Origin of the sequence: Paraplanobispora siamensis (assembly GCF_016863175.1) — a bacterium.
Classification (GTDB): domain Bacteria; phylum Actinomycetota; class Actinomycetes; order Streptosporangiales; family Streptosporangiaceae; genus Planobispora; species Planobispora siamensis.
Window position 1 is genome coordinate 113083 of sequence record NZ_BOOJ01000002.1, and the last position, 56552, is coordinate 169634.

Genomic DNA, 56552 nt, shown 5'->3' on the forward strand with positions numbered 1-56552 from the left:
CAGCGCTACACCGCCCCCGGTCTGGCGGAGCTGTTCGGCCGCTTCGAGGTCGTCGGCACCCGGGTCGGCGCGGGGCCGACGTCGAGCCTGGTGTGGGTGCTGCAGGAGTGGCTCGCGCTCGTGCTGTCCTTCGGCAGCACCCGGCTGTACCGGGCGCTGGTCCCCCTGATGTGGGCGCTGTCGCCGCTGAAGCTGGCCGACCACCTCCTCGCGCGGCATCCCGCCGCGCCGGTCCTGGCCAGCGGGTTCGTGATCGAGGCCCGCAGACCCGCTGAGTGATCCGGGGCCGCGCCGCGGCGGCCGTACTCCCTTCGCCGCGTCCCCTTTCGCCGCGTCCCCTTTCGCCGTATCCCTTTCTCAGATCCCAGAGAGGCTCCCCCACGATGCAAGGACTGAGCCGGCAGGAGCGCGGGTCCGGCGCCCGGCCCGCCGACCGCGGGCCGGCCGCGGGGGAGGGCGCGTCCCCTGCGGGAGCGGCCCGGATCAGTCCGGTGGCGCTGCTGGCGGTCGTCGCGCTCTGCTACGCCGCCGCCCAGCTCCTGCTGGTCTCACCGCGCTTCGCCCTCGAATGGGACGAGGCGGTCTACGCCAGCCAGTTCTCCGGCAACGGGGCGCCGATCGCCTTCCACGCCTCCCGCGGCTGGGGCACGCCGCTGCTGGTCGCCCCGGTGGTCGCGCTGACCGACTCGATCACGGTCCTGCGCGTGTACCTGACGGGCGTCTCGGCGCTGCTGCTGTTCGTCTCCTTCCGCCTCTGGCTGCCGCTGCGGCCGGGTCGCACCGTCCCGGTGGCGGCGGCGCTGTTCGCCGGCTGCTGGCCGGCGGTGTTCTACGGCGACGAGGCGATGCCCAACGTCCCCACCGCGCTGGGCGCGGTCGCCCTGACCGCCCTGGCGCTGCGCACCGCGACCGCGCGGGGCGTCCCGGCGGGTACGGCGGTCGCCACGGTGGGCACCGTGGTCGTCGTCTCGCTGTTCCGCCCGACCGACGTCACGGTCATCGCCCTCACTCTGGCGGGGGCGCTCGCCTTCCTGCTTCTCTCTCCGGCGCGGCGGCGCGGCACGCTGATCGCGATCGCCGCGCTGGGTGCCGGGCTGGCCGCCGGATGGGGGCTGTGGATCGCGGACGCGCTCCGCCGCTACGGCGGCGTCGCCGAGCGGCTGGAGAAGGCGACCGAGAACTTCGGGGAGTACCGCTGGCTCGGCGGGCAGCACCTGCGGGCCCTGGACGGGCCGGTGGTGTGCTCCTCGCACGACACCTGCGGGCCCGTCCCGGTCGCCGGGGCCGTGTGGCTGGCAGTCTTCCTGCTCCTGGCGGCGGCCGGCCTCGCGTCACCGCGCGGGCGGGACCGGACGGCGGCAGGGCAGGGGGAGGACCGGACGGCGGCCGGGCGGGGAGAGGGCCGGGCGGTGCTCGCCGTCCCCGTCGTGGTCGCGGCCGGCATCGCGGGCGCCTACCTCTACTACCCCAGCCTCACGCTGCCGCGCTACATGCTGCCCGCCTACGGGCTGCTCTCGATCGCCGCCGCCGCGGGCCTGCTCCGGGCGGCCGGGGCCCTGCGGCGGCGCGCCGCGCCCGCGTACGCGGTGGCCTGCTGCTGCGTGGTCGTCGGCGGCCACCTGTGGGTGCAGACCTCCCAGCTGCTCGACAACGTCGGCAGGCTCATGCCGGGCCGCGCCCGCGACGTGACGGTGGCGGCCGACCTCAGGAAGCTCGGCCACGGCCGTCCCTGCCTGGTGTACGGCTGGCACGCCCCGCAGATCGGCCACTACCTCGGGTGCGAGGCGGCCGGCACACCCGGCGGTCAGCCGCTGCCGGCCACTCCGCGGCACGTCGCCGCGAAGGCGGCGGACGGGTACGCGGTGATCGTGGTCTACAAGGACGACGCGGACCGCGGCGCCCCCGACCTGGCCTCCTGGCCGAGGTACCGGCTCCCGGCCAGCGGCTGGTACGCCCGCGTCAACAACGGAGAGATCGACACCGGCGTCCCGCCGGGCCGGCCGTACGACGAACCCGGCCTCTGAACGCGCGGCCGCCTTCGGCCCGCCGTACCAGGCAATCCGACGTTCCCAGGGGACTGCACCCGGGGATTGAGAGGGGCTTTCCCATGCTGCAAGGTCTGAAGCGACGAGAATCCGGAGCGCGTCCCCGGCCGCCGGCGCCGGGCCGCGCCGGGCGCGCGGGTGATCCGGCGCCGCGGACCGGCCTGGTCGCGGCGCTGACGAGCCCCGTCGCCCTGCTGGCGGCCGTCGCGTTCTGCTACGCCCTGGCCCAGATCTTCCTGACCGGGCCGCGGATGGGTCTCGGCTACGACGAGACGGTGTACGTCAGCCAGTTCTCCCTCAACGGCAAGCCGGCCGGCTTCCACGCCTCGCGGGGATGGGGCACGCCGGTCCTGGCCGCCCCGGTGGTCTCGCTGACGGACTCCATCGTGGCGCTGCGGATGTACATGACGACCGTCTCGGCGGTGCTGCTGTTCCTGGCGTTCCGCCTCTGGCTGCCGCTGCGGCCGGGCTACGCCGTCCCGGTGGCGGCGGCGCTGTTCGCCGCCTGGTGGCCGTCGGTGTTCTACGGCCACGAGGTCATGCCCAACCTGTACACCGCCCTGGGCACGGTGGCCCTGACGGGGCTGGCGCTGCGCGCGGCGGCCCCCGGCGCCCGGCGCAGGCCCCTGCTGCTGGCCGCGGTGGCGGTCGTGGCCGCGGTCCTGCCGTTCTTCCGGCCCTCCGACGCCCTGATCGTCGCGGTGGCCGTCGGAGGGGTGACGGCGGTCATGCTGCTGTCCCGGGCGCGGCGCCGCCCGGCGTTCCTGGTCATCCTCGCGCTGGGCGCCGGGTCCGCGGTGGCGTTCGGGCAGTGGGTCCTGGAGGCGCTGCTGACCTTCGGCGGGATCCGCGAGCGGGTCGAGCTGGGCACCCAGAACTTCGGCGAGGTCCGCTGGCTCGTCGGCCACCACATCCGGGCCCTGGACGGGCCGACGCTGTGCTCGGGCCCGGTCGGCTGCGGTCCCGTCCCGGTCGCGGGCGTGGCGTGGCTGGCGGTCTTCCTGCTCCTGGCGGCCGGCGGCCTGGTGGCGGCCTGGCGGAGGGAGCACCGGATCGCCCTGGTCGCGGCGATCGTGGTCGGCACCTGCATCGCCCTCGCCTATCTCTACTATCCGGCCTTCGTCGCCCCGCGTTATCTGGCGCCCGCCTACGCGCTGTGGTCGTTCGCCGCGGCGGAGGGTTTCGTGCGCCTGCTCGCCGTCCTGCGGCACAGGGCCGGAACCGTGGCCGCGGTGGCCTGCTGCGCCCTTCTCACCGGCGGCTACCTGCACGTCCAGAACGGCTATCTGGCGGCGAACGTCATCCCGACGGAGCGCAGCCGCTCCGGCTACCAGCGCCTGGCGGACGAGCTCAGGAAAATCGAATTCCGGCGTCCCTGCCTGATATACGGATGGAACGCGCCGCAGGTCGCCTATCTGCTGAACTGCGAGGCGCGCAGCGCGCTCAGCGGAAAACCTTTCCCCGCCACGCCCGACTACATTCTCGACCAGAGAATCAAATCCGGTTATCACATCATGGCGATATTCCGCGAGGACGTGGACATGAGCGCCCCCTATCTCCGGGGCTGGCCGAGACATCTCCTGACCTCGGGCGGCTGGTACGCCCGGATCAACCACGACCTGCGGCCTTCCGCGCCCGCGAAGGCGGCCGGGAAGAAGGGGGCCCGCGGGCGGGTAAATTCGGAGCAAACCCCCCGCCCCTGACATATGGCCGTCGATAGATTCACATAATCGCGTCCGGTGATTCAAAAGAAAGGCGCGGCGTGTTCGTGGGGGGATACACGTGAGGAACTTCCTGAAGGCCGCGCCCGAGACCCTGGGGTGCCATATCGGGTTCGGGGGACATCCCGAGCCGCCGGTACGGCTGTGCGACGGGGCCGACGCGACCTGGACGGACCTGGACGGCCTCGCGCCGGACCTCCCGCTGCCCGGCAAGGGGATCACCCGGCTGCTCCTGCTCGCCAGGACGCCCGGCGACCTGCGGCGGGCCGTACCCCTGGCCGGGCTGCTGCCCGACGTGCGCGCGGTCACGGTGGCCATCGCCGAGTCACCCGCCTGGCGGCCGGCGCCGGTGCCGGTCCTCGGCGGCGGCCGGCACTGGGAGGGACTGCTCGACCTGCGGACCCGCCGCCGGCCCGACGGCTCGTGGCGGATCGACGCCGACTTCGCCGTGCGGACGCCGGCGGGGGAGCTGCTGAAGGCGCTGTCGCGAGCCCTGAGCGGTCCGGCGCGCGGTGAGACGCCGGTGGTGTCCCTGGCCGGAGCCGGCTCCTGCCACTGGCGGCCGGGGGATCCCAACGTCGTGCTCACCCCGGAGGAGGGCCCCGTGCCCGGCCGGCGGGAGGCGACGGGATGCGACCTGCTGCTGAGGACCGTGGACGCCGCCTCGCCACTCTGGCAGGACGGCGAGGTGGAGCCGGTGGACCGGCCGGTGCCCGGCGGTGACGCGCTCCCGGCCGGAGGCGGCCTCGGCGGCGTCCTCCCTCAGGACGGGCGGGGGATCGTCGCGCCGCTCCGCGCCGACGACCTGCCCCCCGTCGACGAGACCTCGGTGTGCCCCGTCGGCTTCCTCGCCGACACCGACGGGCCGCCCGGCGAGCTGCGCGAGGGGGACGGCGCCTACGAGATCGTCCGGCGGGACCGGGTCGTCACGCGCTTCCCCGCCTCCGGAGCCCTCACCGACGCGGACGTCGCCCGCCTGCGCGGGCTCCCGGGCGTGGTGGCGGACCTCGGCGGGGACCGGCCCGTGCGGGCCGGGCTCGCGCACGCCGTCTGCGGCCTGGCCGCGGCGGGGGTGCCCGTGCTGACCGGCCCGGACGGCCTGGACGGCCGGTGGGCGGACGCGCTCGGCGCGGAGCTGGCGGCGCTGCTGGAGGGATTCGACCCGGGGGAGCTGTGCGACCCCATGGAGCGCGAGCTGTTCAGCATCAGGCTGCGGCGCGCGGCGCTCGGCACGCACGGCGTGGCCGCCAGGTGGCGCGCGATCGCCGCGTCGCGGGGCCTGCGTCCGCCGGACCCGCCGGCCGTCTCGGTGCTGCTGTGCACCCGGCGGCCCGAGCTGGTGGGGTTCGCGCTGGAGCAGGTGGCCCGGCAGCGCGGGGTGGAGACGGAGGTGGTCCTCTCCCTGCACGGGGTCCCGGCGAACCTGCCCGAGGTGCGCGAGGCGACGGACGCCTACGGGGGCGCCCTCACCGTGATCGAGGAGGACGGGCGGCGCGTGTTCGGCGAGGTGCTCGACCGGGCCGCCCGCCGCGCCTCCGGAGCCCTGCTGGCCAAGATGGACGACGACGACTGGTACGGCCCGGACCACCTGTCGGACCTGCTGCTGGCCCGGCGATACTCGGGCGCCGACCTGGTGGGGGTCGCGGCCGAGTTCTTCTACCTCGAGTCCCTCGGGATCACCGTGCGCCGCCACTGCGAGTCGGAGCTGTACGCCGGGCACGTGGCCGGCAGCTCCATCCTGATCTCGCGGGAGGCCTTCGACGGCGCCGGAGGGTTCCGCCCGATCCCCCGCACGGTGGACGGCCAGCTGCTGGAGTCGGTCGCGGCCGCCGGCGGCAGGATCTACCGCGCGCACGGCTTCAACTACATCGTCGGCAGGCGCCGCGTGGCCGGGCACACGTGGAAGGAGCCGGTCAACACGTTCCTGTCGAGATACCGCCGGCAGTGGCGGGGGTTCTACGCCAACCCCCTGATGGAGCTGCCCGGACCCTCTCCCGACGGAGAGTCCCGCGCCGCGGACGAGACCGCCATGGCGAGAAAAGGACACTGATGATGCACATGCGTACTGCGAACCCGGACGCGGCGCCCGAACCCCGGATCCGGATGAACGACTTCGGCGCCCTGTCCCCTCCGGAGCTGGGCGCCTGGACTCCCCGCCGCAGCGTGAGCATCGTGATCCCGGCCTACCGGTCCGACGAGACGCTCCCGCTCACGCTGGCGAGCCTGGCCGGGCAGAGCTACCCCGCCCACCTGATGGAGGTCGTCGTCGTCGACGACGGGGAGGGCGAGCCGCTGCGCCTTCCCGAGTCCGCGCCGGAGAACACGCGGGTCGTCCGGCCCGGACCCGGCGGCTGGGGCATCGCCAACGCCTTCCACACCGGCGTGACGGCCGCGGAGGGGGAGGTGGTGCACCGGATCGACGCCGACCTCGTCCTGCAGGCCGAGCACGTCGAGGCGCAGATGCGCTGGCACCACCTGGCGAACTACCTGGTGGTCCTGGGGCACCTGCGGTTCAACGACTACGACCCCGCGTCCCTGACCGCCTCGGAGGTGCACGCCGCCGTCGTGGCGGGCACCGTGGGCAAGCTCTTCGACGACGAGGGGACGCCCCAGTGGACCGAGGCGAAGTGGGATGAGACCGCCGACCTGCGCTGGGCCGGGCTGGACGTCTTCCGCCTCAACGTCGGCGCCACGGCGTCCATGACCAAGGAGCTCTATCTGAGCACCGGGGGCATGGACACCGCGCTGGCGCGCGGGTCGGACACCGAGATCGGCTACCGCCTCGCGCAGGCCGGCGCGGTCTTCGTCGCCGACAGGGAGTCGCACTGCCGCCATCTGGGCAGCTCGACGGTGATGCGCCGGCAGAACGAGGTGCAGCGCTACACCCAGCCGTACATGGCCGAACGCATCCCCTACCGTCAGTACCGGCCGCTCAGGGGACCCAACCGGCGCTACGCCGTGCCCAAGGTGGAGGCGGTGGTGACCGCCGGCGGGTGCTCGCTGGAGGACGTGCGGGCCACCGTCAACGGCCTGCTGGGCAGCTGGATGTCCGACGTCCGCGTCACCCTGGTCGGCCCCTGGGGCCTGCTCACCGACGAGCGCCGCTCCCCGCTGGACGACCCGCTGCTCGACCTGCGCCTGGTCCGGGAGACCTTCCGGGGGGACGACCGCGTCCGCTTCGCGGAGGAGGTCGCCGGCACGGCCTTCCCCTCGCCGTTCCGGTTCACCTGCCCGGCCGGGTGGGTCCTCGAGCCGGAGACGCTGGGCCGGCTGGTGGGCTTCGCCGAGGAACGGGCGCTCGGCCTGGTGTCCCTGGTCGTGGACGAGCGGCAGGAGCCGGTGGCGGCCCGGCTGGAGCGCACCGCCGCCCTGTCGCGCGCCCGGCTGCTCGTACGGCCGGGTGAGGACCTGGAGGAGGTGGTCCACCAGGTCGCCGGCACGGTCTGGGAGGACGGGCACCGGTGGGGGATCCTGCCCGCGGACGACCCGGCCTCCACCGCCGAGGACGGGCTGGAGGCACAGGCGGAGCGCTGGCGCAGGCGGGCCGAGAGGTGGGAGGTCCGGGCGCTGCGCTGGAAGGAGAAGGCGCTGGCCATGCAGATGAGAGGGCTCGACCCGGTGTCGGCACGGCGTCTGCGCCGGGCGGTCGGCAAGGGGCTGCGGCTGGTCAGGGCGGCCGGGGGCCGCAGGACCGGTGCGGCCGGAACCCGCGACCGCCGATCCGGAGGATGAGCCATGCCGCTGATCAGCGTCATCGTGCCGATCTACAACGTCGAGCGCTACCTGGAGGCGTGCCTGGAGTCCCTGTCCTGTCAGACCTGGCAGGACATCGAGGTCGTCATGGTCGACGACGGCTCACCCGACGGCAGCGCCGCGATCGCCGAGCGCTACGCCGCGCGCGACCCGCGCTTCGTGCTGGTGCGCCGGCCCAACGGCGGTCTGGGAGCGGCGCGCAACACGGGGCTGCGCCGGGCCCGGGGGGAGTTCCTGGCCTTCCTCGACAGCGACGACATGCTGCCCCTGCACGCGCTGGAGACCATGGTCGCCACCATCATGGAGACCGGTTCCGACTTCGTGGCGGGGAACGTGCACCGCTTCAGCGGGCGGGGCGTACGGCAGTCGCCGATGCACCGCGAGGTCTTCGCCCGGGAGAGGCGGCGCACCCGCATCGCCGACGACGACCTGCTGATGCGCGACCGCCTGGTCACCAACAAGCTGTGGCGGCGCTCGTTCTGGGACGAGCACGGCTTCGGGTTCCCCGAGGGCGTGCTGTACGAGGACATCGTGGTCGCGCTCAGGGCGCACTTCCTCGCCAAGGCGGTGGACGCGCTGCCCGTCCCCGTCTACCTGTGGCGGGAGCGGGAGGGCGAGCAGCTGTCGATCACCCAGGACCGCGCGCAGGTCAAGGGCGTGCAGGACCGGTTCACCGCCGTGCGCACGGTGCGCGCCTTCCTGGTGGAGGAGGGGTTCGCCGAGTACGTCCCCGTCTGGGACCGCACCGCCCTCGACCACGATCTGAGCGTCTTCCTGACGGCCCTGCGGCGGGGCGATGAGGCCTTCCGGCGGCGCTTCGCCGAGCTGGCCGGGGCCTACCTCGACGAGGCCGGTCCCGGCGTGCCGGCCTCCGTCTCCGCCGCCCGCCGCGTGGCCTGGCACCTGGTACGGCAGGGCCGGCTGGACGAGGCGGCCGGGGCCGTCGCCTGGGAGCGGACGGCGGAGGCGCAGGCCGTGCGCCGGGGCGCCCGCTACCACCTCGACGCCCCGGTGCCGGACCTGCCCGCGGCGGTGACGCGCCTGCGCGGCGACCTGACCCTGCTCCAGCGCCTGGACGAGGCGCGCTGGGAGGACGGCCGCCTGGTGGTCGAGGGCCGGGTCACCCTGCGCTATCTGCGCCCGACCCAGCGCGTGCACCAGCAGGTGTTCGCCACGCTGGTGCAGTCCGGCACCGGGCGGCAGGTCCGCGTCCCGGTCACCGCGCTCCAGGCGGGGTCCATCGGCTCCCCGCGGCACAGCCGCAGACGGCGCGACTGGGGTGGCTTCCGCCTCGTCGTCGACCCCGCGAAGCTCGACGGCGGGCGGGCCTCGACCTGGCACGTCGAGCTGATGGTGCTGCACCGCGGCATGGTGCGGCGCGAGCGGCTGCGCGGGAACGCCGGCGGCGCTCACGAGGCGTGGCCGGGCGTGCGGGTGATCGCCGAGCAGGCCGACGGGGACTTCGCCCTCAGGGTCGAGCCGGAGCGGCTGCGGCTGACCGGCCGGCCGGTGGAGGCGGGCCGGATCCGGCTGACCGGCACGGCCCTGACCGGCCTGACCGCGCCCGTCCTCGAACTGGTCCCCGAGGCCGGGGGCTCGACCCTGTCGTACCCCGTCCACGGCGGGGACGGGGCCTTCCACGCCGAGATCGACCTGGCGGACGTGCTGCCCCGGCGCATTCCCCGCCTGGCCCCCGGTGGTCCCGAGGCCGCCGCCCTGGACACGAAGGCGGAGTGGCGGATCCGCGTGGTCGACGGCGGGAGGGCGATGCCGATCGCCGACGACCTGGTGCCCTCCCGCCACGCGGAGGGCGACCGCGAGATCATCGTAGGGCCCTCGCCCGCGGGCGAGCTGACGCTGCGGATGCAGCCCCCGGCGGCCGTCGTGGAGCGCGCCGAGTGGTCGGCCGACGGCCGGTTGCTGCTGGCCGGCGGGTTCACCGGCACCGCAGGGGCGCCGGTCCATCTCGTGCTCTCCTGCGCCGACCGCCACGACGAGCGGCTGTTCCCCGTCCACTGCGACGGCGCCGGCTTCGAGGCGGAGATCGCCCCCGGCGCGGTCCGCTCCCTGGCCGGGACGCTCCCGCTGCCGTCGGGCAGATACCGGCTGGCCCTGCGGGCCCCGGACCGCGATCTCCCCCTGGAGGCCTGCGGGGCCGTACAGCACCGCACTCATGTGCGGACCTTCGCGCTGGAGGCCGACGAGGCGGGGAACGCGCTGCTCACGGTGGATGGCGACCTGACGGAGGAGGAGCGCGGCGGGGCCAACCAGCGGGAGCTGCGCACGACGCACTACACGGGATGGCGGCGGGAGCCGCTGCGGCAGGCGGTGCTGTTCGACAGCTTCTCCGGCAGGCAGTTCTCCGACAACCCCAGGGCCGTCTACCGGGAGCTGCGGCGCAGGGGCGCCGAGCTGGAGTTCCTGTGGGTCGTGCGCGACGGTCAGGTCGAGCTGCCGCCCGACGTGGCCCCGGTGCGCCTGCACGGCCGGGAGCACTACGAGGCGCTCGCCCGCTGCCGCTACGTCGTCACCAACACCGACCTGCCGCCGTGGTTCGAGCACCGGGAGGGGCAGACGGTCCTGCAGACCCGGCGCGGCTCCCCGCTGCGGCACGTCGGCTTCGACGACGCGGACGGGGCCCGCCGCGGTCTGCCCGAGGCGCACGAGGAGCTGATCAGGCAGACCGCGGCGTGGGACTACCTGATCTCACCCAGTCCCTGGTGCACGCCGATCCTGAAGGAGGCCTTCGCGTTCGGAGGCGCGCTGCTGGAGACCGGCTCCCCGCGCAACGACGTGCTGGCCCGCCCGGACCGGCAGGAGACGGCCGCGCGGGTCCGGGAGCGGATCGGCGTGCCGCCCGAGAGGAAGGCGGTGCTGTACGCCCCGGCCGCGCGGCGGGAGGCCGTCGACGGCAAGGGGCGTCGCAGGTTCGACCTCCGCCTGGACCTGGAGCGCATGCGTGAGCGGCTCGGCCCGGACCACACCGTGCTGGTGCGCCGGCACCCCGAGGCGGTCGACATGGCGCTGCGGGCGGGTGACGGGTTCGCCGTCGACGTGTCGGCCTACCCGGACGCCGCGGAGCTGTACCTGGCCGCCGACGTGCTGGTCACCGACTACTCCTCGGCGATGGCCGACTTCGCGGTGACGGGCCGGCCGATCCTGCTGTACGCCCACGACCTCGAACGCCAGCGGGAGGAGCGGGGCTTCTACCTCGACCTGGAGACGGAGGCGCCGGGCCCGCTGCTGCGGAGCACGGAGGAGGTCGTCGCCGCGCTCCGCTCGCTCGACGAGGTCACCGCGGAGTACGGGCCGCGGTACGCCGCCTTCGCCGCCCGGCACTGCGCGCTCGACGACGGGAACGCCGCCGCGAGAGTGGTCGACGCGGTCTTCACCTGACCCGCGCCCGCGACACCGGGAAGCCCGGAGCCTTCGAGGCTCCGGGCTTCCCGCGTCGTACGGCGGCGCGGCGGGTTTTCGTGTCGTACGGCTGCGCGGGGGCCTTTCGCGTCGTACGGCCGCTCGTACGGCCGTGCGGGACCGCGGCCGGGACGCGGAGGCGCTCCCGGCGCCCCGCGCGCGAAGGTCGGGAAGTCCTCCGGCCGGTGTGCCGCTTCGTCAAAGCAAACCGCCCGACCGGCCCTGGTTGGTCAAGAACTGGCATGGAGACCTTCCAGTAGTTACAGAGCGTCATTGGTGATGGGCTGTGCGTCGCCATGCTGGCATGCATGAGGGCCTACTCGTTGGACGACGTTCACGCCACACGTAAGCGCAGAGACTCCTGGTGGACGGTTTTCCTCGTCGACCCGGTGGCCTGCAGGCTCACTTTGTACGTCGCCAACCACACGGCCGTCACGCCGAACGGGCTCACCCGGTTCTCCCTCGTGCTCGGCATGGGATCGGCGATCTGGTTCGCGGCGGGACAGCTCGTGGCGGGGGCCGCGCTGTTCTACCTGAGCTTCATGGTCGACTGCATGGACGGGAAGATCGCCCGCCTCAAGGGGACCGGGACGGCCTTCGGCCTGTGGCTCGACTACGTGGGCGACCGGGTCCGGGTGGTCCTGTGCGCGGGCGGCCTGGCGTTCGGCCAGTACGCCGCGACCGGGGACCTGGTCTACATCCTGCTCGGCGCGGGCGTCGCGGTGCTCGACCTGTTCCGCTATGTGAACGCGCCGCAGATGAAACGGGTGCGCGAGGTGGTCAGAGAGAGCCGGCCGGCGCACCACGCCGGTCCGATGGAGACCACCCCCGTCGCGACGGAGGAGATCTCCGTCAGCCCGGCCGACATCTCCTCGGTGCTGATCGCGGCCGACTCGCTGATCGCGGCCTCCTCGTCCCGGCCCCGTGCCGTGCTGGCGATCATGGGGGCCCATCGCAGGCTCGGCCGGTTCCTGGCCCGGTACAGGGTGCGCAGCCACCTGATGAGCGGCATCGAGTTCCACGCCGCGGTGTTCGTGGTCGCCCCGCTGCTGGGGGCCTGGGCGCTGCTGCCCGTCTCGACCGCGGCGGGCGTGCTGCTCCTGCTGAACGAAGTCTTCCTGATCTACCGACTGTGGCTGTTCGCCCGCACGGCGCCCTCCGCGCCGATCGCGCAGGACGCCCAGCGCATACCTGTCTGACCGACTCTCCACGGGGGTTCGTTGTGATGCAGTCCGACCGTCCGATCTTCGTCATCGGCTGCCCGCGTTCCGGCACCACGATGCTGCAGCTCATGCTGCACTCGCACCCGCGCATCGGGGTGCCGCCGGAGACGCGGTTCGTGATACCCGGCTACTACCGCCGGTTCGTCTTCGGCGATCTGCGGGAGGAGGTCAACCGGCGGCGTCTCGGTCAGTGGATCGTCACCGACAAGGACACCAAGTTCAAGGAGCTGAAGATCGACGGCGACCGGTTCGTCGAGGACGTCGTCGCCGGTCCGCCCACGCTGGGCTCCGCCATCGGCATCGCCTTCCGGTCCCACGCCGAGCGGTTCGGCAAGGCCCGCTGGGGCGACAAGCGGCCGAGCTACTACCACTACGTGGACGTGCTCCTGCGCCTGTTCCCCGACGCCCAGTTCATCCACCTGATCAGGGACGGCCGGGACGCGGTCTCCTCGCTCAAGGAGATGCCCTGGTACACCAAGGACGTCTTCCACGCGGTGAACAACTGGGCCGAGGCCATCGACTTCGGCCGCCGGCACGCCAAGAACCTGCCCGCCGACAGCTACTACGAGCTGCGCTACGAGGACCTGACGGCCGACCCCGAGACCGAGCTGGCCAAGCTGTGCGGCTTCCTCGGCGAGGAGTACGACCCGGCGATGAGCGAGCCGTGCCACGTGGCCCGGGTGGCGATCCCGCAGAACCGGTCCTGGCACCTGAACACGCACGGCGAGGTGACCACCTCCCGGTCCGGCTCGTGGAAGTCGAGGCTGGAGCCGTGGGAGGTCTCCCTCTGCGAGACGGTGCTGGGCGAGCGGCTGACCGCCAACGGCTACGAGCTGAGCGACGCGCCCAAGGCGGACAAGGCCCACGTCGCCGAGGTGTCCAAGGTCGCGGCCAAGCGGCGCGCGGCCCGCCGGCGCAAGGACCTGCGTGACCGCATCAACCGGTTCCGCGAGCCGGGGCCGGTGGCCGCGCAGCTCACCACCCGGCAGCTGGGCGAGCTGGCGAAGGTCTGACCATGGCATCCGACCGTCCCGTCTTCATTCTGGGCTGCCCCCGTTCCGGTACGACGCTGCTGCAGCTCATGACGCACGCCCACCCCCGCATGGCCATCCCGCCGGAGACCCGGTTCATGGTGGCCGCCTACCAGCGGCGGCTGCAGTTCGGCGACCTCGACGCCCCGGCCCACCGCCGCGAGCTGGCCGAGTGGATCGTCGGGCGCAAGCAGTCCCGCTTCTACGAGCTGAGGCTGGACGCGGCCAAGGTGACCGAGGAGATCGTCGAGGGACCCCCGACGCTCGGCTCGGCGCTGGGGATCGTGCTGCGCGCCTACGCGGCCAGGTTCCGCAAGGTCCGCTGGGGCGACAAGCGGCCCTCGTACTTCCAGCACGTCGACGTCCTGCTGCGGCTCTTCCCCGACGCCCAGTTCGTCCACCTGATCAGGGACGGCCGCGACTGCGTGGCCTCGCTGAAGGAGATGCCCTGGTACGACGGGAGCGTGCACAGCGCCGTCTCGGTGTGGGCCGAGGCGATCGACTTCGCCCGCAACGGCGCGGCCAAGCTGCCCGCGGGCAGCTACCACGAGCTGCGTTACGAGGACCTGACCGCCGACCCCGAGACCTCCCTGCGCGGGCTGTGCGACTTCCTCGACGAGGACTTCGACCCGGCGATGTGCGAGCCGGGCAAGGTGGCGCGCCTGGCCGTACCCGCCCGCAAGACCTGGCACGACCGCACCCGGGGCGAGATCACCACCTCGCGGGCGGGCTCCTGGAAGGACCGGCTGACCCGGCGGGAGGTCTCGCTGTGCGAGACCGTGCTCGGCGAGCGGCTGCAGGCCTACGGCTACGAGCTCAGCGACGCCCCGAAGGCCGAGACCTCCCAGGTCCTCGCCTACGAGCACACCGCGGCCCGGCGCAAGCTGGCCCGGGTCAAGCGGGTGACGCTCGACCGGCTCGTACGGCTGCGCGAGCCGAACCCGCTGGCGGCCAGGCTCACCGACGGCCAGATCGTCCTGGCCGGGGTTCCCCAGCCCCGCCACGAGCCGCCGGTCCCGGTCGCCTGACCTGCTCGGCCGGGTGGGTGAGTCCTGGGGTTGAGGGCTTGCGCGGCGGGCCCGGTGTTGCCTACCCGCGGGGCGCATCCCCAATGAGCCGGGTGTCGTGCCCACCGGGGCTGCGCCGTACGGCGGCCGAGTCTGCCCCAGGGCGCCGGGTCCACGGTCTTTCTGAAGGCGCCCGCCGTGGTGGGGGCTGTGGATGTCGCCCGCCCCGTCCCGCTGGAGGAGTGAGTCCTGGAGCTGAAGGGCGGGTACGGCGGCGCGTGGCGGGCCCGGTGTTGCCCACCCGTGGGGCGCGTCCCCGGCGGGCCGGGTGTTGCCCACCCGGGCTGCGCCGCAGGCAGCCGGGTCTGTGCCCGGGCAGTGGGGGCGGGCGCATGGTGCACCAGAAGGCAGCCGCCGCAGGGACAGCCCGGCCGATTCCTCCGGCATTCGACCCGGAACCGTCGTAATCGGTGAGCGGGCGATGGACCGGCCGGTAGCGGTGTGCCCTGGTCACTGCTTCCTGCCTTCGGGGTGATCACCCGGCGATCCTCAATCGCCTTTCGTCGCAGGCGTCCGGCTGTCCGTCTGTCCGTCTGTCCTGGTGTCGTGAGTTTTCTGGTGTCCTGGGCGGGGTCGGCTGCCATGCGGCGCAGCCCGGGTGGGCGACACCCGCCCCACCACGGACGTGCCTCACGGGTGGGCGACACCCGCCCCACCACGGACGGGCCCGCCACCCGGTACGCGCCGCCGTATCCACCCCACTCCGGACACGCCTCACAAGCGGGCTGCGGGCGACTCAGCGGACGACGTGCCCGAACAGGGCCTCCCAGCGGTCCAGGACCCGTTCCAGCCGGAAGTCCCCGGCGTGCGCGCGGGCGGCGGTGCCGAGCCGTCGCCGTTCGGCGGTGGAGGCCATCAGCCCGCCCAGCGCCGTCGCGAACGCCTCCACGTCGGCCGGGGGCACCAGCAGCCCGGTCCTGCCGTCCACGATCAGCGAGCGCACCCCGCCCGAGACGTCGAACGCGACGGCGGGCACGCCGTGGGCGGCGGCCTCGGCCACCACCAGCGGCAGCCCCTCGTGCTCGCTGGACAGGGCCAGGACCGATCCGGCGAGGTACTCGGCGCTCATCTCGGCCGCGGGCACCGCACCCCGGAACACCACCTGCTCGCCCACCCCGCACGCCAGCGCGTGGGCGCGCAGCCGTTCCCGTTCCTCCCCGTCGCCGATCAGGTGCAGTTCCCAGTCCTCGGCCACGTCCTGGCGGGCCAGGGCGAAGGCGGAGATCAGCCGGTCGAAGCGCTTGACGCCCTCCAGCCTGCCGACCCCGATGACCCGGCTGCCGGCCGGGTCGGCGGTCCGCGCCGGCCAGACGGGCAGCGGGTTCGGGATCGACCAGGTGTTGGGCAGCCTGGCGTGCTCGGAGAACAGCCACGCGTCGTCGTCGCTGACGAACACCGCCTTCTCCAGGCCGCCGTAGTGCCGGCGGACCGACCCCAGGTGCCAGGAGCCGCGGGCGTGCCGGTAGGAGCCGTGGTACTGGCCGATCGGCAGCAGGTGCCCGGGCAGCAGCCGCTTGAGCCGGGTCACCGCCCCGGGCGAGGTCATCACCGCGAACCCCGGCTCCAGGCGGCCGAAGAGCGCCGTCAGCCGCCGCCGCTCACGCCACAGGTCCAGCCGGGAGACCCCGCCCCGCCCCATGGGCGTGCGGTGGATCACGTGGTGGGCGTAGTCCGGCCGCTCCACGTAGCGGAAGGGCCGATCCGCCCGGTGCAGCCCGACCACGTGCACCTCGTGCCCCCGCTCGGCCAGCCCCTGCGCCACGGTGTGGGTGACCCGCTGGATGCCGCCCAGAGTGTCGGCGTCCATGCAGGCGAACACGACCGTGCTCATCGCGACCCCCCGTCCATGCAGGCGAACACGACCGTGCTCATCGCGACCCCCCGTCCATGCGGCCGAACACGACCGTGCTCATCGCAGCCATCCGAACACCGCGGGCCGGGCCGGGCGCCGTACGGGCGGTGTCGGGCCGTACGGCGGGGCGGACGGCAGGGCGGCGGGGCCGAAGAACGCGTCCACCACCATGGCGCCGGCGTGCCCGCGCTCGTCGGCGCACCACATCTCGCGGAACGCGGTGTACTTGTCGGCGAAGGAGGACGACAGCTCCTCCAGGTCGAGCAGCGCGTAGACCAGCTCCTGGGTGGTGGTCAGGCACGGTCCCGGGGCGATGGCGGGCAGGTCGTGGTAGACGCCCCGCTCCAGGTGCCGGTACTCGTCCCAGTCGTCGATCAGGAACAGCATCGGCCGGCCGGTGACGGCGTAGTCGCACATCACGGAGGAGTAGTCGGTCAGCAGCGCGTCCGAGGCGAGCATCAGATCGTTGATCTCCGGATACGACCCGGCCTGGCGCACGAAGTGGCGCAGCCGTTCGGGCACCCGGTAGCGCTCGACCGGGTGCGGGCGCAGGACGACCACCCACTCCCCGGCCAGGGCCTCGGCCATCAGGTCCAGGTCGGCCCTGACCGACTGGCCGGAGAACTTGGCCTGGTCCCGGTAGGTCGGCGCGTAGAGCAGCACCCTGCGGTCCGGCGGGATCTCCAGGCGGTCCCGTACCCGCTCCACCGCGGCCGGGTCGCCGTGGACGAGCACGTCGCACCGGGGCGAGCCGAACCTGAGCACCGGGCCCGCGTACTCGTTCGACGGGACGAAGATCCGCTCGAACTCGGCGCTCGGCGCGACCAGCGCGTCCCAGCGCGCGACGGCGGCCCGCCACTGCGCGCGCGGTCCGGGGAAGTCGGCGCGCAGGTCGGGCGAGTTGAAGCCGATCGACTTGATGCCCTGGCCGTGCCACGTCTGCAGGTAGCGCGTCCCGGGCGGCTTGGGATAGTCCAGCGGCAGTCCGTGGCTGTCCACCCAGTAGCCCGCCCTGGCCATCGTCCAGATGTAGCGCCAGCTCATCCGGCGCACGAGCGTGGCGTCGGCGGGGAAGTTCCTGCGCTGCCTGGCCACCGACCAGACCGCGCGGATCGGCGTCCCGCGCCTGCGGAGCTCCTCGTAGACGTACCGCGGGCTGCCGGTGTAGCCGGCGCCGACGTCGGACTCGAACAGGGCCAGGTCCATGCGCCGGGGCACGACCCTGATCAGCCCCTTGTAGACGCGCAGCTTCAGGGCCGGGGTGCTCAGCCTGCGGACGAGCCGGGTCCTGGCCCGCAGCAGCCTGGGCACCTGGCGGAGCAGGCCCTCCCGCCGCCAGGACATGCGCAGGACCGCGGCCGGCCCGTCGGCCCTGATCGTGACCGTGTGCAGGGGGACGGCGGCGGTGAGCGGCTCGGCCGCCGGGTCCACCAGCAGCGGGTCGGAGGTGGTCCGCCCGCCGGGACGGACGATCACGATCTTCGGGTCGCGGTGGCCGCCGGAACCCAGACGGCCCCGCCGCAGCCCGGCCAGGTCGACGCTCACCCGGCTCAGGAGGCCGCCGTCGGGCTGCTCGCGCGGCTTCAGCGGCACCCGGTCGGGCCCGATCTGCAGGAACGCCTTCCAGCCGGGTACGGCCGGCAGGACCCCGAACGGGTCGTAGGTCCGGATCGACAGGGTGAGCCGGGCCCCCTCGCAGGCGACCTCGGCCTCGTGGCGGAGCCGGGCCGCGCTGAAGGGCAGCTCCGCCATCCGCAGGGAGGTGATCTCCATCCTGGGGTCGGGCTCGGTGCCCCAGTACGTCCGGCCCTCCCGCCGTACGGCGTGGCGCGGCGCGGCCTTGGGCCCGTTGAGGGACCGGGCGGCGACGATCAGATCCTCGACGCGGCCGTCGAGGATCAGGTGGCAGCAGATCCGCGCGACCGGCTCCAGGCGGTCGATCATCGCGGGGTCGATCTCCGCCAGGTACGGCCCGACCTCGGCGGCGAACTCCTCGGCCCAGGCCCGGTCCCGCGCGGGCAGCGGGTTGAGGTAGACCCGCAGGTCCTGGCGGAGGAAGCGGTACTGGCGCTCGGGCACCAGCTCGCCGCGCCCGCGCCGCCGCAGGGCCTCGTCGCTGAGCCTGGCCGCCCTGACCCGCTGGCGGAGGTTGTCCATCTCGGTGAAACGCTGCGAGATCGACGTGCGGAACTCGTCGGTGGCGCGGGCCCGGTGCCAGAGGTAGACGGTCCACGGCACCACCGCGAACCGGCGGGCGACGCAGTACAGCTCGGCGGTGAACAGGTGGTCCTCGAAGTGCAGGTCCTCCCGGAACGGGATCCGGCGCAGCAGATCGGTCCGGTAGAGCTTGTTGGTGGCGAAGGAGTCCAGGAACATCTCCGGTTCCTCGGCGATCCCCTCGACCGTCCTGCGGCGGGTGAACAGGGACGGGTAGTACCGCTTGGTCTTGCGCGTGGTCTCGTAGAACCGGGAGATCTGCGCGGTGACGAAGTCGGCGCCGGTGCGCTCGATCTCCACGAGCAGGCTCTTGCAGGCGTGCCGGGCGAGCCGGTCGTCGCTGTCGAGGAACATCGCGTACGGCGCGCGGGCGGCGGCCACCCCGTCGTTGCGCGGCGCCCCGCAGCCGCCGCTGTTGTCCGCTCTGCGCAGATAGCGCACGCGGGGGTCCTCCCGCTGCAGGGCGAGCACGACCTGCTCGGTGTCGTCGGTGCTCGCGTCGTCCACGACGATCACTTCGACGTTGCGCAACGACTGGTCCAGCACCGACCGCACGGCCCGGGGGACTCGCGCGGCGTCGTTGTAGGTGATGACGATCACGCTGCAGTCGGGTGCATTGATCACGGGCTCTGCATGCCCTGGATAAATGCAGATTTGTCCGTCTTGTCAAGGGTTTGGGAGTTATTTACGGTTTCCGGACGGATGTCCGCCATTCTCCCGGCGCGGCCCGCGGACCGGCAGCCGCCCGCACCCGCCGGACCGGGACGCCGGTCCGCAGACCGGGCAGCCGGGCCGGGGCGGGTGCCGGATCCACACGTGGTGGTCCGGCGCGATGAGGTTCACGCCCACGACGGCTCCGACGGCGGGCCTCGGCACCCCGGTGACCAGCGAGATGACGGCGTGGGCCACGAGCTGGCCGGAGATCCCGGCCGAGGCGGCCGTGGCGCCCGGACCGCCCAGCTCCACCGGGAGGCCGGGCCTGCGCCTGAGCGCCTCTCCCGCGGCGAGGCACTCGTAGCAGGCGCCCCGTCCGCGCGCGAAGGTGCCCACGGTGACCAGCGGGCCGTTGTAGCCGCCGCCCGCCCAGGGCACGCCGGCCCGGGCGCACGCCCGGTTGGCCCAGATCCTGATGCCCTGGCCGCGGGGCTCGTCCGCGCAGAGCGCGAGCACGTCGCACCCGTCGAGCAGGGCCGACAGCTCGCCCTCGCTGCCCACCCGGCGCCGCTCGCCGGTGATCTCGATGTCGGAGTTCACCCGGCGCAGCGCGGCCACGGCGGTGGCGGCCTTCGGACGGCCGATGTCGGCCTCGGTGTAGAGGGCCTGGCGGTTGAGGTTCGACAACTCCACGACGTCGGCGTCCACGCAGTGGAGCCGTCCCACCCCCGAGGCCGCCAGCGCCCAGGCGGCGTGGCTGCCGGTCCCGCCCAGTCCCAGGACCACGACCCGGGAGTCCTTCAGGTGGAGCTGTGCCTCCCAGCCGTGCTCGCGGGGGGTGAGGTCGACGCGGTGGAAGAAGGCCCGGCTCCTGCCGTACCGGATGCGCTCCCGCTCGCCGATCTCGGCGGGGACCCGGGCGGAGGCGTCCTCGACGTGGCCCGAGGCGATCAGCCGCGTCACGACCTTGCGCACCGCCGCCTCCGTCAGCCGCGGGAACGACGCCCGCGCCGCCGCCACGACCTCCTCCGTCGTGCGGGTGCCGTCCATCAGGGTCAGGGCGGCCCACGCGACGCCCCGCGGATCGCCGATCTCGGTGGCCAGCCCGTAGATCTCACCGCCGACGCGGACCGTGCCGTCATCGAACCTGAAGGGGTGGTGCCCGTCCTTGACCCGCGGCAGCAGCATCGGCCCGCCCCTCCCCGAAAAAGGGCGGGCGGGATGTGCGATCCCGCCCGCCGGACATCGCCTGTGCCGTCAGGCCTCGGACTGGTTGAGGCCCGTCGTCTCGCTTTTGTCGAGCCGTCTGATCGTGATCAGAACCTGGGCCGGCTCCCGGGGTTCGGGAGCCGGTGTCGCGTCGTTCTGGAACGGATCCATCGTGCGCCTCCCAACGTCCGGCGATGTACGACAGATCATCAGCCGGTCCGCCGATCAAGACCCGCCGGTGCGGCGCAGGAGGGCGCGGCGGACCAGCCAGGCGAGCAGGGTGACGGCCGCGACCGCGGCGACCAGCGGGGCGACGCGCTTGAGCAGGGGGATGCCGGCCACCTCCAGGAGGTCGAGGGCCTCCTCCTCGGGGGTGCGGGAGGTGCGGGAGGTCCCGCCCGGATGGGGGTCCTGGTCGCGGATCTCCCCGGCGGCCTCGCCGGGGGCGGGGACCACGGTGAGGGAGACCGGGCGCGAGGGGTGCGGGAGCTCCGGGGGTTCGGCGCCCCCGGCGGAGGGTTCCTGAACGGGGTCCGCGGGCGCGACCGGGGTCAGGGGGGTGACGTTCGGGGGCGCGGGCTCCGCCGCGGGCTCGGCTCCCGGGCCCTCCCCGAGCAGGTCGGAGAGGTTGGCGGCGAATCTGTCGATCAGCTTGGCGCCGACCTCGGCCATCACGCCCCGGCCGAACTGGGCGGGGCGCCCCGTCACGTTGAAGGTCGTGTCGACGGTGACCCGGGTGGCGGAGCCCTCGGGGTACAGGCGCGCGGCGACCGTGGCGCCGGCCGTCCCCGAGCCCCGCGCCTCCTTGCCCGAGGCCTTGATGGTGAGGGAGTGGGCGTCCTTGTCCACGTCCTGGAAGGAGGCGTCGCCGCGGTAGGTGACGGTGATCGGGCCGACCTTCACCTTCATCCGCCCGGTGAAGGAGTCGCCTTCGACGGTGTCGAGCGTGGCCCCCGGCAGGCAGGGCGCGACCCGCTCGACGTCGAGCAGGACCGCCCAGGCCTGCTCGATCGAGACCGGGACCGTGAACTCGTGCTCGAACCGCATCGCCATCGATCCGCTCCTTGTCGGTCGGTAGGAAGGACATTCCGCCGTTCCCGCGACACCGTGATGTCTGCGACATTACGGCGATGCAGGTGAGGTGACCAGAGCCCGCCGGCCGGTGCCGGGTACCGGCCGGCGGGCTCGCCGATCAGGCGCTCGCGGCCCGGACGGCGCGGTAGGTCAGCACCCGGGCCAGATGACGGCGGTAGTCGGAGGTGGCGTGCAGGTCGGCCGGGGGCGAGGTGTCGTCGGCCGCCTCGCCGCAGGCGTCCCTGACCGGGTCGTGGGCGCCGTTGGAGGAGCCGTTCCCGTTCGGCGCGGCGGATGGCGCCCCCCGCAGCGCCGCCTCCACGGCCGGGGCCCGCACCGGGGTGGAGCCCATGTTGGTCAGGCCGATCCGGGCCTCGGCGATGGCGCCCCCCTCGGTCCTGACGGCGGCCGCCACGCCGACCACCGCCCAGGCCTGCGCGGTCCGGTGGAACTTCTCGTAGTGGAAGCCCCACCCGGCGCCGAGCTTGGGCACCTTGACGCCGACCAGCACCTCGCCCGCCTCCAGGGCGGACTCCAGGTAGTCGACGAAGAAGTCGGCCGCCGGGATCTCCCGCTGGCCGCCGGTCATCCGGGTGACGAAGACGCAGTCCAGGGCCAGCGCGACGGCGGGCAGGTCCCCGGCCGGGTCGGCGTGGGCCAGCGAGCCGCCGAAGGTGCCGCGGTGCCGTACCGCCGGGTCGGCGACCGTGGCGGTGGCCAGCGCGACCAGCGGGACGTGCTCGCGGATCACCGGGGAGCGCATCACCTCGTCGTGCGTGGTGAGCGCGCCGATGAACACGTGGTCGCCCCGGTCCTGCACGCCGTGCAGATCCGGCAGCCGCCCGAGGTCGACGAGCACCGAGGGGTAGGCCAGCCGCAGCCGCAGCAGCGGCAGCAGGGACTGGCCCCCGGCCAGGACCTTGGCCTCCTCGCCCGAGGTGGCGAGGACGTGGCAGGCCTCCTCCAGGGACGCGGGCCTGACGTAGTCGAACGCCGCCGGGATCATCGCTCGCCTCCTTCGGACTCGGTCGGTCCCGCCCACCCGGCGGCGGCGCCGCCGCTTTCGCCGATCGCCCGCCAGATCCGCTCGGGACTGCAGGGCATCCGCACGTCGCGCACGCCGTACGGCCGCAGCGCGTCGACGACGGCGTTGACCACGGCGGGGGTGGCGGCGATCGTCCCCGCCTCGCCGACGCCCTTGGCGCCGAGCACGTTGCTGGTCGCGGGGGTCTCGGTCCGGTCGGTGACGAACTCGGGCAGGTCGGCCGCCGACGGGATCAGGTAGTCGGTCATCGTCGTGGTCAGCAGGTTGCCCTCGGCGTCGTGGACCGCCTCCTCGAACAGCGCCTGCCCGATGCCCTGGGCGATGCCGCCGTGCACCTGGCCCTCGACGATCAACGGGTTCACCACGGTGCCCACGTCGTCGACCGCCACGTACGAGCGGATCTTCGTCAGGCCGGTCTCGGTGTCCACCTCGACCGCGCACAGGTGGGTGCCGTGCGGGAAGGAGAAGTTCTGCGGGTCGAAGGTTACCTCGGCGTCCAGGCGGGGTTCGAAGCCCTCCGGCAGGTCGTGCGCGGCGAAGGCGGCCAAGGCCAGCTCCTGGATCGTCTTGCCCGCCGAGGTTCCGCGCACCGTGAACGTGCCGCCGGAGAACTCGATGTCTTCGGGGGAGGCCTCCAGCATGTGCGCGGCCAGCTTCCTGGCCTTCTCCTTCACCTTCTCGCAGGCCTGCAGTACGGCGACGCCGCCGATCACCAGCGAGCGCGAGCCGTAGGTGTCCATGCCCCTGGGGGCGACCGTGGTGTCGCCGTGCAGCACCGAGACGTCCTCGAACGGCACGCCCATGGCGTCGGCCGCGATCTGGCTCCAGGCCGTCTCGTGGCCCTGGCCGTGCGGCGAGGTGCCGGTGACGACCTCGACCTTGCCGGTGGGCAGCAGGCGGACCGCGGCGTGCTCCCAGCCGCCCGCCCCGTAGCTGAGGCTGCCCAGGACCCGGGAGGGCGCCAGGCCGCACATCTCGGTGTAGGTCGACACGCCGATGCCGAGCTGGACGGGGTCCCGGCGGTCGCGCCGGTCGGCCTGCTCGGCGCGGAGCTTGTCGTAGCCGAACAGGGCCAGCGCCCGGTCCGTGGCGGCCTCGTAGTTGCCGGAGTCGTAGGTCAGGCCGGCGATCGTGGTGTAGGGGAACTCCTGGTGGGTGATCCAGTTGCGCCGCCGCAGCTCGACGGGGTCCATGCCCAGCTCGTGGGCGAGCTCGTCGACGGCCCGCTCGATCGCGAACGTGGCCTCGGGGCGTCCCGCGCCGCGGTAGGCGTCGGTGGGCATCTTGGTGGTGAAGACGCCCGTGCAGGTGAAGTCGTAGGCGTCCATCTTGTAGATGCCGTTGTACATGAACGCGCCGAGGATCGGGATGCCCGGCGTGACCAGCATCAGGTAGGCGCCCATGTCGGCGAGCAGGTCCGCCCGCATGCCCCGGATCCGCCCGTCCCGCTCGGCGGCCAGGGCGATCCGCTGGAGCTGGTCGCGGCCGTGGTGCGCGGTCAGGTTGCCCTCGGAGCGGGACTCGGTCCACTTCACCGGCTTGCCGATCCTGCGGGTCAGCAGCAGGCAGAGCACCTCCTCCGCGGTGACCTGGAGCTTGGACCCGAAGCCGCCGCCCACGTCGGGGGCGACCACCCGCAGCAGGTGCTCGGGGATGCCGGTGGTCAGCGCCAGCATGACCCGCAGGACGTGCGGGATCTGCGTGGAGGAGTACAGCGTGAAGGCGGTGCCGTCGGTGGTGGCCACGACCGCGCGGGGCTCCATGGCGGTGGGGATGAGCCGCTGCTGGACGTAGGTGCGCTCGATCAGCACGGGGGCGTCGCGGAAGGCGGCCTCGACGTCGCCGCCGGAGAACTTCCAGGTGAAGGCCCGGTTGCCGGCCTCGTGGACCTTCGGGGAGCCCTCGGCGAGCGCCTCGGTCATGTCGAGCACGGGCTCCAGCGGCTCGTAGTCGACCTCGATCGCCTCCAGGGCGTCGGCGGCCTTGTAGCGGTCGGTGGCGACCACGCAGGCCACGGCCTCGCCGACGTAGCGGACCTCCTCGACCGCCATGGGGGGGTGGTCGGGGATGACGATGTCCTCGGACACCGGCCAGGCGCACGGCAGGTTGCCCTGCTCGCCGGCGAAGTCCCGCCCGCTGTAGACGGCGACCACGCCGGGCTGGGTGCGCGCGGCGGAGGTGTCCACCCGGGCGATCCGGGCGTGCGCCATCGGGCTGCGCAGGAAGGCGACGTACAGCATGCCGGGCAGCTGGATGTCGTCGGTCCACAGCGTCCGCCCGGTGATCAGCCGGGCGTCCTCCTTGCGCCTGCGGGCCCGGCCTATCTCGCGGCTCGGGTCGGGGGAGCCGAGCCGGTCGCTCTCGGCGATGCGCCGGGCGACCATTCCGGCGTCGATCTGCTCGGTCATGAGGTCCGCACCCCCTCACCCGACATCTCCTGCGCGGCGCGCCGTACCGCCTTGACGATGTTGCAGTAACCCGTGCATCGGCACAGGTTGCCTTCGAGCCCGTGGCGGATCGCCTCGTCGGACGGGTCGGGGTCGTCCTTGAGCAGGTCGACGGCAGCCATGATCATGCCCGGGGTGCAGTAGCCGCACTGCAGCGCGTGCTCGGCGTGGAAGGCCTCCTGCATGGGATGCAGCGTGCCGTTCTGCGCCAGGCCCTCGATGGTGACGACGTCGGATCCGTCGGCCTGCACGGCCAGGACGGAGCAGCTCTTGGCGCTCCTGCCGTCGAGCATCACGGTGCAGGCTCCGCAGTTGCCGGTGTCGCAGCCGACGGGCGTGCCTGTCTTGCCCAGACGGTCCCTCAGGAAATGGACGAGGAGGAGGCGCGGCTCGACCTCCTCCTCGTAGACGATTCCGTCGACGGTGACGGTGATTCGGGGCATACGTCCTCCAAGGTGCACCCGCGGGGGGATAGGAGAAGTGAGAGCCGACAAACGTGAACGTACGCCCCTGTTGTCCCCGGTCAACCCCCCGCGGGCAGATGGGCTGCGGCCTCGATGACCGGGGGGTTGTGCCGGGAATGATCCCCGGAGGCCCAGCGGAGCGGGACCGCTCCGCGGATGTGGACGATCTCCTCCACGTCGAACCCGACCAGCCGCTCCGCCCCCGGGACGCCGCCCGGATCCCAGTCCACGCGGGCCCGGCCGGTCAGGTGCAGGGCGTCGCCGGAGTCCCATCCCAGGAAGAGCAGGCCGCAGCGCTCGTCCAGCTCCAGGTTGCCGAGCGTCATGTACATCGAGTTGCCCACGTACTCCGGCCAGACCAGCCGCCGCGCGCCGGCCGTCCGCACGAACCCGGGGTTGCCGCCCCGGTGGGACACGTCGGCGCCGAGCCCGCCGGCGCGGGTGGCGATGAAGAACGTGTCCGCGCCGTCGATCCACGCGCGCTGCTCGGCGGTCAGCTCCCCGGAGACGTGCGCGCCGCCCGGCACCGGGGCCGCGTCGGCGCCGGGCGTCCTGGACCGGATGTACTTGGGGCAGTTGGCGTAGACCTGCTCGGTGCGCACGACGAGCCGGTCTCCCTCCCTGCGCGCCCTGCCGTTGATCCGCATCCGCCGCCGGGTCGCGGGATCGATGGCGAGCATGCCGACGTCGTGCCAGTCGTGCCCGCCGTGCCAGTCATGCCCGCTGTGCCCGCCGTCCTGCGCCGCGGCGCCGAACAGGCCGGCCAGCGGGTCGTGCGGGCCGGGCAGGGCGTCGATCACGACGGTCCGCTCGTCGAGGGGCTCGGCGAACCCCGCGGGACCGGTCAGGGAACCGGCCCAGACCCGGCCGGAGGCGTCGGCGGCCCCGGCGACGAGCATCCGCTGCGCGCGCAGGAACTCGCCCGCCACCGGCGGGATCTCCGGCCGGGTCCGCACCGATCCCAGCTCGCCGGCCCGCGGCACCCCGGCCCGCCGCTGGACGGCGACCTCTCCTTCGTGCCTCATGGCGTGTCCCTCCCGCCCGTCGCCGGTCTAGAAGAAGCCGCAGGTGGGCGCGCCGGGGGTGGGAGCCGTCAGGCCCTGCGCGCCGGCGGGCGCGTAGATCTCCAGCCGGATGCCGTCCGGGTCCTCGAAGAAGACGCCGCCGGAGGAGGCGCCCTCGCCGTGCGGGACGACGCCGTCGTGGTGGAGGGCGGCCCCGAGCTCCCGGATGACGCTCTCGGCCCGCCGTACCGCCTCGATGTCCGGGACCTGGAAGGACAGATGGTGCAGGCCGGGCACGCCGGTGGCGAAGCGGCCCTCGCTCTGCTGCCACAGGGTCAGCACGAGCGTGCCGTCCTGACCGAGGAAGGCGTAGCGGCGGCCCTGCTCGGCCGACTCCCCGATGATCTCGAAGCCGAAGACCTTCCGGTAGAAGTCCTTGGAGGTGTCGAGGTCGGAGACGTTGAGGCCCACGTGGCCGGTCTGGAAGCTCATCCTGGTTCTCCCGTCGCACTTTCTAACGGCTGAATCCGTTAGACGTCGTGACGACAGACTAACGGATTCAGTGCGTTATGTGCGTTAGAAGATAGTGATCTGTATCACTCCGGGCCGGGCGGCCCGCATCACTTCTGACCGAGGGCGGCCACGACCTCCTCGGCGGCTCCGGTGGCGCTCGCCGGGTTCTGGCCGGTCACCAGCCGGCCGTCGCGCACGACGTGCGGCTCGAAGTCGGGGGCCGAGGAGTGCAGGGCGCCGCGCTCGGTCAGGGCGTCCTGCAGCAGGAACGGCACCGTCCCGGTGAGCCCGACCGCCTCCTCCTCGGCGTTGGTGAAGGCGGCCACACGCCTGCCCGCGACCAGGTGGGTGCCGTCCGACAGCGTGAGGTTCACCAGGGCCGACGGGCCGTGGCAGACGGCGGCCACCACTCCGCCGTTCTCGTAGACGGACCGGGCGAACCCGGCGAGGTCCCCGTCGCCGGGGAAGTCCCACATGGTGCCGTGGCCGCCGGCGAAGAAGACCGCGTCGTAGCCGGCCGGGTCGAGGTCCGCGACGCGCGGGGTCTTGCGCAGCCGTTCGCCGTACACCTCCAGGAACTCCTTCTGCACGGGGTCGGCGGGGTCGTATCCGTCCTGCGGGGGCTCGCCGCCCGCGACGCTGGCCAGCTCCACCTCGAATCCGGCCGTACGGAAGACCTGCCACGGGTGGGCGGCCTCCGACACGTAGAACCCGGTGCTCCGGCCGGTCTCGCCGAGCCGGTCGTGGCTGGTCAGGATGGTGAGGATGCGCTTCGTCATGCACTGAGCATCACCGGTGGCGAGGCATCGGGACAAATAGCCGAGGCCGCCCTCCGATATCAGGATTCCGATGGGAGAATCGGAGGGTGGCCGTATCGCTCGACCTGCTGCGCACCTTCCTGGCGGTGTACCGCACGGGGTCCGTCACCGCCGCCGCGCACACCCTCGGGCTGGCCCAGCCGACGGTGAGCGCCCAGGTCAAGGCGCTGGAGGAGGTGCTGGGGCGCCGGTTGTTCGACCGCCTGCCGCGCGGGGTCGCCCCCACGGCCGCCGCCGACGAGCTGGCCCGGCGGCTGGCCGGGCCCCTCGACGCGCTGGCGGAGGCGGTCGGCGCCGATCTGGACCCGCAGGCGCCGGGCCGCGCCGTCCACCTGGGCGGGCCCGCCGAGCTGATGTCCGCCCGCGTCATGGGCGTGCTGGCCCCGTTGATCGCCCGTGGCACGCGGATCCGCGTGGAGCTCGGCCTCGCCGACGACCTGCTCGACCTGCTCGCCGCGGGCACGCTCGATCTCGTCGTCTCGGCGGTCCGCCCCCGCCGCCGCGGCGTGCACGCGACCCCTCTGCTGGACGAGGAGTTCGTCCTGGTGGCCGCTCCCCGGTGGGCCGACCGCGTGGCGCCGGACGCGGCCCGGCCGGCGGGGGTGCCGGTGGTCGCCTACGCGGAGGATCTCCCGGTCATCCGGCGCTACTGGCGGACCGTGTTCGGAACCCGGCCGGTCATGTCCGCCGCTCTGGTGATGCCCGACCTGCGCGGAGTCGTGGCCGCCGTGACGGCGGGCGCGGGGATGTCGGTGGTGCCCCGCTATCTGTGCGAGGAGGAGCTGGCGGCCGGGACGCTCGTCCCGCTCGCCGAGCCCGGACTGCCGCCGATCAACACGCTGTTCCTCGCCGTCAGGGAGGGGGCGACGGCCCAGCGCGCGGTCGCGGCCGTCCACGACCACCTGCTCCGCTGGGGCAGGCGGTCCCCGGCGCCCGGCGGTGAGCCGGCGGACGCGAGCCGGGGGACGTGAGCCCGGCGGTCGCGGCGGTCGCGGGCGCCGTGGTCCCGGCGGCGCCGTCGCGGGGGTCAGCGGGTCTTGTGCTGGCGGTAGTGGCGGGCGGCGCGGGCGCGGTTGCCGCAGCCGACCGAGCACCACTCCTGACGGGCGTGCTCCTTGACGAAATAGAGCACGCAGCGCGGGGCCGGGCAGGTCCGCAGCCGCTCGCGCTCGGGACCGGCCAGCAGGGCGATCGCCGAGGAGGCGAGGGCGGCGCGGATGCGCGGCGACCAGGCGGCCTCGGCGGCGGGGACGGTCCTGGCCACCGGCGCGCCCTCGTCGGGCCACTCCAGGCGCGGAGCCAGCGGTACGGCCAGCGCGGCGGCGTTGACCAGGTCGAGCGACTCGGCGAACCCCGGGAGTCGGTGGGCGTCGGCGCCGCTGGCCGGGTCCGGCGCGACGGCGCGGGCGAACAGGGCGCGTACGGCCTGCCGCAGCTCGACCACCTCGCGGCGCAGGTCCTCGGTGGCGGTGAACCCGGGGTCGATCCCCAGCTCGGCGGCGTGCTCGCGGGCCCAGGCGGTCATCCCCGCCACGTCGGAGAGCGTGTCCGTCAGACCGCTCCGCGTGGCGCGGACGGTGCTGACGAACTCCAGGGCGAGCATCGTCCGATTCTAACGCCTGGAACCGTGAGACCGGTCGCGGAGCGCGGCCGGCCTCACTTGCGCCGGATCGAGCGGGCGATGATGGCGACGAACCCGGAGAAGGCGAGGCCGCCGAGCACGACCGGGAGCATGACGATCGGCCCCAGCCCCGGCACGGTGATGAACAGGATCCCGACCGTGATGAACAGGATGCCGCTGAGCAGGGCCATCCAGTCCGTGCGGTGCCAGCGGCTCCGCACCGGAACCGGGCTGTCGGAACGCAGGTCAGGCCGCACGGGTCACCTCAACGTCTCCGACGCCGGCCTTGACGGTCAGCACGATGGTCGCGACCTCGCCCTTGGGGGTCACCTCGGGCTCCAGCACCTTCTCGTGCCTGACGTCGGCGCCGCCCTGCACCGAATGGTCGATCTCGACGTCGCCCAGCTTGGCGTATCCGGTGACCTCGGCCCTGACGGTAGGCGGCAGGATGACGGTGATCTGGCCGACCGACACCGACGCCTCGATGACCGTCCGCGAGCCCGGCGCGAACGTCAGGTCGCCGAGGTCCAGGGTGCCCTCGCCGACGCCCACCGTGTAGGTCCCGGCGATCTCCGAGGTGGTGGCCGGCGCCCAGTCGTAGCTGCCGAACTTCTTCGGAACGTCGCTCATGGCGGACCCCGCGATCAGGAAGAGGGCGACGGCGGTGCCCGCCGCGACCAGGGCGGCACCTCGCCCGAACCAGGTCGCGACCAGGAGCCCACCGCCGATGGTGATGAGCATCGCGCTCCCGGCGACCGTCATGTTGATCGAGCCGGAAGCGGACTGGACCGCCATGATGATCCCTCCAATGATCATGGCCAGGAATATCGTGATGGTCCCGACGAAGGCCCGGGGCTGCTTCGGCCGGGGCGGCGGGGCCATCCGCCGGCCGTACTCGGCGAGGTCGTAGAGGATCTGTGGCGAGGGTCCCCGGCGGGGGTCCAGCGGCCGGTAGGGGCCGTACGGGGCGAAGGGCTCGCCGGAGGAGTCGAACGAGGGCGTGAGCCTCGGGCGGGGTCCGGGGCCGGGGTGCGGGCCGGCGGGGGAGCCCTGGTAGGGGTTGTGAGGGCCGAAGCCCGGCTCCGCGGGAGCCTGCGGACCGCCGTGGCCCGGCTCCGTGGGAGGCGCCTGGGGACCGCCGTCCGCCGGCCCGGCGGGCGGCCGGGTGGCGAGTCTGTCGCGCGCCGCGGCCATGCGGGCGTGCGCGGCGGAGATCGCCTCGTTGACCAGCCGGGTCCGCTCGGCGAGGTCGCGCTCGGCGGCGGTGAGGCGGCTGTCGACACCCGGGGACGCGGGGCCCGACGACGCCGCGATGGGGGAGTCGGCGTCCGGGCGCGCGGAATCCGGCGGGACGGGTCCCGACGACGCGGCGATCGGAGAGTCGGCGTCCGGGCGTGCGGGGCCCGGCGGCGCGGGCGGCGGGGGAAGGTACGGCGCCGTCGGCGGGGACGGGGCGTCCGGGCCCGCGAGGGGCGGGTACGCGGCGTGCGGGGGCGGCGGGAAACCGGTGGGGCCCTGCTCCGGATGCCCGGCCACCGGCCGGGAGGCCGCCGCGGGACCGGTGCGGCGCGCGTTGCGCAGCCGCTCGGGCAGCGTCCTGGCCAGGGCCAGCAGGTCGACGCCGCGGGCGTGGGCGGTGAGGAGGGCGACGGCGAACACGGTGCCCACCACGAGAGAGGGCGTGCCGAAGTTGCCGGAGCTCAGGTTGATGATCAGGCCGAAGGCGAAGACACCGGTCAGCAGGGCCATCACGGTCTCGGCGTCGAAGTCGCGCCGCGTCCACTGCTCCATGTGGCCGGGGGCGCCGTCGGGTTCCCGCATCAGCAGGAACGCCGCGATGTAGAGGATGACGCCGACCCCCGAGGCGAGCACCAGCATCGCGAAGCCGACGCGGAAGAGCACCGGGTCGACCCGGGCGTGACGGCCCAGGCCCGCGCACACCCCCGTCAGGATGCGCCCCTCGCTGCTGCGGCGGAGCCTGCGCTCCTCGCCGGCGGCGGTGGCGACGGTGGACGGCGGGTCGGGCGAGATGCTCGCCGGGTCCTGGGGGCTCCCGGTGTCGGTCATGTTCTCATCGTGGCCCCTCTCCCGGTCCGCCCGCATCCGGGACACCCCTGAGTCGTCCCCGATGAGGGGGGTCGTTCTCAGGGGCGTGCCAGGGGAAGTCCCGATGCGCCGGGCCGCCGGGACGTGTGACGATGACGGAGTTATGGCTGACCGACAGACGTCGCGCGGACCCGCCGCGGACAAGACATCCAACGACGCGGCACCCGCGACCTCCGAGGGGACCGACCTCCTGCGGCTGATCAGGCCGGTGGAGGGGCGGCTGGTGGCCGGCGTGGCCCAGGGCGTGGCCGACCAGCTCAGGCTCGACCCGGTGGTGCTGCGGCTGGCCTTCGTGCTGCTCACGGTGCTGGACGGGATCGGCGCCGTGGCGTACGCGGCGCTGTGGATGTTCACCCCGCGCGCGCCGTACGAGGGCAGGGATCCCGGGCGCGACTGGAGCCAGATCGCCGCCTACGGCGCGATCGCCCTGGCGCTGATGGCCCTGGGCTGGCTCACCGGCGCCTCGGCGGGCGGGATCGGCGCCTGGCCGATCGCGGTCGGCGGGATCGGCTCGCTGATCCTGTGGCAGCAGGCCGACCCCGACCGGCGGCGGCGCTGGATGGACTCGACGGTGGGGCAGGCACGCAAGAGCTGGGTCCGCACGATCGCGGGCCTGGTGCTCGTGGTCGTCGGCGCGATCGGGTTCCTGGCCCTCAACGACGAGCTGGGCAAGGCCCAGCCCGGCTTCGTGTTCACGCTCGTGGTCGTGGGCGGCGTCGCGCTCATCGCCGCGCCCTGGCTGGCCGGGCTGTGGAAGGAGCTCCAGCGTGAGCGGCGCGAGCGCATCCGGCAGGAGGAACGGGCGGAGTTCGCCGCGCACGTGCACGACTCGGTGCTGCACACGCTGACGTTGATCCAGCGCAACGCGCACGACTCCCGAGAGGTGATGCGCCTGGCCCGCTCCCAGGAGCGCGAGCTGCGCAACTGGCTCTACCAGCCCAAGCAGGACGCCGACGCGTCGGTGGCCGCCGCCGTACGGCGGGTCGCCGCCGAGGAGGAGGACGCCCACGGGGTGCCCATCGAGGTCGTCTGCGTGGGAGACTGCCCGTTGACGCCTGAACTGTCCGCCATGATGCAGGCCGCACGCCAGGCGATGGTCAACGCCGCGAAATACTCCGGCTCATCGGTCGTCTCCGTCTACGCGGAGGTGGAGCCGGGCGAGGTCACCGTCTTCGTCCGGGACCGGGGTGTCGGGTTCGACATGAGCGAGGTGCCCGAGGACCGGATGGGGATCCGCCAGTCGATCATCGGGAGGATGGAGCGCAACGGGGGCAGCGCCCGGGTGCGGACCGAGCTCGGCGAGGGTACGGAAGTGATGTTGACCATGAAGCTGGAGAGCTCGTGACCCGGGGGGCGCGGGTGGCGGGGGCGTCGGCGAAGTGAACGAGGATCGGTGAGGAAGCACATGGGCAACGTCAGAGTTCTGATCGTCGACGACCACCGGTTGTTCCGCTCCGGGGTCCGGGCCGAGCTGGGCGAGTCCATCGAGGTGATCGGCGAGGCCGAGGACGTGGAGTCCGCGGTCAAGACGATCGCGGAGCTCCAGCCCGACGTGGTCCTGCTCGACGTGCACATGCCCGGCGGCGGCGGCCAGGAGGTCCTGCGCCGCGTTTTGGGCTCGGGCTCGCAGGTCCGCTTCCTCGCCCTGTCGGTCTCCGACGCCGCCGAGGACGTCATCGGCGTGATCCGGGGCGGCGCCCGGGGCTACGTCACCAAGACGATCAGCGGCCGCGAGCTCACCGACGCCATCCGCCGGGTGGCCGAGGGCGACGCGGTCTTCTCCCCCCGGCTGGCCGGGTTCGTGCTGGACGCCTTCGCCTCCACCGAGGCCCCGCCGATCGACCCCGAGCTGGACTCCCTGACCCAGCGCGAGCGCGAGGTCCTGCGGCTGATCGCCCGGGGCTACGCCTACAAGGAGATCGCCAAGGAGCTGTTCATCTCCGTCAAGACCGTCGAGACCCACGTCTCGTCCGTGCTGCGCAAGCTCCAGCTCTCCAACCGCCACGAGCTCTCCCGCTGGGCCACCGCCCGGAGGCTGGTCTAGCCGCCGCCTTCCGTACGGGGCTCAGCTGCCGCGCAGGACGGTCAGGAAGCGGGAGACCTCGGCGCGCAGGTGCTCGGCCATGCTCGCCAGGCCCCTGATGTCCTGCCCGGCTGCGGCGTGGTCGCCGCCGTCGACGGCGTTCGCGATGCTCTGGGCGAGGGCGTCCATGTCGCGGATGGTCACGCCGATGGTCTCGATGACGCCGGTGCCCTCGCCGGCGGCGGACCGGACCGAGGCGACCTGCTGGACGATCTTCTCGCTGGCCTCGGCCGTCTGCGTGGCCAGCTGCTTGACCTCCGAGGCGACGACCGCGAAGCCGCGCCCGGCCTCTCCCGCGCGGGCCGACTCGATGGTGGCGTTGAGGGCCAGCAGCCGCGTCTGCCCGGCGACCTGGGAGATCAGGTTGACGACCTGCTGGATCTCCTGGGCGGAGTCCTCCATCCGGCCGACCGCCTCCTTGGCCGACTCGGCCTGCCGTACCGACGTCTCCGCCGAGGAGGCCAGACCGGCCGCCGAGTCGCCGAGCCGGGTGGCCGCGGCGGCGACCTGCTCGGCCACGGCCATGACGGCCGACTCCAGCTCGTCGGCCAGCCGCAGCCGGGTCTGCCCGACGGAGGCGGCCGCCGCCGCGGACTCCGCCATGGAGGCGCGGGCCCGGTTGATGGCGGAGGCGCTGGCGCGGAAGGAGCCCGGCATGCCCTCCAGGATGAACCGGCGGTGGAAGCGGCCCTCGCTGGCGGCCTCCAGGGACGCGGCGGCCTCCCGGACGAACGCGTCCATGCGGTCGATCATGCGGTTGAGCTCGTGACGCAGCTCGACGAGCTCGGGCCGGTCCTCGGAGCCGGGGATGTGGCGGACCCGGGCCTCGAAGTCGCCGGCGGCGCCGAGCCTGCACACCCTCAGCATCTCGGCCAGCGCCTGCTCGGTCACCGCGTGGGGCTCCGGGTCGGTCGGGCCCTTCCCTCCGGGCAGGATCCTCATCGCGTCACGTCCTCTCCGGCCAGAGACCACACGAACTCGTCGTAGGTCATTCCTCGCTCCTTCAGCGTCTTGTCCAGCAGTGCGGTCGAGGCGGCGATCGCGTCGGCGGGGCGGGCGTGGCGCCGCTCCTCGGCGACGAGGGAGGCGTACAGGGCCTGGATCTCCCGTACGGCGTCCCTGCCGGGCACCCGCCGGTTGGAGTGGTAGGCGATGGTCCGCCCGGCGGCGTCCCTGCTCGGGGTGACGTGCGCGAGCACCCAGTAGTGGGCGCCGTCCCGAGCGAGGTTCAGCACGTACGCGAAGATCTCGCCGCCCTGCCGGATCTCCTCCCACAGCAGCGCGAAGACGCACCGCGGCATGTCGGGGTGGCGGATGATGTTGTGCGGCTGCCCCAGCAGCTCCTGCTCCGGATACGCCGACACGCGGACGAAGACGTCGTTGGCATAGGTGATGCGACCCTGGAGATCCGTCTTGGTGACGATGATCTCGTCAGGGGCGAAGGTCCGTTCCATTCCGCTCGGACGGATGGCACTGGCTCGCAATGGGTCGTCTCCGCTCGGTGGGTCGGGTCGTCTCGGGTGAGGGCGCCGTTCGGCGAAATGCGTCACGATGCCGATCGGCCGGTCCGCCGCCGGATTGAACCCGTGCGGTGTGATGCCCGTCACACGGGTGGCACAACGGCCAGGTGACCTCCGCGCTCATGTACGGCGCGCATCTCGTGTGCGACTCTGCGGAATATGGGCCGAGACGTACCTGCAATGGTGTTCAGCCGAGAAGACCGGAAACGCTACCGGGACAAGATCCATATCTGCCTCGACGTCCTCGCGAGGATGCTCAACGACTCCCGTTTCGACTTCGAGCAACCGAAGGCCGGGCTGGAGATCGAGCTCAACCTGGTGGACGACCGCGGCGAGCCCGCGATGAAGAACGCCGAGGTGCTGGCCGCCATCGCCGAGCCCGACTGGTCCACCGAGCTGGGCCAGTTCAACGTCGAGATCAACGTCGTGCCCGAGTCCCTGGAGGGGGACGGCGCCGCGCGGCTGGAGCGGGGCGTCCGGGACCGGCTCAACCGCGCCGAGCAGCGGGCGGGCACGGTCGGCGGGCACACCCTGCTGGTCGGCACCCTCCCCACGTTGCGGGAGAGCGACCTCAACGAGGGCACGCTGTCGGCCAACCCGCGCTACCACCTGCTCAACGAGCAGATCTTCGCGGCCCTGGGCGAGGACCTCCACCTGTTCATCGAGGGTGACGAGGTCCTGGACACCTACGCCGACAGCATCGCCCCCGCCTGCTGCACCAGCACCCAGCTCCATCTCCAGGTCAGCCCCGAGTCGTTCGCCGCCCACTGGAACGCGGCGCAGACCATCGCGGGCGTGCAGGTGGCGGTGGCGGCCAACTCGCCGTTCTTCTTCGGCCGGCGTCTGTGGCAGGAGACCAGGATCCCCCTGTTCCAGCAGGCGGTCGACACCCGCACCGTCGAGCTGAAGGCCCAGGGCGTGCGGCCGAGGGTGTGGTTCGGCGAGCAGTGGATCACCTCGGTCTTCGACCTGTTCGAGGAGAACGTGCGCTACTTCTCCACGCTGCTGCCGCTGTGCGAGGACACCGACCCGAGGCAGGAACTGGCCAGGGGCACGGCCCCGCAGCTCGACGAGCTGACCCTGCACAACGGGACCATCTACCGGTGGAACCGGCCGGTCTACGCGGTCGTGGACGGCGTCCCCCACCTCCGGGTGGAGAACCGGGTGCTGCCCGCGGGCCCGTCGGTGGCCGACATCGCCGCCAACGCCGCCTTCTTCTACGGGCTCATGCGGGTCCTGCCGTACGCCGACCGCCCGGTGTGGACGCGCATGTCCTTCGCCGCGGCCGAGGACAACCTGAACGCCGCCGCCCGCCACGGGCTGGACGCCCGCCTCTACTGGCCGGGGCTGGGCGAGGCGCCCGCCCCCGAGCTCGTCCTGCGCCACCTGCTCCCGCTCGCCTACGAGGGGCTGGACCTGTGGGGGGTGGACCCCGAGCCGCGGGACCGGCTGCTCGGGATCATCGAACGGCGGTGCGTGACGGGCAGGACCGGGGCGCGCTGGCAGACGGACACGGTGGAGGCGCTCGACAAGGGCGACAGGTACGAGGCGCTGCGCCGGATGACCCTGCTGTACATGGAGCACATGCACGGCAACGAGCCCGTCCACACCTGGCCCACGGCCTGAGCCCGTCACCCGCGCGTTCGCCGCGGATACCTCGCCGTGGTTACCCCGGAATCCACCGGAAGGCTGATGTCGCAGGTCCGGGGGCCGCCTAGGCTGATGGCCGGTGATCCACCAGGGGGTGATGTCTCATGCGGATGAACGTCCGCGAGATCGGCTGGGCCGCGCGGAGCGCCTGCCGGGGGAGTGATCCGGAGCTGTTCTTCCCGCTGTCGCCGTCGGCGGAGCAGGAGTCGCGGGCGAAGGCGATCTGCGCCCGCTGCCCGGTGATGGACGACTGCCGCGCCTACGCCGTGCGGGCGGGCGAGCCCGAGGGGATCTGGGGAGGCCTCACCGTGCAGGAGCGGCGCGGCCTGCGCTTCCCGGCCGGATGGCGTCGCAGGGAGGCGGGATGAGCCGCCTCGCCGCGGCCGTGCGGGCCCTGCCCAGGGGGGCGGCCCGCCTCGCGGCGGCCGTGCGGACCTCGCCCGGCGGGGCGGCCCTCCTTGCGGCGGTCACGCGGACCTCGCCGGCGGCGACGGCCGCTTCCGGCACGCCCGCGTCCGGCACCTCCGCCAAGACGCTCGCCGGCGTGGTGGGCGTGATGGTGGCGGCCAACGTGCTCAACAACCGGATCGCGCCCCGCCTGGCCCCGGCCACCTCGGCCGCGGCGACCGGGGCGATGCTCGCCATGGCCCGCGGGTCCGGGCTCTCCTGGCCGGAGCTGGGCTTCCGGGACGGCGCGCGCGGCCTGAAGGTCGGCGGGGCGCTGGCCGCCGCCGTCGCCGGCGTGTACGGCGCGGGCATCGCGATCCCCGCCACCCGCCGGTTCTTCCGCGACGAGCGCGCCCTGGCCCTGTCGTGGCCCCGCGTGCTGGAGGAGGCCCTGGTCCAGGTGCCGTTCGGCACGGTCCTGCTGGAGGAGGTGGGCTTCCGCGGGGTGCTGTACGGCCTGCTCGCCCGCTCCCACGGGACGCTCACGGCCACCGGCGTCTCCTCGGCCCTGTTCGGCCTCTGGCACATCCTGCCCGCGATCGACATGAGCAGGGCCAACCCCGCGCTGGCCCATGTGATGGAGATAGAGGAGTGGCCGGAAGAACTGGGCGAGCGGCCCGAAGAACTGGGTGAACGTCCGGCGGGAGAGCGGGCCATGGAGCCCGCGGAGGTGGCGCGGGTGGTGGCCGGGTCGGTGGTCTTCACGGCGCTGGCCGGGATCCTGTTCTGCGAGCTGCGCCGCCACAACGGCCTCGTCGCGCCCTCGATGCTCCACATCGCCACCAACTCGCTGGGCTATCTCTTCGCCAAGATCGCTCCGAAGGACCCGTGAGGCCCGCCCCTCCGGGGGGTCGCGACCTCAGGAGGGCGGCGCCTCCCCGGTGAGGCGGCCGCGGGCCACCAGCTCCACCGTGACCAGTACGGCCACCGCCTCGGCGGCCAGCAGCGCGACCAGCACGACCAGCTGCACCACCCCCGCGTGGATCGGGTCGGCCCCGCCCAGCAGCATGCCCACGAAGGCTCCCGGCAGCGTGACCAGGCCCACGGTCCTGGTCTGGTCGAGGGCGGGGACCAGCGCCTGCGCCGCCGCCGGGCGGCAGATCTCCAGCGCCGCGTCCCGGCCGGAGAAGCCCAGCGAGAGCGCCGCCTCCACCTCGCCGCGCCGCTGGAGGAGCTCGTCGGCCGCCCGGCGCCCCGCCAGCGCCGTGGCCGTCAGGCACCCTCCCAGCAGGATGCCGGCGACGGGGATCAGCGCGATGCCCTGCGGCGGGACGGTCCCGGTCCCGGCCAGGAGCAGGAAGATCGGCAGGCTCCCCGCCCCGATGGGGACGGCGGCCCACCAGGCCGCCCGGCCCGCGATGACCCTGCGTCCCGCGGTCACGCTCGCCACGCCGTACATGACGAGTATGAAGGCGGCCGACGCGAGCGGCCGCTGGGCCGCCCACACGATGATCAGAGAGACCGCGCCGAGCTGGACGACGGCGCGCAGGCACGCGGTCAGCACGGCCCCGCCGTGCCCGAGGCGGCCGAGCACGGCGACGGCGGCGCCCGCGAGGGACAGCAGGGCCACGACGACGGCGGTGACCGGGGAGACGGCGATGGTGCTCACGGGACAAGAGCATCCCCCACCCCGCGGACGCGGCCCCGGCCGCCCCGCGTCAGGCGGGACCGGCGATCCCTCAGGGAGTGGGGACCCGCTTGAAGGACTCGACGTAGCGGCCGTCGCCGAAGCCCGCGTTCCTGGCCAGGAAGGAGAAACGGGCGCGCACGTTGTCCTCGAAGCCCTCGAGGTGGCCGACCTGGCTGGCGTGCGCGCGCAGCGCGGCGAGCTTGCGGTCGAAGGAGTCGGTGACGTCCACGTGGTGGTCGGGGGACTCGCCGCCGTTCAGCCAGACCTCCGGGACCGTCCACGCCTCCAGTCCCTCCTCCAGCAGCAGGTCGGGGAAGGCGTAGGGGTTGCGGGCGTCGGGATAGACGGCGTCGAGGGCGGCGCCGCCGACCGCGCGGTGGTCGGGGTGGCTGGGGGCGATGAACGCGTAGTTGCGCTCGGGGGTGTGGGTGATCACCAGGTCGGGACGGACCTGGCGGATGACCCGGGTGATGTCGCGCCGCAGATCCAGGCTCTGCTCCACGACCCCGTCCCGGTAGCCGAGGAAGCGCAGGTCGTGCACCCCCACGACCTTGGCCGCGGCGGTCTGCTCGGCGCGGCGGAGCCCGGCCATCCCGCCGTTGTCCAGCTCGCGGTCGAAGCCGCCCGCGTCGCCGTCGGTGACGATGCAGTAGGTCACCTCGACGCCCCGGTCGGTGAACTGCGCGATGGTCCCCGCGGCGGCGAAGTCGACGTCATCCGGGTGCGCGGTCACCGCGAGCACCCGGGTGATCTCGTTGTCAGACGGCATTCGGGGTCCTTCCGATCTTCACGTTCCCGGCCATCGATCACAACCGCGGGAAAGTCCGTTCGATTCCTTCGCCTCACCCGGGCACGGTTGTCGGCGAACCGCCTTAACCTAGGGGACGTGTCGATCCCAGCCGCTTCTATGACCCATCCGTTGCTCGACGGACTCAATCCGCAACAGCGCGAGGCCGTCGTGCACCAAGGCAGCCCGCTGCTCATCGTCGCGGGCGCCGGTTCGGGCAAGACGCGGGTGCTGACCCACCGGGTGGCCTACCTGCTGGCCGAGCGGGGCGCGCACCCGCAGGAGATCCTGGCGATCACCTTCACCAACAAGGCCGCCAAGGAGATGAAGGAGCGGGTCGAGAAGCTCGTCGGTCCGCGCTCGGCGGCGATGTGGGTGATGACCTTCCACAGCGCGTGCGTGCGGATCCTGCGCCGCGAGGCCAGGCGGCTGGGCTTCCCCTCCGGGTTCTCCATCTACGACCAGGCCGACTCCCAGCGTCTGATGGCGATGGTCTGCCGCGAGATGGACCTCGACCCCAAGCGCTATCCGCCGCGCTCCTTCTCCGCGCAGGTCAGCAACTTCAAGAACGAGCTGATCGACTACGAGACCGCCCTGGACCAGGCGTCCACGCACATGGAGCGCACGCTCGCCGAGGCCTACCGCACCTACCAGCAGCGGCTGACCGAGGCCGGCGCGATGGACTTCGACGACCTGATCATGCTTACGGTCACGCTGCTGCAGATCTTCCCCGACGTGGCCGAGCACTACCGCCGCCGCTGGCGGCACGTCCTCGTCGACGAGTACCAGGACACCAACCACGCGCAGTACACCCTGATCCGCGAGCTCGTGGGCACCCCCGAGCTGCGCACCGCCGACGGCGAGCTGGTCAGGGAGGGGTCGGCGGGGATCGCCCCCGCGGAGCTGTGCGTGGTGGGTGACGCCGACCAGTCGATCTACGCCTTCCGCGGCGCGACGATCCGCAACATCCTGGAGTTCGAACGCGACTACCCCGAGGCCCGGACGATCCTGCTGGAGCAGAACTACCGCTCCACCCAGACCATCCTGTCGGCCGCCAACGCGGTGATCTCCCGCAACGAGAGCCGCAAGCCCAAGAACCTCTGGTCCGACCAGGGCGCCGGTCCGAAGATCGTGGGCTACGTCGCCGACGACGAGCACGACGAGGCCATGTTCGTGGCGCAGGAGGTCGACCGGCTCGCCGACGAGGAGGGCGTGGTCCCCGGCCAGGTGGCCGTCTTCTACCGCACCAACGCCGCCTCGCGTGTCTTCGAGGAGACCTTCATCCGCACCGGCCTGCCGTACAAGGTCGTGGGCGGCGTGCGCTTCTACGAGCGCAAGGAGGTCCGCGACCTGCTGGCCTACCTGCGGGTGCTGGCCAACCCCGGCGATGTGGTCTCGCTGCGCCGGATCCTCAACGTGCCCAAGCGCGGCATCGGCGACCGCGCCGAGGCGATGGTCGAGGCGTTCGCCGCCCGCGAGCGGATCCCGTTCATCGACGCGCTGCGCCGGGCGGACGAGGCCCCCGGCATGGCCACCCGCTCGGTCAACGCGATCAAGGAGTTCGTCGCGCTCCTGGACGACCTGATCCTCAAGGCCGAGGGCGTGCCCCCGTCGGTGCTGGCCCAGGAGGTCCTGGTCGGCACCGGTTACCGGGCCGAGCTGGAGAACTCCGGAGACCCCCAGGACGAGAGCCGTCTGGAGAACCTGGACGAGATGATCTCGGTGGCCTCGGAGTTCGAGGAGGCCAACCCCGAGGGCACGCTCGTGGAGTTCCTGGAGCAGGTCTCGCTGGTGGCCGACGCCGACCAGATCCCGACGAGTGACGGGGGACAGGGCGTCGTCACGCTGATGACCCTGCACACCGCCAAGGGCCTGGAGTTCCCGGTGGTCTTCCTGACCGGGATGGAGGACGGCGTCTTCCCGCACATGCGCTCCATGGGCGAGCCGAAGGAGCTGGAGGAGGAGCGCCGCCTGGCCTACGTCGGCATCACCCGGGCCGAGCGCCGCCTCTACGTCTCACGGGCGGCGGTCCGCAGCTCGTGGGGGGCGCCGTCCTTCAACCCGGCCTCCCGGTTCGTCGGCGAGATCCCCACCGAGCTGGTCGACTGGCGCACCGACCCGGGCAAGAACGCCTGGAGCGCCGCCACCGCCCGCCGCGAGCCCTCCCGTACGGCCGCCGCCAGGAAGGGCGGCCGTGCCGTCCCCAACCTGAAGCCGGGCGACCGCGTCACCCACGACCAGTACGGCCTGGGCACGGTCATCTCGTGCGACGGCGACAAAGCGAAGATCGATTTCGGCAGCGGCGGAGCCAAGACCCTGGTACTGGCCTACGCCCCCCTGGAGAAGCTCTGACCTGAAGAGGGAGCCGGCGAGGGCCGGGCGGACCCGCCGGACGGCGGTCCCGGACGGCCTCCTCGCAGCTGAGGAGCGCCGGGACCGCCGCCGGACGGGATCGGCTCAGCGACCGAGCGGGATCGGGATGTTCTCGGTGTCCACTTCCTCGTCGAGATCGCCGGGCCTGGCGACCTGGTCGGCGGGCGGCGCCTTGACACTGACCTTGGCGCCCCAGCCGCTGTAGCGGGTGTCGGAGGTGAGGGTCATGTCGCCCTTCACCCCGAGGCCCGCGCCGGCGTAGGAGGTGGTCAGCCGGGCCGGCAGCCGGTTCGCGCCCAGGGCCAGCTTCCAGTTGATCACGACCTTGGCCTGCTTGGCGGACGGCTTGCCGCCCATCAGCGTCGCCCGGAGCCAGGGCGAGACCTTGTACAGCTCACCGAAGGTGATCTTCCCGGAGTAGGCGCCGGGGCGCTTGACCGCCGCGTGGGCCAGCAGCGCCCTGAGCGTCGCCGGCTCGGCGGCGTTGACCGGCTGGCTGAGCATGCCGGTGAGCCCCAGCGCGGGCTCGGGGACGCGCAGCCAGGTCTTGTCCTCCGGCAGGAACTCCCCGAAGAAGCCGCCGGAGATGTAGGAGGCGTTCTTGACGGTGATGACCCGCTCGGGCTTGCTCAGCCCGGCCAGGCCCTCCGGGGCCTCCTCGTCGTCAACCTCCGGGAAGTTCAGCTTCCCGGTCTGGTCGGAGGCGGCGATGCCGGAACGGCCGAACTGGAGCGTGCCCTTGCGGCGCGAGATGATCTCGCGCTGGCCGTCCACCTCGCCCTTGGTGACATCGCTGTAGCTCACACCGCGGCCGGCGGCCAGCTGCTTCTTCAGCGCCGAGAGGGGGTCGGGCGCGGTCTGCGCGGCGGCGGCCGTGGGAACGGTCAGAGCCGCGGCCGCCGCTGCGGTGACGGCCAGACCGGTGACGAAACGCTTCACGTGGATTCTCCTGGGGTTCCCTCCGCCCCGTAATGGGAGGGGTCCGGGAATTCTGGCCGCACAAGATCACGATCTTGTCTCAAGCGAGGTGGGATATCGAGAATTAATTGTGGATATATCGTGTGTGTACCGTGCAGAAAGCAGCCGACTGTGGAGAACAAGAGCGGCTGTGGAAAAGGAAGCGCGCGTCAGCCGATCGGGAGGGTGGGCGGCGGGGAGAAGTCGCCGCCGACCCGGCCGGCGTCGGCGGTGTCCTCGGGGGGCGGGGGCGAGAGGGTGACGTCCGAGCCCCACGAGGTGTAGCGGGTGTCGGCGACCGTGGTCGTGGGCGTCTTCCCGGCGGGCTGCCGCCAGGTGGTCGTCAGGCGGCGGACCAGGTTCGAGCGGTCGAGCCAGAGGCGGAACCCGACGGGGATCCTGGCGCTCTTGCCCTTGGGCGGCCCGGCGAGCCGGTCGCGGAGCGAGGGGGAGACCTTGTACAGCGTGCGCAGGCTCACCGCGCCCTGCAGGTAGGTGCCGGAGGCGAGCTTGCGCTTCACCGCGGCGTGGGAGAGCAGGGTGCCCAGGGTCGCGGGCTCGAAGACGTTGACGATCTGCGGGAACGTCGCGGTCTGCTTGATGTTCGCCGGGCCGATCAGCCCCAGCCAGTGCTTGCCCTCGGGCAGCCACGTCTCGTAGCCCGGCCCGGAGAGATAGGCCTCGTTCGGGAAGCAGATCACCCGGGTCGACCCGACGTTCTGACCGGTCAGGTTCTCGAACTCCTTGATCGCCCCGCGTCCCGCCTCCGTCCGGCCCGTGGTGTCCGTGGCGTACACCCCGGAGGCGTCGAACTCCACCTTGCCCCTGCGCCAGATGGTGACGACCGCCTTGCCGTCCTTGTAGACCCGCCCGACGTCGGAGATGCGCAGTCCCACGTGCTCGGCGAAGTGCCGTTTCAACGCGGTCACCGGCGACGGCGGCGCCTTCGCCGCCTGCGCCGTCCCCACCGGCAGCATCGAGCCGACCAGCGCCGCCGCGACCAGAGTGGCCCACCGTCTCATGGAGCGTCTCCCTCAGCAGGGGTCAAGATCCGCCAACCTAGGCGACCCGGCCCCTGCCGACTACGCCGCGGGCCAACAACTCCGTGTCCTGCTTTGCGCGTGTGTGAGCCGGTACGGCGGGCGGAGGAGGGCTGCGTCATGACGCCGGAGGCGTACGAGGGGTTTTGAAACGCGGAGATGAAACACCTCGCGGGCATTCTCGCGAGGCCCATCACCGACTTCACGAAAGGATCGGCCGGCGGATTCCCCGAACGGATCTGACAGCGGAATATCGGAGAGTGTGATGCGCCGATGGGGGTGATCCGGCGGGCCCGGCACGATTCATATCGGATCTCGGATGGCGGGGGTCGCGGCGGGAACCGTACCGAGCGGTGCGGACCGGCGGCCCCGGGCCGGTTACGCTGCGGGCAGCCGCAATGCCGTGAATGTGGCGCAGACGAGGAGGTCTGTAGATGGATGCCGTGTCGAGAATCCGCGTCGTCATCGCCAAGCCCGGGCTGGACGGGCACGACCGTGGGGTGAAGATCGTGGCGAGGGCGCTGCGGGACGCCGGAATGGAGGTCGTCTATACCGGCCTGCACCAGACGCCCGAGCAGATCGTGCGCACCGCCATCCAGGAGGACGCCGCCGCGATCGGCCTGTCGATCCTTTCGGGGGCGCACATGACGCTCTTCGCGAAGGTGATCGAGCTGCTGAAGGAGCAGGACGCGAGCGACATCGTGGTGTTCGGCGGGGGGATCATCCCGGAGGACGACATGCCGGAGCTGGAGCGGATGGGCGTCGCCCGCGTCTTCACGCCCGGAGCCACCACCCAGGAGATCGTCGAGTGGGTGCGCAGCGCCGTTCCCGCCCGCGTCTGAGCGTGACCCGGCCCCGGTGGCCTCCCCGGGCCGCCAGGGCGGCTAGGCTTCATTGGCGCGAAAATCGCCAGGCTCCCGCCCAGGCCGTGGAGCCGGCCCGCCGACATCTGTACACAAGCCGGACAAGCAAGGACGGACCCTCGTGGACCTGTTCGAACATCAGGCGAAGGAGCTCTTCGCGGAGTACGGCATCCCGGTGCCGCGCGGCATCGTCGCGCACACCGTGGAGGAGGCACGAGCGGCAGCCGAGGAGCTGACCGGCCGTGTCGTCGTCAAGGCCCAGGTCAAGACCGGTGGCCGCGGCAAGGCGGGCGGTGTGAAGGTCGCCGACGACGCCGCCGACGCCGAGCGCAAGGCCACCGACATCCTCGGGATGGACATCAAGGGCCACACGGTCCACAAGGTCCTGATCGAGGAGGCGAGCAACATCGAGGAGGAGTACTACTTCTCCTTCCTGCTCGACCGCGCCAACCGCACCTTCCTCGCGATCTGCTCCGCCGCGGGCGGCATGGACATCGAAGAGGTCGCGCACAGCACGCCGGAGAAGGTCGCGAAGGTCCCGGTCTCCCCGATCGAGGGTGTGGACCGCGCGAAGGCCCGCGAGATCGCCGTGGCCGGCGGCCTGCCGGAGCGCTCGCTGGACGGCGCCGCCGAGCTCATCGAGAAGCTCTGGGCCGCCTTCGTCGACGAGGACGCCACCCTGGTCGAGGTCAACCCGATGATCCTGTCCGCCGACGGCCAGGTGAAGGCCCTCGACGGCAAGGTCACCCTCGACGACAACGCCGCCTTCCGCCAGCCCGAGCACGAGGCCTACGCCGACAAGGCCGCCGAGGACCCGCTGGAGGCCGCGGCCAAGGCCAAGGACCTCAACTACGTCAAGCTCGACGGCAACGTCGGGATCATCGGCAACGGCGCGGGCCTGGTCATGTCCACCCTCGACGTCGTCGCCTACGCGGGCGAGGCCTTCCCCGGCCAGCCCAAGCCCGCCAACTTCCTCGACATCGGCGGCGGCGCCTCGGCCGAGGTGATGGCGGCCGGTCTGGAGATCATCATCTCCGACCCCTCCGTCAAGTCGATCTTCGTCAACGTCTTCGGCGGCATCACCGCCTGCGACGCGGTGGCCAACGGCATCGTCTCCGCCTTCCAGCTCCTGGAGAGCCGCGGCGAGTCGGTCACCCGCCCGCTCGTCGTCCGGCTGGACGGCAACAACGCCCTCCTCGGGCGGCAGATCCTGGCCGACGCCAAGCTTCCCGGCGTCGAGCTGGTCGACACGATGGACGACGCGGCCAAGCGTGCCGCCGAGCTCGCTGCGGTAGGTGCGTAATGGCTATCTGGCTGACCGAGAACAGCAAGATCATTGTTCAGGGCATGACCGGCGGGGAGGGCACCAAGCACACCCGGCGCATGCTGGCCTCCGGCGCCAAGGTCGTCGGCGGCGTCAACGCCCGCAAGGCCGGCACCGTGCACGAGGGCCTGCCGGTCTTCGGCACCGTGGCCGAGGCCATGCGCGAGACCGGCGCCGACGTCTCGGTGGTGTTCGTGCCGCCGGCCTTCACCAAGGACGCGGTCAAAGAAGCAATCGACGCGGAGATCCCGCTGTGCGTGGTGATCACCGAGGGCGTGCCGGTGCACGACACCACCGAGTTCTGGGCCTACGCGGTGGCCAAGGGGAACAAGACGCGCATCATCGGGCCCAACTGCCCGGGCATCGCCTCGCCGGGCGCCTCCAACGCCGGCATCATCCCGGCCGACATCACCACCGCCGGCCGCATCGGGCTGGTGTCGAAGTCGGGCACGCTGACCTACCAGCTGATGTATGAGCTGCGTGACTTCGGGTTTTCCACCGCGGTGGGCATCGGCGGCGACCCGGTGATCGGGACCACGCACATCGATGCGCTGGCCGCCTTCCAGGATGACCCGGACACCGATGCGATCGTGATGATCGGTGAGATCGGCGGGGATGCCGAGGAGCGGGCCGCGGCCTATATCGAGCAGCATGTGAGCAAGCCGGTGGTGGCCTATGTGGCCGGGTTCACCGCGCCGGAGGGCAAGACCATGGGGCACGCGGGCGCGATCGTGTCCGGCTCGGCCGGTACCGCGCAGGCCAAGAAGGAAGCGCTGGAGAAGGTCGGGGTGCGGGTGGGCAAGACGCCCAGCGAGACCGCCCGCCTCATGCGCGAGATCATGAAGTCCCGCTGAGGTCGTGAGAAGGGCGCCCGGTGTTCCGCCGGGTGCCCTTCGCGTGTTCCGGCGGGTGCCTTTCGCGCCTTCCGCGTGCTCCGCGGGGTGCCTTCCGCGTGTTCCGAACGGGCGTTCCGGGCGTCGAGCGGGCGTTCCGGGCGTCGTCCGTGTCCGTCCGCGGGCGGTATCACGGCCTTTCCGGTACGGGACACGCGACACGCGGGTTCGATGAGAGCACGTCCGCATCCAAGATCCTGAGACCATCGACTATTGTGACGGCCTTTCTCGACCAGCTCCGGACGGCTCCCCGAACCGTTCTCAGCCGCATCCCCCTGCCCGGCGTCACGGGTGACGACGACGTCCGCCGCCCGCTTCCCGTCTCCGGGATGCTCGCCGCGGTCTGGACGCTCGGCGTCGGACTGGCGGTGCTCACCACGCTCACCCTGATCGGCTGGATCGCCGCGCCCCGCGGGGCGGTCGGTCCCGGGCTGTCCGGGGTGTTCCGTACGGCGGCGCAGCTGTGGCTGGCGGCGCACCACGCGGGGTTCGCGATCCCCGGCGGGTCGGTGGGGCTCATCCCGCTCGGGCTCATGGTCCTGCCGGCCTTCCTGCTCTACCGGGCCGGGATCTGGATGGCCCGCGACGCGGACCTGCGGCTGCGGATGCCCGCCCGGCTGCCCAAGAACAGCCCAAAGGACGAGGCCAACGCCCGGCGCAGGGCCCAGCTCGTCCTGATCGCGCAGGCGGGCGTCTCGCTGGCGGCGCCGTACGCCCTGCTGGCCGGGGGGATCGCGCTGGTCGCCCGCAACGAGATCACCCAGCCGTTCCTCGGTGACGTGCTGGTCAGCCACCTGGCGCTGGCCTTCCTCGCCGGCGCGCTGGCCACCGTCAGGGCGATCGGGCCGTGGCGGGCGATGCTGCGCCTGCTGCCCGAGCGGGTGCGCTCGGTCGTGGTCGGTACGGCCGCCGCGACAGGGATCATGCTGGCGGCCGGCGCCCTGCTGGTCCTCGGCTCCATCGTGGTGAACTTCGGCCAGATCAGGCAGCTGACCGAGGTCCTGTCGCCGGGGATCGTCGGCGGCGCCCTGCTCCTGCTGGTGCAGGGGCTCTATCTGCTCAACACCTTCATCTGGGGGATGTCCTACATCGCGGGGCCGGGCTTCGCCGTGGGCACCGGCACGCTGATCGCCCCGACCGGCGTGCAGCTGGGCGGCGTGCCCAGCCTGCCCGTCCTGGGCGCGCTGCCGGAGGCCGGGTCCACCTCGCCCTGGGTGATGGCGGTGATCGCGGTCCCGTTCGCGGCCGGGGCGGTGGGCGGCGTCCTGCTCGTCCGGGTCGCCCCCTCGCCCTCCTACGAGGGCGCGCCGTTGTGGGGGTTCGTCTGCGGGGTGACGACCGGACTGGTGGCCGGGCTGCTGGCGGCCCTGTCCGGAGGCTCGCTGGGCGGCGCCAGGCTCGCCGCGATGGGCCCGGCGGGATGGGAGGTCATGCTCTCGGTGACGCTGGAGGTCGGCGTCGCCGCCGGGATCTCGGCGGGGCTGGCCAACTGGTGGCTGATCTTCCGGGGACAGAACGTCGCCGTGCTCAGGGCCGCCGCCAAGGTCGGTACGGCCACGGCCCCGGTCCGCAAGGCCGGCGCCAAGATCGTCAAGGCCGCGGGATCGGTGGCGAGCAAGGCCGGGTTCGCCGAGTCCGACCAGCCCCACGTGCTGCCCGGCCACTGGCTGGACGCCACCGAGTGCGACACCCAGCCCATCCCGGTCATCCGCGACGACTGGGAGGACGAGCACGCCTCGGCCGCGGAGCAGAGCCCGCCGAAGCTGCGGGACCGCGAGCCGCCCCATCCGCCGCGGCGCGACATCGTCGACGAGACCGACGACAAGGGCGGCCATGTGATCTATCTGGACCCCTACGCCTGGGACCGCGACTGACCGCCGCGCCCGGGACCATGGCTGACCGCCGGCCCCGCCCGGACGACGGGCGGCGCCGGCGGCGCGGCGATCAGATCAGATCAGGGCGGGAACGGGAACTGCAGCTCGCCGGGCTGGAGGAAGGGGAACCTCTTCTCCATGGCCCGCTCGAGCTGGTCCACGCACTCGTTCTGGGCCGTGACGGTGCCGGCTCCGATCTTGCACTCGGCGTAGGCCGCCAGCTCGTCGCTGAAGTAGAACTGCATCGCCGTGACCCCGATCGCGACCAGGAGTGCCAGCGACGAGATGACGATGCCCACGACGGCCGTGGTGACGGGCTTGGCCGCGGACTTGAGCGCGGGGACGGCGCGGATCGAGACGACGAGCGCGAAGATCGCCATGAACAGCCCCGCGACGGGGAGCATGAGCGTCAGCACGATCGCCGCGAACGCCATCCACAGCGCCCGTCGTCCCGCGCCCTCCGCGGGCCGTAGCTGGACGGGTGTCGTCACCTGCAGGACCTCCTTGCGTCACGTGAGCGGCCAGGCCGATACCCTTGCAGCGGCGTGAGTCCCCTCTTCGAATGGAGTGCGTCGGTGTCATCCCAGGCCGCTCGGCTTGTGGTTCTCGTGTCCGGCTCTGGAACAAACCTACAGGCCTTGCTGGACGCCGTGGCAGATGAGGGTTATGGTGCGCGGATCGTGGCGGTGGGCGCCGATCGCGACGGCATCGAAGGGCTGGACCGCGCTGAACGCGCCGGAGTGCCCACCTTCGTCGAGCGCGTCCCCGACCACCCGACCCGCGAGGCGTGGGACCTGGCGATCGCGGACAGGATCGCCGGGTACGAACCCGATCTGGTGGTCTGCGCGGGCTTCATGAAGATCCTCGGCAAGCCCACGCTGTCCGCCTTCCCCGTGCTCAACACCCATCCCGCTCTACTGCCGTCCTTCCCCGGGGCGCACGGAGTACGCGACGCGCTCGCCCACGGCGTGCGGGTCACCGGCTGCACCGTGATGCTCGCCGACGCCGGGGTCGACACCGGGCCGATCATCGCCCAGGAGGCCGTGCGCGTCTACGACGGCGACGACGAGCACACGCTGCACGAGCGCATCAAGGCCGTCGAGCGGGGCCTGCTCGTCGAGACCGTCGGCCGGATGGCCCGCGAGGGCTGGACCGTGACCGGCAGGACCGTCCGCATCGGGCGGCCCCGTGACCCCGGGCACGCCGGCTAGCCGGCGACCCGCGACCCCCTCGGGCGTGCCGGTTCCCCCGGGACGCCCGGCGACCTCGGACGACCCGGCGCACGAGCCGGGCGACCCGGACCACCGGAGACAACAGGAGGACCAGGAAGTGACCCGCATCGCCATCCGGCGCGCGTTGATCGCGGTATACGACAAGAGCGGCCTGGAGGAGCTGGCACGCGGGCTCGATGCCGCGGGTGTGGAGATCGTCTCCACCGGCGGCACCGCCGCGAAGATCGCCTCCTTCGGCGTCCCGGTCACCCCGGTCGAGGCGCTGACCGGCTTTCCCGAGTGCCTCGACGGCCGGGTGAAGACCCTGCACCCGCGGGTGCACGCGGGCCTGCTGGCCGACAGCGGGAACCCGGCCCACGTCGCGCAGCTCGAGGAGCTGGAGATCGACCCGTTCGAGCTGGTCGTGGTCAACCTCTACCCGTTCCAGCAGACCGTCGCCTCCGGCGCCTCCGACGCCGAGTGCGTGGAGCAGATCGACATCGGCGGCCCGGCGATGATCCGCGCCGCCGCCAAGAACCACAGCACCGCCGCGGTCGTCGTGGACCCCGCCAAGTACGGGGAGGTGCTCGCCGCGGTCGGCGCCGGCGGCTTCACCTTCACCGAGCGGCGCCGCCTGGCCGCCGCCGCCTACGCGCACACCGCCGCCTACGACACCGCGGTGGCCTCCTGGTTCGCCAACGTCTACGCCGCCGAGGGCGACGAGTGGCCGGCCTTCATGGGCGCCTCCTGGGAGCTGGCCTCGCCCCTGCGCTACGGCGAGAACCCGCACCAGCGCGCCGCGCTGTACAGCGCGGGCACCGGCGGCCTGGCGGGGGCCGAGCAGCTGCACGGCAAGGAGATGTCCTACAACAACTACCTCGACGCCGACGCCGCCTGGCGGGCCGCCTGGGACTTCGCCGAGCCCGCCGTAGCGATCATCAAGCACCAGAACCCGTGCGGCATCGCGATCGGCGCCGACGTGGCCGAGGCGCACCGCAAGGCGCACGCCTGCGACCCGGTCTCGGCCTACGGCGGCGTGATCGCGGTCAACGGCGAGGTCACCGGGGAGCTGGCCCGGCAGATCGCCGAGGTGTTCACCGAGGTCGTGGTGGCCACCGGGTTCAGCGACGAGGCGCTGGCCGTGCTGACCGGCAAGAAGAACATCCGGCTGCTGGCCTGCCCGCAGGGCCCGGCCAACCCGGCCGAGTTCCGCCGGATCGACGGCGGTCTGCTGGTGCAGACGGCCGACCGGGTGGACGCGTCCGGCGACGCGCCCGGGACCTGGGAGCTCAAGGCGGGGCCCGCGGCCTCTCCGGAGGTCCTCGCCGACCTGGCCTTCGCCTGGAAGGCCTGCCGCTCGGTGAAGTCCAACGCGATCCTGCTGGCCTCGGACGGCGCGAGCGTCGGCGTGGGCATGGGCCAGGTCAACCGGGTCGACTCGGCCCAGCTCGCGGTCACCCGCGCGGGCGAGCGCGCCAAGGGGTCGGTGGCGGCCTCCGACGCGTTCTTCCCGTTCGCCGACGGCCCCGCCATCCTCATCGAGGCCGGGGTGAAGGCGATCGTGGAGCCCGGCGGCTCGATCAGGGACGACGAGGTGATCGCCGCGGCCGAGGCCGCCGGGATCACGCTCTACTTCACCGGCACCCGTCACTTCTTCCACTAGAGGTTCGAAAGGATCTTCCGGGGGAAGGGGTCCCGCCCGAGGGCGTGATGATCCCTCCCCGGCCGTGGCGGTCCCGGCGGCGAGGCGCGTAAAGCCGCCGGGACCGCCACGGTCATCGACATTTCCCCGGAGAACTTTCCGGAAGACCTACACCGGAGGCGCGGGCCGCCGATACTGCTGGTGTCGCTCTCGTTCGGTCCCCATCGGGTCACAGCGCTGATGCCTGTGGGATAGGTGACAAGAGAGTGGCGAAATAAGCAGGTTGCTTTGGGTTTAATCGGGCTTTTGCCGTGGTTAGCCTGAAGCGTTCCTTTCCTAGGCCCGCTGGAGACCTCCCATGCCGATGCTCGACTTCATCCTGCCCGCCCTCGTGATGATCGGCGGGTTCTGGAAGACCCCGGTCGCCCTCGTGGTGATCGCGCTCGGCTCGGCGTACCTGAGCGGCAAGGCCGTGGAGGTCATCCCCTTCACCCGCAGGATCATCGAGCGCCGGGAGGCCCGGGAGGCCGAGCGCGGCTGAGCCCGCCCTCCGGCCCCCTCATGAGGGCCGTCTCATGAGGGGCCGTCTCATGAGGGGCCGTCCCATGAGGGTGCCGGGAGCCCGCTCCCGGCCGGTCCCATGAGAAGGTTGGCCCTATGAGCGCGCAGATTCTGGACGGCAAGGCCACCGCAGCGAAGATCAAGGCAGACCTCACGGCGCGGGTGGCCGCGCTGAAGGAGCGGGGGATCACCCCGGGGCTCGGGACGGTCCTGGTGGGCGACGATCCCGGCAGCCAGATCTACGTCGCGGGCAAGCACCGCGACTGCGCGGAGGTCGGCATCGCCTCCATCCGCAAGGACCTTCCGGCCAACGCCACCCAGGCGGAGCTCGACGAGGTCATCGACGAGCTCAACGCCTCACCCGAGTGCACCGGCTACATCGTGCAGCTCCCGCTGCCCCGGCACCTGGACACCCAGGCGGTGCTGGAGCGCATGGACCCCGCCAAGGACGCCGACGGCCTGCACCCGGTCAACCTCGGGCGCCTGGTCCACATGGTCGACGCCCCACTGCCCTGCACACCGCACGGCATCGTGCTGCTCCTGCAGGAGTACGGCGTGCCGATCAAGGGCGCCGAGGTCGCCGTGGTCGGCCGCGGCATCACCGTGGGCCGCTCGCTCGGCCTGCTGCTGACCCGCCGCACCGAGAACGCCACCGTGACCCTCTGCCACACCGGCACCCAGGACCTGGCGGCCCACACCCGGCGCGCCGACATCGTGGTCGCCGCCGCGGGCGTCCCGCACCTGATCACGGCGGACATGGTCAAGCCCGGCGCGGCCGTGCTCGACGTCGGCGTCTCCCGGGTCGACGGCAAGATCGCCGGTGACGTCGCCCCCGACGTCAGGGACGTCGCGGGCTTCTTCTCGCCCAACCCCGGCGGCGTGGGCCCGATGACCCGGGCCCTGCTGCTGGCGAACGTGGTCGAAGCGGCGGAGAAGGCCGCCGGGAAGGCCTGACTCAGGACGCCCGGCGGTTGCCCACCGTGGTCGTGGCCGGTGACGACTCCGGGGTGCCGGTCGCGCGCTGCGACGGCACCACGGGGGTCGGCCTGACCAGCCCCAGGGCGACGACCTCGTTGGCCAGCCTGGTGCGCCGGTTGGTGCCCTCCGGGATCCGGAACTTCTGATAGAGCCGCAGCAGATGCTGCTTGACCGCGGCCTCGGTCACCACCAGGTCGTCGGCTATCTCCCGTGCGGTGGCCGGCGCGACGAACGCCTCGTCCGACAGCGCGGGACGGCACAGCGACGTCAGGACGTCGACCTCCCGTCGGGTCAGCTCCGGCGCCGCGGCGCGGCGGAGCTCGACCTCGGGGGCGAAGTCCTCGCGGGGGACGCCGCCGATCCTGCCGCGAGCGGCACCGAAGGAGACGACGTCGCCGTCGTCCAGGACCCTCCGGGCGATCGGCCTGCCGTTCACCCGTGTGCCGTTGCGGGACAGGCCCAGATCAACGACGTACAGGTAGGGTCCGCGCCTGACGAATTCCGCGTGCAGCCGGGACACACTCGGATCGGTGAGCCGGATGTCCACACCCCGGCCTCGCCCGATCGTTGTGATCTCGGGGCGCAACGGGACCACCTCACCGGTGTCCTCGATGCGTATGAACGGCCCCTCCACGGCAGTTCCTCCCCAGGTAGCCCGCCGTAACTATTACTACAGCTCCGGCTTACCCAAACGAGGGGATGCGGAATCTCCTTTGCCAGAAGCAGAATCCTTCGTGAAATTGGTCTGGACCTCTCGGGGAGGTTTGTGCTGCTCACGGGTAGACTTCGGGCGAAGATAAGCGGAGGAAACACTCATGGCGGACAAGCCCACCAAAGGCCTCGCCGATGTCGTGGCCGCGTCCACAGCGCTCAGCGACATCGACGGCCAGGCCGGTCGCCTCTTCTATCGTGGGTACGACATCCACGACCTGGCCGGCCGCACCACCTTCGAAGAGACCGCCCGCCTGCTGCAGTGCGGGAAGCTCCCGAACCGGGAGCAGCTGACCGCCTACGGGGCGGAGCTCGTCCGGGGCCGCACCCTCGGCCCCCTCGTCGAGGCGAACATCCCGGAGATCGCGGAGAAGCAGGCGCCCATGGAGGCCCTGCGCACGCTGGTCTCCCTGGCCGCCGCCGACGATCCCGACAAGGACTCCAACAGCTCCGAGGCGAACCTGCGCAAGGCCGCCAGGCTGACCGCGCAGCAGCCTCTCCTGGTGGCCCGCTACCACGGGGCCAGGACCGGGACCGCGGTGCCCGACCCCGATCCCGAGCTGAGCATCGCGGCCAACTTCCTTCTGCAGATCACCGGCCGCCCCGCGGACTCCCGCGCCGTCGAGCTCTTCGACACCTGCCTGGTCCTGCACGCCGACCACACGATGAACGCCTCGACGTTCGCCGCCCGCGTCTGCGCCGCGACCCTGTCGGACATGCACTCGGCCGTCGTCGCCGCCATCGGCACCCTGAAGGGCCCGCTCCACGGCGGCGCCAACGAGCAGGTCATGCGCACCCTGGAGTCGCTCGACCCGAGCGGCGTGGCCCAGGCCGTACGGGACAAGCTCGCCGCCGGTGAGAAGATCATGGGCTTCGGGCACCGGGTCTACAAGACCGAGGACCCCCGCGCCACGCACCTGCGCCGGATGTCGCAGGAGCTCGCCGAGGCCTCGGGCGACGACACCTACTACCGGATGTCCAAGGAGATGGAGGAGGTCGTCTTCGAGACCAAGGGCCTCTATCCCAACGTGGACTTCTACGCCGCGACGGTCTACCACTACCTCGGCATCCCGACCGACCTGTTCACGCCTGTATTCTCGGTCAGCCGCATGTCCGGATGGACCGCCCACGTCATCGAGCAGCACGCCGACAACCGCCTGATCCGGCCGGACAGCGAGTACATCGGCGAGCGCGACCAGAAGTGGAAGTCGATCGACGAGCGGTGAGCACGACTGAAGAGCGCTGGGGACCGTACCCGCTGATTCTCGTGGGTGCGGTCCTCGCCGTGGCGTACGCGGCACTCGTGGCCCCCTACTGGGGCGCTTTCGCGCTGGGCGCCGTCATCGCGCTGGGCGCCGTCGTACGGCTGGCCGGGGGTGGACGGCTGGCCGTACGGAAGAAGGCGACGGATGTCGTCACACTCGGCGGTCTCGGCCTGGCGCTCATGGCGGGCGCCCTCGTCCTCCAATATTCGGATCTCATGCCGTTCTGAGCTCCGTACCGCCATAAGTCGGATGACCGGGTGGCCCGCGAACCGCGGGCGCCCGTCCGATAGCCTCAACGGTCAGTGAGCCTCAAAAGGACTGTCTGGCCAGTGTTCGTTCAGAAGGGGAACCACACGCATGCCCAAGATCAAGGTAGAGGGTCCCGTCGTCGAGCTTGACGGCGACGAGATGACCCGGATCATCTGGCAGTTCATCAAGGACCAGCTGATCCTTCCCTACCTCGACGTCGACCTGAAGTACTACGACCTCGGCATCGAGCACCGCGACGCCACCGACGACCAGGTGACGATCGACGCGGCCAACGCGATCAAGGAGCACGGTGTCGGCGTCAAGTGCGCCACCATCACTCCGGACGAGGCGCGTGTCGAGGAGTTCGGCCTCAAGAAGATGTGGAAGTCCCCGAACGGGACCATCCGTAACATCCTCGGCGGTGTCATCTTCCGCGAGCCGATCATCATGTCGAACGTGCCGCGGCTCGTCCCGGGCTGGACCAAGCCGATCGTCGTCGGCCGTCACGCCTTCGGCGACCAGTACCGCGCCACCGACCTGAAGGTGCCGGGCGAGGGCACGCTGACCCTCACCTTCACCCCGAAGGACGGCTCCGAGCCGATCGAGCTGGACGTCTACGACTTCCCGGGCTCCGGCGTCGCGCTGGCGATGTACAACCTGGACGAGTCCATCCGCGACTTCGCCCGCGCCTCCATGCGCTACGGCCTGGCCCGCAACTACCCGGTCTACCTCTCCACGAAGAACACGATCCTGAAGGCCTACGACGGCCGCTTCAAGGACATCTTCGCCGAGGTCTACGAGACCGAGTTCAAGAAGGACTTCGAGGCCGCCGGCATCTCCTACGAGCACCGCCTGATCGACGACATGGTCGCCGCGGCGCTCAAGTGGGAGGGCGGCTACGTCTGGGCCTGCAAGAACTACGACGGCGACGTCCAGTCCGACACCGTCGCGCAGGGCTTCGGCTCGCTCGGCCTGATGACCTCCGTCCTGATGACCCCCGACGGCCGCACCGTCGAGGCCGAGGCCGCCCACGGCACGGTGACCCGTCACTACCGTGAGCACCAGAAGGGCAACCCCACCTCCACCAACCCGATCGCCTCGATCTTCGCGTGGACCCGGGGTCTGCAGCACCGCGGCAAGCTCGACAACACCCCCGCGGTGATCGACTTCGCCGAGAAGCTGGAGCAGGTCTGCATCGAGACCGTCGAGGGCG

The 56552-nt window shown here is 72.5% G+C and carries 49 protein-coding genes (2 of these 49 only partly in view); 27 read left to right on the forward strand and 22 right to left on the reverse strand.

Features of this window, described 5'->3' with window-relative positions; translation table 11 throughout:
- From Psi01_RS00730 to Psi01_RS00770, 9 genes are all read left to right on the forward strand, one after another.
- On the forward strand, nt 1-279 hold the final stretch of the coding sequence (locus Psi01_RS00730; RefSeq protein WP_204061917.1) for a methyltransferase domain-containing protein. Its footprint begins 609 nt before the window's first position; only the last 279 of its 888 coding nucleotides appear in the window; its start codon lies beyond the left edge, outside the window; its stop codon occupies nt 277-279.
- A 104-nt stretch (nt 280-383) separates the two neighbouring features.
- Nucleotides 384-2024, forward strand: a complete 1641-nt coding sequence (locus Psi01_RS00735; RefSeq protein ID WP_204061918.1) for a hypothetical protein — start codon at nt 384-386, stop codon at nt 2022-2024.
- 83 nt (nt 2025-2107) lie between these two features.
- Complete coding sequence (locus tag Psi01_RS00740; protein ID WP_204061919.1) at nt 2108-3748, forward strand: hypothetical protein; 1641 nt, start codon at nt 2108-2110, stop codon at nt 3746-3748.
- A gap of 79 nt (nt 3749-3827) precedes the next feature.
- A complete protein-coding gene (locus Psi01_RS00745) occupies nt 3828-5816 on the forward strand; it encodes a glycosyltransferase family 2 protein (RefSeq protein WP_204061920.1) in 1989 nt (662 codons plus the stop codon).
- An 8-nt stretch (nt 5817-5824) separates the two neighbouring features.
- Nucleotides 5825-7498: a glycosyltransferase gene (locus Psi01_RS00750; protein ID WP_204061921.1), complete on the forward strand. Its 1674-nt coding sequence runs from the start codon at nt 5825-5827 to the stop codon at nt 7496-7498.
- A gap of 3 nt (nt 7499-7501) precedes the next feature.
- Nucleotides 7502-10915, forward strand: a complete 3414-nt coding sequence (locus tag Psi01_RS00755; RefSeq protein ID WP_204061922.1) for a bifunctional glycosyltransferase/CDP-glycerol:glycerophosphate glycerophosphotransferase — start codon at nt 7502-7504, stop codon at nt 10913-10915.
- 329 nt (nt 10916-11244) lie between these two features.
- Entirely contained in the window at nt 11245-12135 is an 891-nt protein-coding gene (locus tag Psi01_RS00760) for a CDP-alcohol phosphatidyltransferase family protein (protein WP_239126880.1), read from the forward strand.
- Between the two features lie 26 nt (nt 12136-12161).
- Nucleotides 12162-13172 (forward strand): sulfotransferase family protein, encoded by a 1011-nt coding sequence (locus Psi01_RS00765; protein ID WP_204061924.1) that lies wholly within the window; start codon nt 12162-12164, stop codon nt 13170-13172.
- A gap of 2 nt (nt 13173-13174) precedes the next feature.
- Nucleotides 13175-14218 (forward strand): sulfotransferase family protein, encoded by a 1044-nt coding sequence (locus Psi01_RS00770; RefSeq protein ID WP_204061925.1) that lies wholly within the window; start codon nt 13175-13177, stop codon nt 14216-14218.
- A 775-nt stretch (nt 14219-14993) separates the two neighbouring features.
- Here Psi01_RS00770 and Psi01_RS00775 read toward each other — a convergent pair.
- The 11 genes from Psi01_RS00775 to Psi01_RS00820 form a co-directional block, all read right to left on the reverse strand.
- Nucleotides 14994-16088, reverse strand: a complete 1095-nt coding sequence (locus Psi01_RS00775) for a glycosyltransferase (RefSeq protein ID WP_204061926.1) — start codon at nt 16086-16088, stop codon at nt 14994-14996.
- A 78-nt stretch (nt 16089-16166) separates the two neighbouring features.
- Nucleotides 16167-18950, reverse strand: a complete 2784-nt coding sequence (locus Psi01_RS00780; RefSeq protein WP_204061927.1) for a bifunctional glycosyltransferase/CDP-glycerol:glycerophosphate glycerophosphotransferase — start codon at nt 18948-18950, stop codon at nt 16167-16169.
- 57 nt (nt 18951-19007) lie between these two features.
- Nucleotides 19008-20168 (reverse strand): HesA/MoeB/ThiF family protein, encoded by a 1161-nt coding sequence (locus Psi01_RS00785; protein ID WP_204061928.1) that lies wholly within the window; start codon nt 20166-20168, stop codon nt 19008-19010.
- 69 nt (nt 20169-20237) lie between these two features.
- Nucleotides 20238-20360, reverse strand: coding sequence for a hypothetical protein (locus Psi01_RS43985; protein WP_275424474.1), 123 nt, complete (start codon nt 20358-20360; stop codon nt 20238-20240).
- Nucleotides 20361-20414: 54 nt separating this feature from the next.
- Nucleotides 20415-21242 (reverse strand): SRPBCC family protein, encoded by an 828-nt coding sequence (locus Psi01_RS00790; RefSeq protein WP_204061929.1) that lies wholly within the window; start codon nt 21240-21242, stop codon nt 20415-20417.
- 139 nt (nt 21243-21381) lie between these two features.
- Nucleotides 21382-22269 (reverse strand): FAD binding domain-containing protein, encoded by an 888-nt coding sequence (locus tag Psi01_RS00795; RefSeq protein ID WP_204061930.1) that lies wholly within the window; start codon nt 22267-22269, stop codon nt 21382-21384.
- The gene (locus Psi01_RS00800; protein WP_204061931.1) at nt 22266-24716 is read right to left on the reverse strand and encodes a xanthine dehydrogenase family protein molybdopterin-binding subunit; all 2451 of its coding nucleotides are present in this window, start codon (nt 24714-24716) and stop codon (nt 22266-22268) included. Before Psi01_RS00800 ends, Psi01_RS00795 begins: the two co-directional genes overlap by 4 nt.
- On the reverse strand, nt 24713-25198 hold the full coding sequence (locus Psi01_RS00805) for a (2Fe-2S)-binding protein (RefSeq protein WP_204061932.1): 486 nt from the start codon (nt 25196-25198) through the stop codon (nt 24713-24715). The genes Psi01_RS00800 and Psi01_RS00805 overlap by 4 nt, the downstream gene beginning before the upstream one ends.
- Nucleotides 25199-25278: 80 nt before the next feature.
- Complete coding sequence (locus Psi01_RS00810) at nt 25279-26244, reverse strand: pyridoxamine 5'-phosphate oxidase family protein (protein WP_204061933.1); 966 nt, start codon at nt 26242-26244, stop codon at nt 25279-25281.
- Between the two features lie 27 nt (nt 26245-26271).
- A complete protein-coding gene (locus Psi01_RS00815; protein ID WP_204061934.1) occupies nt 26272-26715 on the reverse strand; it encodes a VOC family protein in 444 nt (147 codons plus the stop codon).
- Nucleotides 26716-26843: 128 nt separating this feature from the next.
- Nucleotides 26844-27515, reverse strand: a complete 672-nt coding sequence (locus Psi01_RS00820; RefSeq protein WP_204061935.1) for a type 1 glutamine amidotransferase domain-containing protein — start codon at nt 27513-27515, stop codon at nt 26844-26846.
- An 86-nt stretch (nt 27516-27601) separates the two neighbouring features.
- On the opposite strand from Psi01_RS00820, the gene Psi01_RS00825 reads away from it, so the two are divergent.
- The gene (locus tag Psi01_RS00825) at nt 27602-28525 is read left to right on the forward strand and encodes a LysR family transcriptional regulator (RefSeq protein ID WP_204061936.1); all 924 of its coding nucleotides are present in this window, start codon (nt 27602-27604) and stop codon (nt 28523-28525) included.
- Nucleotides 28526-28581: 56 nt separating this feature from the next.
- Here Psi01_RS00825 and Psi01_RS00830 read toward each other — a convergent pair whose 3' ends face one another.
- The 3 genes from Psi01_RS00830 to Psi01_RS43990 are packed head-to-tail and all read right to left on the reverse strand — an operon-like array spanning nt 28582 to nt 31242.
- Nucleotides 28582-29157, reverse strand: a complete 576-nt coding sequence (locus tag Psi01_RS00830) for a CGNR zinc finger domain-containing protein (protein ID WP_204061937.1) — start codon at nt 29155-29157, stop codon at nt 28582-28584.
- Between the two features lie 53 nt (nt 29158-29210).
- Entirely contained in the window at nt 29211-29432 is a 222-nt protein-coding gene (locus Psi01_RS00835) for a hypothetical protein (protein ID WP_204061998.1), read from the reverse strand.
- Nucleotides 29422-31242, reverse strand: a complete 1821-nt coding sequence (locus Psi01_RS43990) for a PspC domain-containing protein (RefSeq protein WP_204061938.1) — start codon at nt 31240-31242, stop codon at nt 29422-29424. Before Psi01_RS43990 ends, Psi01_RS00835 begins: the two co-directional genes overlap by 11 nt.
- Nucleotides 31243-31384: 142 nt before the next feature.
- Here Psi01_RS43990 and Psi01_RS00845 point away from each other — a divergent pair, with 142 nt between their 5' ends.
- On the forward strand, nt 31385-32626 hold the full coding sequence (locus Psi01_RS00845; protein ID WP_204061939.1) for a PspC domain-containing protein: 1242 nt from the start codon (nt 31385-31387) through the stop codon (nt 32624-32626).
- A 60-nt stretch (nt 32627-32686) separates the two neighbouring features.
- Nucleotides 32687-33325, forward strand: coding sequence for a response regulator (locus Psi01_RS00850; RefSeq protein ID WP_203877559.1), 639 nt, complete (start codon nt 32687-32689; stop codon nt 33323-33325).
- A gap of 21 nt (nt 33326-33346) precedes the next feature.
- On the opposite strand, the gene Psi01_RS00855 is transcribed toward Psi01_RS00850, so the two are convergent.
- Entirely contained in the window at nt 33347-34306 is a 960-nt protein-coding gene (locus tag Psi01_RS00855; RefSeq protein WP_204061940.1) for a methyl-accepting chemotaxis protein, read from the reverse strand.
- On the reverse strand, nt 34303-34818 hold the full coding sequence (locus Psi01_RS00860) for a PAS domain-containing protein (protein ID WP_204061941.1): 516 nt from the start codon (nt 34816-34818) through the stop codon (nt 34303-34305). Before Psi01_RS00860 ends, Psi01_RS00855 begins: the two co-directional genes overlap by 4 nt.
- Nucleotides 34819-35136: 318 nt before the next feature.
- On the opposite strand from Psi01_RS00860, the gene Psi01_RS00865 reads away from it, so the two are divergent.
- The 3 genes from Psi01_RS00865 (at nt 35137) to Psi01_RS00875 (ending at nt 37813) form a co-directional block, all read left to right on the forward strand.
- The gene (locus Psi01_RS00865; protein ID WP_239126881.1) at nt 35137-36510 is read left to right on the forward strand and encodes a glutamate-cysteine ligase family protein; all 1374 of its coding nucleotides are present in this window, start codon (nt 35137-35139) and stop codon (nt 36508-36510) included.
- A gap of 128 nt (nt 36511-36638) precedes the next feature.
- The gene (locus Psi01_RS00870; protein ID WP_204061943.1) at nt 36639-36902 is read left to right on the forward strand and encodes a WhiB family transcriptional regulator; all 264 of its coding nucleotides are present in this window, start codon (nt 36639-36641) and stop codon (nt 36900-36902) included.
- Nucleotides 36899-37813 carry a CPBP family intramembrane glutamic endopeptidase gene (locus tag Psi01_RS00875; RefSeq protein WP_239126885.1) on the forward strand — a complete coding sequence of 305 codons (915 nt, stop codon included), beginning with the start codon at nt 36899-36901 and terminating at the stop codon, nt 37811-37813. Before Psi01_RS00870 ends, Psi01_RS00875 begins: the two co-directional genes overlap by 4 nt.
- Nucleotides 37814-37840: 27 nt before the next feature.
- Here Psi01_RS00875 and Psi01_RS00880 read toward each other — a convergent pair whose 3' ends face one another.
- A complete protein-coding gene (locus Psi01_RS00880; RefSeq protein WP_204061944.1) occupies nt 37841-38590 on the reverse strand; it encodes an ABC transporter permease in 750 nt (249 codons plus the stop codon).
- Between the two features lie 70 nt (nt 38591-38660).
- Entirely contained in the window at nt 38661-39380 is a 720-nt protein-coding gene (locus Psi01_RS00885; RefSeq protein WP_204061945.1) for a PIG-L deacetylase family protein, read from the reverse strand.
- 138 nt (nt 39381-39518) lie between these two features.
- On the opposite strand from Psi01_RS00885, the gene pcrA reads away from it, so the two are divergent.
- On the forward strand, nt 39519-41750 hold the full coding sequence (gene pcrA, locus Psi01_RS00890; RefSeq protein ID WP_204061996.1) for a DNA helicase PcrA: 2232 nt from the start codon (nt 39519-39521) through the stop codon (nt 41748-41750).
- Nucleotides 41751-41855: 105 nt separating this feature from the next.
- Here pcrA and Psi01_RS00895 read toward each other — a convergent pair whose 3' ends face one another.
- On the reverse strand, nt 41856-42710 hold the full coding sequence (locus Psi01_RS00895) for a hypothetical protein (RefSeq protein WP_204061946.1): 855 nt from the start codon (nt 42708-42710) through the stop codon (nt 41856-41858).
- A 188-nt stretch (nt 42711-42898) separates the two neighbouring features.
- On the reverse strand, nt 42899-43750 hold the full coding sequence (locus Psi01_RS00900; protein ID WP_204061947.1) for a hypothetical protein: 852 nt from the start codon (nt 43748-43750) through the stop codon (nt 42899-42901).
- Between the two features lie 452 nt (nt 43751-44202).
- On the opposite strand from Psi01_RS00900, the gene icmB reads away from it, so the two are divergent.
- The 4 genes from icmB (at nt 44203) to Psi01_RS00920 (ending at nt 48722) form a co-directional block, all read left to right on the forward strand.
- Complete coding sequence (gene icmB / locus Psi01_RS00905) at nt 44203-44610, forward strand: coenzyme B12-dependent isobutyryl CoA mutase small subunit (protein WP_203877742.1); 408 nt, start codon at nt 44203-44205, stop codon at nt 44608-44610.
- Between the two features lie 142 nt (nt 44611-44752).
- Nucleotides 44753-45934, forward strand: coding sequence for an ADP-forming succinate--CoA ligase subunit beta (gene sucC, locus Psi01_RS00910; protein WP_204061948.1), 1182 nt, complete (start codon nt 44753-44755; stop codon nt 45932-45934).
- Nucleotides 45934-46809 (forward strand): succinate--CoA ligase subunit alpha, encoded by an 876-nt coding sequence (gene sucD / locus Psi01_RS00915; RefSeq protein WP_204061949.1) that lies wholly within the window; start codon nt 45934-45936, stop codon nt 46807-46809. The genes sucC and sucD overlap by 1 nt, the downstream gene beginning before the upstream one ends.
- Nucleotides 46810-47063: 254 nt before the next feature.
- Complete coding sequence (locus tag Psi01_RS00920) at nt 47064-48722, forward strand: cell division protein PerM (RefSeq protein WP_204061950.1); 1659 nt, start codon at nt 47064-47066, stop codon at nt 48720-48722.
- Nucleotides 48723-48802: 80 nt separating this feature from the next.
- Here Psi01_RS00920 and Psi01_RS00925 read toward each other — a convergent pair whose 3' ends face one another.
- Nucleotides 48803-49213, reverse strand: a complete 411-nt coding sequence (locus Psi01_RS00925; protein WP_204061951.1) for a hypothetical protein — start codon at nt 49211-49213, stop codon at nt 48803-48805.
- Between the two features lie 84 nt (nt 49214-49297).
- On the opposite strand from Psi01_RS00925, the gene purN reads away from it, so the two are divergent.
- The 4 genes from purN (at nt 49298) to Psi01_RS00945 (ending at nt 53090) form a co-directional block, all read left to right on the forward strand.
- Nucleotides 49298-49933 carry a phosphoribosylglycinamide formyltransferase gene (gene purN, locus Psi01_RS00930; protein ID WP_204061952.1) on the forward strand — a complete coding sequence of 212 codons (636 nt, stop codon included), beginning with the start codon at nt 49298-49300 and terminating at the stop codon, nt 49931-49933.
- 118 nt (nt 49934-50051) lie between these two features.
- Nucleotides 50052-51596 (forward strand): bifunctional phosphoribosylaminoimidazolecarboxamide formyltransferase/IMP cyclohydrolase, encoded by a 1545-nt coding sequence (gene purH / locus Psi01_RS00935; RefSeq protein WP_204061953.1) that lies wholly within the window; start codon nt 50052-50054, stop codon nt 51594-51596.
- 337 nt (nt 51597-51933) lie between these two features.
- Nucleotides 51934-52116, forward strand: coding sequence for a hypothetical protein (locus Psi01_RS00940; protein WP_204061954.1), 183 nt, complete (start codon nt 51934-51936; stop codon nt 52114-52116).
- Between the two features lie 116 nt (nt 52117-52232).
- Nucleotides 52233-53090, forward strand: coding sequence for a bifunctional methylenetetrahydrofolate dehydrogenase/methenyltetrahydrofolate cyclohydrolase (locus Psi01_RS00945; RefSeq protein WP_204061955.1), 858 nt, complete (start codon nt 52233-52235; stop codon nt 53088-53090).
- Between the two features lies 1 nt (nt 53091).
- Here the strand turns inward: Psi01_RS00945 and Psi01_RS00950 are convergent, their stop codons facing one another.
- On the reverse strand, nt 53092-53748 hold the full coding sequence (locus tag Psi01_RS00950) for an FHA domain-containing protein (RefSeq protein WP_204061956.1): 657 nt from the start codon (nt 53746-53748) through the stop codon (nt 53092-53094).
- Between the two features lie 181 nt (nt 53749-53929).
- On the opposite strand from Psi01_RS00950, the gene Psi01_RS00955 reads away from it, so the two are divergent.
- From Psi01_RS00955 to Psi01_RS00965, 3 genes are all read left to right on the forward strand, one after another.
- Entirely contained in the window at nt 53930-55051 is a 1122-nt protein-coding gene (locus Psi01_RS00955) for a citrate/2-methylcitrate synthase (protein WP_204061957.1), read from the forward strand.
- Nucleotides 55048-55317 (forward strand): DUF3017 domain-containing protein, encoded by a 270-nt coding sequence (locus tag Psi01_RS00960; RefSeq protein ID WP_204061958.1) that lies wholly within the window; start codon nt 55048-55050, stop codon nt 55315-55317. The genes Psi01_RS00955 and Psi01_RS00960 overlap by 4 nt, the downstream gene beginning before the upstream one ends.
- A gap of 130 nt (nt 55318-55447) precedes the next feature.
- Nucleotides 55448-56552, forward strand: the 5' portion of a protein-coding gene (locus Psi01_RS00965; protein ID WP_204061959.1) for an NADP-dependent isocitrate dehydrogenase. Its footprint extends 110 nt past the window's final position; the window shows 1105 of its 1215 coding nt (coding positions 1-1105); it begins with the start codon at nt 55448-55450; its stop codon lies off the right edge, out of view.

Bases quoted from the DNA above. Each gene is read 5' to 3' on its own strand.
- Psi01_RS00735 (WP_204061918.1), top strand. From the start codon at position 384: ATGCAAGGACTGAGCCGGCAGGAGCGCGGGTCCGGCGCCCGGCCCGCC.
- Psi01_RS00740 (WP_204061919.1), top strand. From the start codon at position 2,108: ATGCTGCAAGGTCTGAAGCGACGAGAATCCGGAGCGCGTCCCCGGCCG.
- Psi01_RS00750 (WP_204061921.1), top strand. From the start codon at position 5,825: ATGCGTACTGCGAACCCGGACGCGGCGCCCGAACCCCGGATCCGGATG.
- Psi01_RS00755 (WP_204061922.1), top strand. From the start codon at position 7,502: ATGCCGCTGATCAGCGTCATCGTGCCGATCTACAACGTCGAGCGCTAC.
- Psi01_RS00760 (WP_239126880.1), top strand. From the start codon at position 11,245: ATGAGGGCCTACTCGTTGGACGACGTTCACGCCACACGTAAGCGCAGA.
- Psi01_RS00765 (WP_204061924.1), top strand. From the start codon at position 12,162: ATGCAGTCCGACCGTCCGATCTTCGTCATCGGCTGCCCGCGTTCCGGC.
- Psi01_RS00770 (WP_204061925.1), top strand. From the start codon at position 13,175: ATGGCATCCGACCGTCCCGTCTTCATTCTGGGCTGCCCCCGTTCCGGT.
- Psi01_RS00775 (WP_204061926.1), bottom strand. From the start codon at position 16,088: ATGAGCACGGTCGTGTTCGCCTGCATGGACGCCGACACTCTGGGCGGC.
- Psi01_RS00785 (WP_204061928.1), bottom strand. From the start codon at position 20,168: ATGCTGCTGCCGCGGGTCAAGGACGGGCACCACCCCTTCAGGTTCGAT.
- Psi01_RS43985 (WP_275424474.1), bottom strand. From the start codon at position 20,360: ATGGATCCGTTCCAGAACGACGCGACACCGGCTCCCGAACCCCGGGAG.
- Psi01_RS00790 (WP_204061929.1), bottom strand. From the start codon at position 21,242: ATGGCGATGCGGTTCGAGCACGAGTTCACGGTCCCGGTCTCGATCGAG.
- Psi01_RS00795 (WP_204061930.1), bottom strand. From the start codon at position 22,269: ATGATCCCGGCGGCGTTCGACTACGTCAGGCCCGCGTCCCTGGAGGAG.
- Psi01_RS00800 (WP_204061931.1), bottom strand. From the start codon at position 24,716: ATGACCGAGCAGATCGACGCCGGAATGGTCGCCCGGCGCATCGCCGAG.
- Psi01_RS00805 (WP_204061932.1), bottom strand. From the start codon at position 25,198: ATGCCCCGAATCACCGTCACCGTCGACGGAATCGTCTACGAGGAGGAG.
- Psi01_RS00810 (WP_204061933.1), bottom strand. From the start codon at position 26,244: ATGAGGCACGAAGGAGAGGTCGCCGTCCAGCGGCGGGCCGGGGTGCCG.
- Psi01_RS00815 (WP_204061934.1), bottom strand. From the start codon at position 26,715: ATGAGCTTCCAGACCGGCCACGTGGGCCTCAACGTCTCCGACCTCGAC.
- Psi01_RS00820 (WP_204061935.1), bottom strand. From the start codon at position 27,515: ATGACGAAGCGCATCCTCACCATCCTGACCAGCCACGACCGGCTCGGC.
- Psi01_RS00830 (WP_204061937.1), bottom strand. From the start codon at position 29,157: ATGCTCGCCCTGGAGTTCGTCAGCACCGTCCGCGCCACGCGGAGCGGT.
- Psi01_RS43990 (WP_204061938.1), bottom strand. From the start codon at position 31,242: ATGACCGACACCGGGAGCCCCCAGGACCCGGCGAGCATCTCGCCCGAC.
- Psi01_RS00845 (WP_204061939.1), top strand. From the start codon at position 31,385: ATGGCTGACCGACAGACGTCGCGCGGACCCGCCGCGGACAAGACATCC.
- Psi01_RS00850 (WP_203877559.1), top strand. From the start codon at position 32,687: ATGGGCAACGTCAGAGTTCTGATCGTCGACGACCACCGGTTGTTCCGC.
- Psi01_RS00855 (WP_204061940.1), bottom strand. From the start codon at position 34,306: ATGAGGATCCTGCCCGGAGGGAAGGGCCCGACCGACCCGGAGCCCCAC.
- Psi01_RS00860 (WP_204061941.1), bottom strand. From the start codon at position 34,818: ATGGAACGGACCTTCGCCCCTGACGAGATCATCGTCACCAAGACGGAT.
- Psi01_RS00865 (WP_239126881.1), top strand. From the start codon at position 35,137: ATGCTCAACGACTCCCGTTTCGACTTCGAGCAACCGAAGGCCGGGCTG.
- Psi01_RS00870 (WP_204061943.1), top strand. From the start codon at position 36,639: ATGCGGATGAACGTCCGCGAGATCGGCTGGGCCGCGCGGAGCGCCTGC.
- Psi01_RS00875 (WP_239126885.1), top strand. From the start codon at position 36,899: ATGAGCCGCCTCGCCGCGGCCGTGCGGGCCCTGCCCAGGGGGGCGGCC.
- Psi01_RS00885 (WP_204061945.1), bottom strand. From the start codon at position 39,380: ATGCCGTCTGACAACGAGATCACCCGGGTGCTCGCGGTGACCGCGCAC.
- pcrA (WP_204061996.1), top strand. From the start codon at position 39,519: ATGACCCATCCGTTGCTCGACGGACTCAATCCGCAACAGCGCGAGGCC.
- Psi01_RS00900 (WP_204061947.1), bottom strand. From the start codon at position 43,750: ATGAGACGGTGGGCCACTCTGGTCGCGGCGGCGCTGGTCGGCTCGATG.
- icmB (WP_203877742.1), top strand. From the start codon at position 44,203: ATGGATGCCGTGTCGAGAATCCGCGTCGTCATCGCCAAGCCCGGGCTG.
- sucD (WP_204061949.1), top strand. From the start codon at position 45,934: ATGGCTATCTGGCTGACCGAGAACAGCAAGATCATTGTTCAGGGCATG.
- Psi01_RS00940 (WP_204061954.1), top strand. From the start codon at position 51,934: ATGCCGATGCTCGACTTCATCCTGCCCGCCCTCGTGATGATCGGCGGG.
- Psi01_RS00945 (WP_204061955.1), top strand. From the start codon at position 52,233: ATGAGCGCGCAGATTCTGGACGGCAAGGCCACCGCAGCGAAGATCAAG.
- Psi01_RS00955 (WP_204061957.1), top strand. From the start codon at position 53,930: ATGGCGGACAAGCCCACCAAAGGCCTCGCCGATGTCGTGGCCGCGTCC.